Annotated in this window: 43 protein-coding genes and 1 riboswitch; of the genes, 27 read left to right on the forward strand and 16 right to left on the reverse strand. The window is 66.1% G+C overall.

Going from position 1 to position 41,930, the window contains the following annotated elements:
* Nucleotides 1–60 precede the first annotated feature (60 nt).
* A complete protein-coding gene (locus AWC14_RS05250; RefSeq protein ID WP_085241008.1) occupies nt 61–495 on the reverse strand; it encodes a Zn-ribbon domain-containing OB-fold protein in 435 nt (144 codons plus the stop codon).
* Nucleotides 495–1,640, reverse strand: coding sequence for an acetyl-CoA acetyltransferase (locus tag AWC14_RS05255; RefSeq protein WP_045380550.1), 1,146 nt, complete (start codon nt 1,638–1,640; stop codon nt 495–497). The genes AWC14_RS05250 and AWC14_RS05255 overlap by 1 nt, the downstream gene beginning before the upstream one ends.
* Before the next feature lie 136 nt (nt 1,641–1,776).
* Between AWC14_RS05255 and AWC14_RS05260 the strand changes: the two genes are divergently transcribed.
* From AWC14_RS05260 to AWC14_RS05275, 4 genes are read left to right on the forward strand one after another with little or no spacing between them, the layout of a single operon-like run.
* On the forward strand, nt 1,777–2,502 hold the full coding sequence (locus AWC14_RS05260; protein ID WP_142281564.1) for an HpcH/HpaI aldolase family protein: 726 nt from the start codon (nt 1,777–1,779) through the stop codon (nt 2,500–2,502).
* 32 nt (nt 2,503–2,534) lie between these two features.
* Nucleotides 2,535–3,653, forward strand: coding sequence for a TauD/TfdA family dioxygenase (locus AWC14_RS05265; protein ID WP_045380554.1), 1,119 nt, complete (start codon nt 2,535–2,537; stop codon nt 3,651–3,653).
* Nucleotides 3,650–4,723: a hydroxyacid dehydrogenase gene (locus AWC14_RS05270; RefSeq protein ID WP_045380556.1), complete on the forward strand. Its 1,074-nt coding sequence runs from the start codon at nt 3,650–3,652 to the stop codon at nt 4,721–4,723. Before AWC14_RS05265 ends, AWC14_RS05270 begins: the two co-directional genes overlap by 4 nt.
* A gap of 30 nt (nt 4,724–4,753) precedes the next feature.
* Entirely contained in the window at nt 4,754–5,587 is an 834-nt protein-coding gene (locus AWC14_RS05275; protein ID WP_057003185.1) for an enoyl-CoA hydratase/isomerase family protein, read from the forward strand.
* 19 nt (nt 5,588–5,606) lie between these two features.
* Here the strand turns inward: AWC14_RS05275 and AWC14_RS05280 are convergent, their stop codons facing one another.
* Nucleotides 5,607–6,794 (reverse strand): amidohydrolase family protein, encoded by a 1,188-nt coding sequence (locus tag AWC14_RS05280; protein WP_045380558.1) that lies wholly within the window; start codon nt 6,792–6,794, stop codon nt 5,607–5,609.
* Nucleotides 6,795–6,965: 171 nt separating this feature from the next.
* Between AWC14_RS05280 and AWC14_RS05285 the strand changes: the two genes are divergently transcribed.
* Nucleotides 6,966–7,733 carry a TetR/AcrR family transcriptional regulator gene (locus tag AWC14_RS05285; protein WP_045380561.1) on the forward strand — a complete coding sequence of 256 codons (768 nt, stop codon included), beginning with the start codon at nt 6,966–6,968 and terminating at the stop codon, nt 7,731–7,733.
* A gap of 101 nt (nt 7,734–7,834) precedes the next feature.
* Entirely contained in the window at nt 7,835–8,857 is a 1,023-nt protein-coding gene (locus tag AWC14_RS05290) for an acyl-CoA dehydrogenase family protein (protein ID WP_045380563.1), read from the forward strand.
* On the opposite strand, the gene AWC14_RS05295 is transcribed toward AWC14_RS05290, so the two are convergent.
* Both AWC14_RS05295 and AWC14_RS05300 read right to left on the reverse strand, forming a co-directional pair.
* On the reverse strand, nt 8,836–9,252 hold the full coding sequence (locus AWC14_RS05295; RefSeq protein WP_045380584.1) for a PaaI family thioesterase: 417 nt from the start codon (nt 9,250–9,252) through the stop codon (nt 8,836–8,838). The two genes, AWC14_RS05290 and AWC14_RS05295, sit on opposite strands and share 22 nt — an antisense overlap.
* Before the next feature lie 17 nt (nt 9,253–9,269).
* Nucleotides 9,270–10,178: an enoyl-CoA hydratase gene (locus tag AWC14_RS05300; protein WP_045380565.1), complete on the reverse strand. Its 909-nt coding sequence runs from the start codon at nt 10,176–10,178 to the stop codon at nt 9,270–9,272.
* Nucleotides 10,179–10,305: 127 nt separating this feature from the next.
* Between AWC14_RS05300 and AWC14_RS05305 the strand changes: the two genes are divergently transcribed.
* The 3 genes from AWC14_RS05305 to AWC14_RS05315 all read left to right on the forward strand — a co-directional run bounded on the left by AWC14_RS05305 (nt 10,306) and on the right by AWC14_RS05315 (nt 12,993).
* On the forward strand, nt 10,306–11,391 hold the full coding sequence (locus AWC14_RS05305; RefSeq protein ID WP_057003193.1) for an NAD(P)H-dependent amine dehydrogenase family protein: 1,086 nt from the start codon (nt 10,306–10,308) through the stop codon (nt 11,389–11,391).
* A complete protein-coding gene (locus AWC14_RS05310) occupies nt 11,388–12,044 on the forward strand; it encodes a nitroreductase family protein (RefSeq protein WP_235215949.1) in 657 nt (218 codons plus the stop codon). Before AWC14_RS05305 ends, AWC14_RS05310 begins: the two co-directional genes overlap by 4 nt.
* A 97-nt stretch (nt 12,045–12,141) precedes the next feature.
* Nucleotides 12,142–12,993 carry a hypothetical protein gene (locus tag AWC14_RS05315; RefSeq protein ID WP_045380567.1) on the forward strand — a complete coding sequence of 284 codons (852 nt, stop codon included), beginning with the start codon at nt 12,142–12,144 and terminating at the stop codon, nt 12,991–12,993.
* 41 nt (nt 12,994–13,034) lie between these two features.
* Here AWC14_RS05315 and AWC14_RS05320 read toward each other — a convergent pair whose 3' ends face one another.
* Complete coding sequence (locus AWC14_RS05320) at nt 13,035–14,438, reverse strand: short-chain fatty acyl-CoA regulator family protein (RefSeq protein WP_081968186.1); 1,404 nt, start codon at nt 14,436–14,438, stop codon at nt 13,035–13,037.
* A gap of 126 nt (nt 14,439–14,564) precedes the next feature.
* Between AWC14_RS05320 and prpD the strand changes: the two genes are divergently transcribed.
* The 3 genes from prpD to AWC14_RS05335 are packed head-to-tail and all read left to right on the forward strand — an operon-like array spanning nt 14,565 to nt 18,075.
* Nucleotides 14,565–16,070 (forward strand): 2-methylcitrate dehydratase PrpD, encoded by a 1,506-nt coding sequence (gene prpD, locus AWC14_RS05325; protein WP_045380570.1) that lies wholly within the window; start codon nt 14,565–14,567, stop codon nt 16,068–16,070.
* A complete protein-coding gene (gene prpB / locus AWC14_RS05330; protein WP_045380573.1) occupies nt 16,067–16,969 on the forward strand; it encodes a methylisocitrate lyase in 903 nt (300 codons plus the stop codon). Before prpD ends, prpB begins: the two co-directional genes overlap by 4 nt.
* Nucleotides 16,966–18,075, forward strand: coding sequence for a bifunctional 2-methylcitrate synthase/citrate synthase (locus AWC14_RS05335; RefSeq protein ID WP_045380575.1), 1,110 nt, complete (start codon nt 16,966–16,968; stop codon nt 18,073–18,075). The genes prpB and AWC14_RS05335 overlap by 4 nt, the downstream gene beginning before the upstream one ends.
* On the opposite strand, the gene AWC14_RS05340 is transcribed toward AWC14_RS05335, so the two are convergent.
* A complete protein-coding gene (locus tag AWC14_RS05340; protein WP_045380577.1) occupies nt 18,059–18,646 on the reverse strand; it encodes a TetR/AcrR family transcriptional regulator in 588 nt (195 codons plus the stop codon). The genes AWC14_RS05335 and AWC14_RS05340 overlap by 17 nt on opposite strands.
* A gap of 54 nt (nt 18,647–18,700) precedes the next feature.
* Here AWC14_RS05340 and AWC14_RS05345 point away from each other — a divergent pair, with 54 nt between their 5' ends.
* Entirely contained in the window at nt 18,701–19,861 is a 1,161-nt protein-coding gene (locus tag AWC14_RS05345; RefSeq protein ID WP_045380591.1) for an acyl-CoA dehydrogenase family protein, read from the forward strand.
* 10 nt (nt 19,862–19,871) lie between these two features.
* On the opposite strand, the gene AWC14_RS05350 is transcribed toward AWC14_RS05345, so the two are convergent.
* Nucleotides 19,872–20,249 (reverse strand): thiol-disulfide oxidoreductase DCC family protein, encoded by a 378-nt coding sequence (locus AWC14_RS05350; protein WP_052425613.1) that lies wholly within the window; start codon nt 20,247–20,249, stop codon nt 19,872–19,874.
* Nucleotides 20,227–20,652: a hypothetical protein gene (locus AWC14_RS29450; RefSeq protein ID WP_235215950.1), complete on the reverse strand. Its 426-nt coding sequence runs from the start codon at nt 20,650–20,652 to the stop codon at nt 20,227–20,229. The genes AWC14_RS05350 and AWC14_RS29450 overlap by 23 nt, the downstream gene beginning before the upstream one ends.
* A 148-nt stretch (nt 20,653–20,800) precedes the next feature.
* Here AWC14_RS29450 and merB point away from each other — a divergent pair, with 148 nt between their 5' ends.
* The 4 genes from merB to AWC14_RS05375 are packed head-to-tail and all read left to right on the forward strand — an operon-like array spanning nt 20,801 to nt 23,896.
* The gene (gene merB, locus AWC14_RS05360) at nt 20,801–21,388 is read left to right on the forward strand and encodes an organomercurial lyase MerB (RefSeq protein ID WP_158089868.1); all 588 of its coding nucleotides are present in this window, start codon (nt 20,801–20,803) and stop codon (nt 21,386–21,388) included.
* Nucleotides 21,389–21,421: 33 nt separating this feature from the next.
* Complete coding sequence (locus tag AWC14_RS05365) at nt 21,422–21,829, forward strand: MerR family transcriptional regulator (RefSeq protein ID WP_045384614.1); 408 nt, start codon at nt 21,422–21,424, stop codon at nt 21,827–21,829.
* A gap of 5 nt (nt 21,830–21,834) precedes the next feature.
* The gene (locus AWC14_RS05370) at nt 21,835–22,137 is read left to right on the forward strand and encodes a hypothetical protein (RefSeq protein ID WP_045384620.1); all 303 of its coding nucleotides are present in this window, start codon (nt 21,835–21,837) and stop codon (nt 22,135–22,137) included.
* Between the two features lie 22 nt (nt 22,138–22,159).
* Nucleotides 22,160–23,896, forward strand: a complete 1,737-nt coding sequence (locus AWC14_RS05375; protein WP_045384612.1) for a DUF3556 domain-containing protein — start codon at nt 22,160–22,162, stop codon at nt 23,894–23,896.
* Between the two features lie 52 nt (nt 23,897–23,948).
* Here AWC14_RS05375 and metE read toward each other — a convergent pair whose 3' ends face one another.
* Both metE and AWC14_RS05385 read right to left on the reverse strand, forming a co-directional pair.
* Nucleotides 23,949–26,219, reverse strand: a complete 2,271-nt coding sequence (gene metE / locus AWC14_RS05380; protein ID WP_045384618.1) for a 5-methyltetrahydropteroyltriglutamate--homocysteine S-methyltransferase — start codon at nt 26,217–26,219, stop codon at nt 23,949–23,951.
* Nucleotides 26,220–26,325: 106 nt separating this feature from the next.
* A riboswitch (cobalamin riboswitch) is annotated at nt 26,326–26,555 on the reverse strand.
* Entirely contained in the window at nt 26,554–27,204 is a 651-nt protein-coding gene (locus tag AWC14_RS05385) for an SDR family oxidoreductase (protein WP_045384610.1), read from the reverse strand. Its footprint overlaps the riboswitch before it by 2 nt.
* A gap of 97 nt (nt 27,205–27,301) precedes the next feature.
* Here AWC14_RS05385 and AWC14_RS05390 point away from each other — a divergent pair, with 97 nt between their 5' ends.
* Together AWC14_RS05390 and AWC14_RS05395 are read left to right on the forward strand one after the other, a co-directional pair.
* Nucleotides 27,302–28,450 (forward strand): thiolase family protein, encoded by a 1,149-nt coding sequence (locus AWC14_RS05390; RefSeq protein WP_045384608.1) that lies wholly within the window; start codon nt 27,302–27,304, stop codon nt 28,448–28,450.
* A complete protein-coding gene (locus tag AWC14_RS05395) occupies nt 28,447–29,235 on the forward strand; it encodes a crotonase/enoyl-CoA hydratase family protein (RefSeq protein WP_045384606.1) in 789 nt (262 codons plus the stop codon). The genes AWC14_RS05390 and AWC14_RS05395 overlap by 4 nt, the downstream gene beginning before the upstream one ends.
* On the opposite strand, the gene AWC14_RS05400 is transcribed toward AWC14_RS05395, so the two are convergent.
* From AWC14_RS05400 to AWC14_RS05410, 3 genes are read right to left on the reverse strand one after another with little or no spacing between them, the layout of a single operon-like run.
* Entirely contained in the window at nt 29,232–30,242 is a 1,011-nt protein-coding gene (locus AWC14_RS05400; protein ID WP_045384603.1) for an NAD(P)/FAD-dependent oxidoreductase, read from the reverse strand. The genes AWC14_RS05395 and AWC14_RS05400 overlap by 4 nt on opposite strands.
* Complete coding sequence (locus AWC14_RS05405) at nt 30,235–30,735, reverse strand: isoprenylcysteine carboxyl methyltransferase family protein (protein ID WP_045384600.1); 501 nt, start codon at nt 30,733–30,735, stop codon at nt 30,235–30,237. Before AWC14_RS05405 ends, AWC14_RS05400 begins: the two co-directional genes overlap by 8 nt.
* Nucleotides 30,736–30,737: 2 nt before the next feature.
* Complete coding sequence (locus AWC14_RS05410) at nt 30,738–31,823, reverse strand: type III polyketide synthase (protein WP_057003183.1); 1,086 nt, start codon at nt 31,821–31,823, stop codon at nt 30,738–30,740.
* 123 nt (nt 31,824–31,946) lie between these two features.
* On the opposite strand from AWC14_RS05410, the gene AWC14_RS05415 reads away from it, so the two are divergent.
* Both AWC14_RS05415 and AWC14_RS05420 read left to right on the forward strand, forming a co-directional pair.
* The gene (locus AWC14_RS05415; protein WP_057003182.1) at nt 31,947–33,086 is read left to right on the forward strand and encodes an NAD(P)H-binding protein; all 1,140 of its coding nucleotides are present in this window, start codon (nt 31,947–31,949) and stop codon (nt 33,084–33,086) included.
* Nucleotides 33,083–33,805, forward strand: a complete 723-nt coding sequence (locus tag AWC14_RS05420) for a CPBP family intramembrane glutamic endopeptidase (RefSeq protein ID WP_045381202.1) — start codon at nt 33,083–33,085, stop codon at nt 33,803–33,805. Before AWC14_RS05415 ends, AWC14_RS05420 begins: the two co-directional genes overlap by 4 nt.
* Nucleotides 33,806–33,892: 87 nt before the next feature.
* On the opposite strand, the gene AWC14_RS05425 is transcribed toward AWC14_RS05420, so the two are convergent.
* On the reverse strand, nt 33,893–34,696 hold the full coding sequence (locus tag AWC14_RS05425) for an enoyl-CoA hydratase (RefSeq protein ID WP_193393801.1): 804 nt from the start codon (nt 34,694–34,696) through the stop codon (nt 33,893–33,895).
* An 85-nt stretch (nt 34,697–34,781) separates the two neighbouring features.
* Here AWC14_RS05425 and AWC14_RS05430 point away from each other — a divergent pair, with 85 nt between their 5' ends.
* Genes AWC14_RS05430 through AWC14_RS05440 form a run of 3 tightly spaced genes read left to right on the forward strand, consistent with a single transcriptional unit; the run spans nt 34,782 to nt 37,662 of the window.
* Nucleotides 34,782–35,855 carry a CaiB/BaiF CoA transferase family protein gene (locus AWC14_RS05430; protein WP_045381207.1) on the forward strand — a complete coding sequence of 358 codons (1,074 nt, stop codon included), beginning with the start codon at nt 34,782–34,784 and terminating at the stop codon, nt 35,853–35,855.
* A 56-nt stretch (nt 35,856–35,911) separates the two neighbouring features.
* Nucleotides 35,912–36,664: a 3-hydroxyacyl-CoA dehydrogenase gene (locus AWC14_RS05435; protein WP_045381210.1), complete on the forward strand. Its 753-nt coding sequence runs from the start codon at nt 35,912–35,914 to the stop codon at nt 36,662–36,664.
* Nucleotides 36,661–37,662, forward strand: coding sequence for an NAD(P)H-dependent flavin oxidoreductase (locus AWC14_RS05440; protein WP_045381213.1), 1,002 nt, complete (start codon nt 36,661–36,663; stop codon nt 37,660–37,662). The genes AWC14_RS05435 and AWC14_RS05440 overlap by 4 nt, the downstream gene beginning before the upstream one ends.
* 98 nt (nt 37,663–37,760) lie before the next feature.
* Here AWC14_RS05440 and AWC14_RS29930 read toward each other — a convergent pair whose 3' ends face one another.
* A complete protein-coding gene (locus AWC14_RS29930) occupies nt 37,761–37,892 on the reverse strand; it encodes a hypothetical protein (RefSeq protein WP_116373965.1) in 132 nt (43 codons plus the stop codon).
* A gap of 304 nt (nt 37,893–38,196) precedes the next feature.
* Here AWC14_RS29930 and AWC14_RS05445 point away from each other — a divergent pair, with 304 nt between their 5' ends.
* Genes AWC14_RS05445 through AWC14_RS05455 form a run of 3 tightly spaced genes read left to right on the forward strand, consistent with a single transcriptional unit; the run spans nt 38,197 to nt 41,844 of the window.
* Nucleotides 38,197–40,518 carry an MMPL family transporter gene (locus AWC14_RS05445; protein WP_045381216.1) on the forward strand — a complete coding sequence of 774 codons (2,322 nt, stop codon included), beginning with the start codon at nt 38,197–38,199 and terminating at the stop codon, nt 40,516–40,518.
* Nucleotides 40,511–41,212: a TetR/AcrR family transcriptional regulator gene (locus AWC14_RS05450; protein WP_045381219.1), complete on the forward strand. Its 702-nt coding sequence runs from the start codon at nt 40,511–40,513 to the stop codon at nt 41,210–41,212. Before AWC14_RS05445 ends, AWC14_RS05450 begins: the two co-directional genes overlap by 8 nt.
* Nucleotides 41,209–41,844 carry a class I SAM-dependent methyltransferase gene (locus tag AWC14_RS05455; protein ID WP_045381222.1) on the forward strand — a complete coding sequence of 212 codons (636 nt, stop codon included), beginning with the start codon at nt 41,209–41,211 and terminating at the stop codon, nt 41,842–41,844. Before AWC14_RS05450 ends, AWC14_RS05455 begins: the two co-directional genes overlap by 4 nt.
* The last annotated feature ends 86 nt before the right edge of the window (nt 41,845–41,930 follow it).

Here is a 41,930-nt window from a genome sequence, read left to right on the forward strand (position 1 = left end):
TGACAACCGCACCTGGCAACCCGAATCACCCCCGATCACCAAGTCGGCGGCTTGACATCTTCATTGAGAGTCCTTTCCAACTGTTCCGGTAATCGGGCGAAAGACGGGGACGACGAAGCCGTCGTGATCCTCGCGAAAGTCCACCATCAGTTCCATATCCGCATGAACGTCGTCGGGTGAGCAGTGCTCCAGGACGGTCATCAGCCGTGGTCCTTCCTCGAGATCAACCATGGCCACGACATATGGGGTGCGACCGTCGAAGGGCGCTGCGTTCTGGTGAATCACACTCCACGTGTAGAGCCGGCCCCGGCCGGAGGCCGATACCAAAGTGACGTCCTCGCTCCAGCAAAACGGACAGAACGGCCGCGCATACAACGAATTTCGTCCACACGAACCACACGCATTGATCAGCAGGGCGCGGTCCTGTACAGCAGACCACCAGGACTCGCTGTCGGCGTCCACGGTGGGCCGATCCGGCCCGGCGGGCACTTCCATCACTGCCTCCCGAGAATCATTGTGGCGCTGTGAGTGAAAAACCCGCCCATTGCGTGTACACAAGCCAGGCGCGCGTCTTCGACTTGCCGGGGCCCGCACTCGCCACGAAGTTGCCTGACCGCTTCGACCATGAGAAACATCCCCCGCATGCCCGGGTGGCATGCGGCCAACCCGCCACCGTCGGTATTGGTGGGCAATACCCCGCCCGGGCGCAACGCCCCGGAACCGACGAACGACCCACCTTCGCCTTTGGCGCAGAAACCCAGGTCCTCCACCGTCAGCAGAACCGTCGAGGTGAACGAGTCGTAGAGCTGGGCTACGTCGATGTCCTCTGGAGCCACCCCCGCCTGAGCAAATGCCCGCGGCCCGGACTGCGCGGCTGCCGACGTGGTGAAGTCACCCCATTCGCTCATGCTGACGTGAGATGTCGCGTCGGCAGCTCCGAGGATCCACACCGGCTCCTTGGCGCAGTGTTTGGCTACTTGCTCGCTGGCCAGCACCACGGCTCCGCCCCCGTCGGTGCGCAGACACACGTGCTTGGACGTGAATGGCTCGGCCAGCATCGGCGCGGCGGCCACCTCCGCCGCCGTGATGCGGTCACGTTCAAAAGCATTGTCGTTCAGGGCCGCCCACTCATGGGCAGCGACGGCCACTTCGGCGAGCTGCTCGACAGTGGTGCCGAACTCGATCATATGGCGCCGCGCCGCCATGGCGTATTTGGCGATGAGCGTCGCTCCGTACGGAGTCTCGTATTGCATGGCGCCGCCGGTACTCATGGCCGCTGTTGAGCCCCGGAACCGGCGCTTGACATCCGAACGCGCCGTCGAACCGTACGTCAGCAGCGCAACCTCGATCTCGCCGGCGGTAATGGCTGCGGCGGCATGGCGCGCCATGACCTCCCAAGACGATCCGCCGACGTTGGTGGCATCCACCCACGTCGGACGCAGCCCGAGATACTCGCTCACCTCGACAGGCGGCAGCAACGTCCCGTGTCCGCCGAAGCCGTCGATGTCTTCTTTGGTCAGCCCGGCGTCGGCAATGGCACGACGTGATGCTTGGGCCATCAACGCCATGGCGGTCTTGTCGGGCACCCGCCCGCACTCGGACAACCCCGCGCCGACGATAGCGACTCGGCTCGCTCCCATACGTAATGGTTACCACATCGATAATGGCGTTAACGAGATAGTGGAATGAACGTTCTCAGTCCGTTAGCGTGAGGATGTGCAGCGATCGCTACGGGAGGCATTGCGCAACGAAGGCCTGGTGCTGTGCCTGGCGCTGATGAATGCGCGCACACCCGACGTCCCGGCCATCGCCGCAGCCTGCGGCTACGACGCCGTCTACGTCGACCTGGAACACACCTCGACGTCTCTGGAGACGGCCGCCATGTTGTGTGCGAGTGCGTTGGGGGCAGGCATTGCGGGCCTGGTGCGGGTGCCTTCGCACGCCCCCAGCGTCATCGCCAGGGTCCTGGACAACGGAGCAGTCGGAGTGATTGTGCCCCACGTTAATTCGCGGCGAGAAGCTGAAGCTGTGGTGGATGCGGCGCGGTTCCCGCCCATTGGACACCGATCGATATCGGGGCCGAACAGGGTAAGTGGATACGGCCAGCGCTCGGCTACTGAACTGACGGCCGTTCTCGAGGGCAGCACCGTCGTCGCGGTGATGATCGAAACTCCCGAGGCGGTGGAGGCCAGCGGTGCTATCGCGGCCGTAGAAGGCGTTGACATGCTGCTCATCGGCCCGAGTGATCTGACCGCCGAAATGGGCATCCATGAGCAGTATGAGAATGGTCATTTCCACCATGCAGTAGACTCTGTCGCAGCGGCTTGTCGCAAACACGGCGTGGCGCTGGGAATAGCCGGGATCAAGTCCCTTGACCTGCTGGAACGCTTCGTGGATCAGGGTCTGCGATTCATCTCAGCGGGCACGGATGTCGGGATGATGACGGAGGCGGCCACCACCCGCGCGTGTGCGCTGCGAGAGCTCGAGAAACGACATCGATAGCCGAAAGCGCCGCCACGACAACAGGAGGACGGATGCCCACCGAAATCTATACCGAAGTAGTCACCGAACCGATGGCGTGGACCGGTGCGGACTTCGCGAGTAAAGAAGACTTCGCCTTCGACCTGTCGCCACGCAACGTGGCTGCCCTGGAATCGATTCTGGCCAAGACCGCCAAGAAGGATCGAGACGACATCACACCCGAGGATGCGCGTCATCCCGACCTGGACGAAGACTTGGCGCGGCTGTACCGGGAGCTGATGTTCGGAAGGGGCTTGGCGTGCGTGCGTGGCTTTCCGGTCGAGCAGCACTCGATCGAGGAACTGGAACGGATCTATTGGGCTTTCTGCACCCATTTGGGGTATCTCGTCTCCAACAACTCGTTCGGCCACCGCATGGTGCGTGTCCAGGAAGAGGTGCTGCCGAACGGCGTGCAGCCCGCTCGCGGCACCAAATCGCGCGCGGAGTTGGCCATGCACAATGACGCCGCAGACATCCTGTCGCTGTTGTGCGTCTACCCGGCCGCCGAGGGCGGCGAAAGCCAGTTCGCGAGCGGACCCGCCGCCCACAATTGGTTCGTCAGGGAACGCCCAGACCTGCTCAGTGTGCTGTACCAAGGCTTCCCACATCACCGGCGCAGCGAGCAACCGGACGACCAGCCCGACGTGACGCCTTACGACGTGCCGGTGTTCTCGCAGATCGACGGCCGGATCTGCATCAACTTCACCTACAGCAGCATCCTGCCTGCCATGCATGCCCTGGGCAGGGAGTTCACGCCGCAGCAGGAGGAAGCGATCGAGCTGCTGCGCAACGTCCTCGTCGACCAACAAGTTGAGTTCCGGCTCGAATCAGGCGAGGCCGCCGTCGCCAACAACTTCGCCATGTGCCACTCGCGGTCCGACTTCGTCAGCAGCACCGACCCGAAGAGGGCTCGGTGCTTCCTTCGAGCCTGGATGGAGGTGCCGCGTGAAGACCGTCGCCTGCCCATCGGGCGGGAGTACTTCCACATGGAGAACAAGGATCTGCGCCTCGGCTACGACCCGGTCCCGGGCCGGGAGGGTGCCATCGCACGCAACGACTACAAGAACGTGAATCCCGAACTGGCGGACATGTTCAAGGCAGCGCAGGCGAAACCCAAAGCGAAGCAGGCGTGAACACCCGTCCGCGGCTGGTCTACGAAAGGTGGACTGACCCGGTTGCCGGGGACATCCTCGAGGCAGGCGATCTCGAACTAGTCAGACTAGACCTCAGCGCGTCGGCCGAAAAAGGTTGGGCAGCACTGGAAACCGCTCACGGGTACCAAGTCGCCACCCGGACGGACGTCGCGTCCGTCGCCGACGGAACACAGTGGCTGGTCGGGCAGGGCCTGGTGGACCGTTGCCCGCAATTGCTGGCGGTGTGCTCCGCCGGCGCCGGGTATGACGTCATCGACGTCGACGCGTGTACCCGCGCGGGCATCGCGGTGTGCAACAACTCCGGTCCCGGGGCCGAGGCCGTTGCCGAACACGCACTCGGGTTCATGCTGGATCTCGCCAAGAAAATCACCGTCTCTGACCGGGCGTTGCGTGCGGGACCGCTTGGCGACCGGCTGGCGCTGCGTGGCAGTCAGCTGCTCGGCAAGACGCTCGGTGTCGTGGGGCTCGGAGCTATCGGAAGCCGCCTGGTGGAGTTGTGCACGCCATTTGGCATGGAAGTCATCGCGTTCGACCCGTACGTGGACGAGGCCACCGCGCGACTCCGCGGGGCGCGGCTGGTCCCGCTGCCGGAGTTGCTCGCCCAGGCCGATTTCGTTCAGGTGACCTGTCCGCTGACCAGTGAGACACGGGGCCTCATTGGGGCGGAACAGTTCTCGGCGATGAAGCCGAGCGCCTTCTTCATCACGACGGCGCGGGGGCCGGTGCACGACGAGGCAGCGCTGTACGAGGCGTTGGTAAGCGGGGGCATTGCCGGCGCGGCTCTCGATGTGTTCCACGAGGAACCGCCACAGCCCGATAACCCGCTGCTGCACCTAGACAACGTGGTTGCAACGCCGCACACGGCCGGCATCACCGTCGAGGCGGCCCGCGACATTGCGGTTGCCACCGCGACCCAATGGCAGGACATCTTCGATGGGCGCATGCCACCTCGGCTTTTGAATCCGGAGGTGTGGCCTCGTTACTGCGATCGATTCCACGAGATCCTGGGCGTTCACCCGACCGCCCGCGCCAATGCTGCTGCCGGGTGACAACAAAGGGTTTAAGAGAAAAGGGGCACCGTGACCCAAACGCCGGACTACGGCACCATCGAGTTCGAGGTGCGGGGACACACTGCCTGTGTGACCCTGAATCGACCCGAAGTCCTCAACGCGATCAACGACCAGATGATCGCAGAGCTCGCCGAAGTGTACGCCGAAATCGAGCGCTCTCAAGACATTTGGACGGTGATCATCACCGGAGCGGGCCGCGCCCTGTGCGTCGGCGCGGACGTCAACAAGGCCGCAGACCATGACATGGAGAATGCGCCAGGAATCGACAACCAGGGCGAGCCGGTCCTCAGTTCGATGCGGCAGTGGGACGCTCCGCAGGAGGCCACGCCGCCGTGGCTTCAGATGACCAAGCCAATCATCTGCGCGGTCAACGGTATCACCTGCGGTGCGGGAATGGACCTCGTCACCACCGCAGATATCACCGTCGCGTCTGAGCGGGCCACGTTGATGGATCCGCATGTCAGCATCGGCGTGGCGTCCGGGCGCGAAGGCGTCAGGCTTGCCCGGATCCTGCCGCTGCCCGTGGCAATGCGGCTGATCTTGATGGGTAAACACGAACAGCTTGACGCGCGCCGTGCCTACGACTTGGGCGTCTTCACGGAGGTGGTCGCGCACGATGCGCTGATGGACCGGGCGTGGGAAATCGCCGACGTGGTGAACTCGAATGCACCGCTGGCAGTCCGCGGTTCGCGAATGGCTGTGCGCAAGGGGCTAGCCCTGCCCATCTACGAGGCCGAACTGCTCGCCGAGAACTACCGCATGAAGGTGGCGCTGACAAAGGACGCTATCGAGGGTCCCCGCGCCTTCCTCGAGAAGCGCAAACCGGACTGGAAGGCCTTGTAGCGCACCACGGGTGGTGTGGCTAGACCAGACCGAAGAACCGCTTTGCGTTGGTGGACAGCACTTTACGCTTGGTTTCCTCGTCCAGGCCCTGCGTCGCCTTGTTGGCGACCTCCAGGCTTCGCGGCCAGTTCGTGTCGTTATGGGGATAGTCGGTCTCGAACATCAGCTGATCTGGCCCAACCAGATCGAGAATGCGGAACGCGACCGGATCGCCGAATGTCGAGAAGTAGACACGGCCGGGCACCTGGCTGCTCGGTGGGTCGGTCAGCAGAGGATGGATGCCGCCCCAGGCCCGACGGTCCTCCCAGACCTCGTCGACACGTTGCAGGTAGTAGGGGATCCAGCCCGCTTGCGCCTCGGCGAACGCGAGCTTGAGGTCAGGGAACTGGATGAGCTTGCCGGAGAACAGCCAGTCGACCAAAGCGATGGTGCAGTTGACCGCCATCAGCGCACTGGTGACGACATGCGGGGAGTCGGGGGAGGATTTCGTGAGCGACGAGCTCGAGCCGATGTGCAGCATGATGCCGACCTGGTTTCGCTCGCAAGCGGCAAAGAACGGGTCCCAGTAACCGCTATGGATCGACGGCAGGTCCAGACGAGAAGGTAACTCGGAGAAGCACACTGCGTGCATTCCCTTGGCCGCGACCCTTTCGACCTCCTTTGCGGCGAGTTCGACGTCCCAGAGCGGGATGATGCCCAGCGGGATCAGCCGGCCGTTCGAGCTGCCGCCCCACTCGTCGGTCTGAAAGTCGTTGTAGGCCTCGACGCAGAGCCTGGCGAGGTCCTTGTCCTTGCCGTACAGGAAGCGCTGGCCGCAGAAGCGTACGAGTGTATTGGGAAAGCAGGCTGAAGCCTCGATGCCGGCGATGTCCATGTCGGCGAGCCGGTCCGCTGGACGGAAGCAGCCGGGACGCATCTCGTCGTAGGTGATCGGGTCGGTGGTGAGCTCGTCGAGGTCATAACCGGCGGCCGCGCTGATCAGCGGGATCGGGATGACGGCGTCCTCGTAGTGCCAGATGTCGGCGTCGCGGCCCTCCTCGTCTTCGATGAATACGACGTCGGTCGTGACGGAGGGATCCAGACGCCCACGGTGCCTGACAATGTGCGGCCCGACATCCCGGTAGCGCTCGGGCAGTCGGCTGGTCCACAGATCCGCTGGCTCAACCAAGTGGTCGTCCGGAGAAACGATCAGGATGTCTGCACTCAACGCTGCACTCCTTCGAGGGAAGGCTGGCGCCTTCGTTGTGAAACTTAAATTCCCGTAATCGAGAATAACGGTTTACAGACTACCGCAGACCCTTGTCCGGGGCATACCCAGAGACAGACTCGTGCAGGTAGGCTGCGTCATCACCGCGAAGAACGCGTATTCTCAAGCATCATGACTGCCAGAAAACGCGCCGGAGAGGAACAAGAAGCCGGCCTCGAACTCGTCGATACCGACGTCGAACTGCCCACAAGTTGGCAGGAGAGAACGATAGAGCGACGGCTCAGCCAGGCCCGCGCCCGTGCGCTGGCGCGTAGCTCGAGATTCCTTGCCACCGCACTGGAGTTGGTGGAGGAGTCCGGGCGAGCCGACTTCACCATTCAGGACCTGATTGATCGGTCGAACCTGAGCCTGCGTGCCTTTTACCAACACTTTGCGGGTAAAGAAGAGCTGCTGCTGGCGCTCTATGAGAATGCGACGAGTCAATTCATCGAGGCCATCCGCCATGAGGTCGCTGCCGCGGACGGCCCGCTGGAAAAGCTCGAGGCCTTCTGTCGTGGATTTCTCTCCCGTGCAGAGTCGTCCCAGACGATCGGCGGTCGCGTGATGACGATCTACAACCTGAGCCTGGAGATCGAGCGTCCCGCTGACTTCGCCAAGATCTGGGAGCCACATCAGAAGCTGCTCACCAAGATCCTGACATCGTGTGCGCGCGCCGGGTTGGTGCGAAAAGACTTGACCCCTGCGCAGTTGACAACCCTGCTGAATTCAACACTGATCGCACTTGCTCAGATCGGCGTCTTCCATCTGGGTGTCCAGGGCGCCGAACTTACCGAGGACCAGTTGTGGGCGTGGTGCTTGGGGGCCCTCGCTCCGCCGACAGGCGCGAAGGCCGTCACCAAACGGGCCAGCACCCGCAGGCCCAGAAAAACGACTGCGTAGACCACGATGTCGACGATCGAGCGCAACGTGCAAGCCGCTCAGGCGATATGGGTACTCTCGTATTCGAGAGTGACCATATCCGCGCATGACGGGACGGCGACGTGGACCTGAGTCTTACCGTGGAACAGCGGCAACTTGTCGATTCGTTCGAGGCGATGTACAGCCGGGAGTCGACGTCTGAGCGGATTCGGGCCGCTGAACCGCTGGGCTTTGACCCGAAGTTGTGGAAGGCGCTGCTGGATTTAGGTGCCGTCGACATGGCTGTCGACGACACTGCGGGCGGTTGGGGTGCCTCCGAGTTGGACTTGGCGCTGACGGCCGAGCAGTTCGGTCGCGCACTTGGTTCCGCTCCTGTCATCGAATCTCAGGTCGCCGCACGGCTGCTCGCTCGCAGTGGTGGTGCCGGTGCCGACTTGCTCGGTCAGGCGTTGGCCGGCGGCCTGCTGGTCAGTTTTTCACCGCGCGGCGCGCGCGGCAACACGCTGACGCTGGTGCCCGCCGGCGCCGTCGCCGATGCGGTAGTGGCGTTTGTCGGATCGCGCCTCGTTGTTGTGCCGCTGACCGAAGGCGACCGGCAGCCGGTGCAGAACCTGGGCTCACTGCCGCTGGCGGACGTCACCGTCGGTGATGATTGCGTAACTCTTGCCGAGGGCGAGGACGCGCACCGCTTGTTCACCGAAGCGCTGGATCTGTGGCTTGCGCTCACTGCCACCGCACTCGCGGGCGCAGCGAAGAAGGCGATCGAGATCGGTGTCGAATACGCCAAGCAGCGTTACGCGTTCGGCAAGCCGATCGGGACTTTCCAGGCGGTGTCGCATCCATTGGCAGACAGCGCGACTGCGGCCGACGGAGCGCGGCTGCTGAGTTTGAAGGCCGCATGTGCATTTAACGACGAACCCGCTCGCGTGAGCGAACTCGCGGCCATGGCGTTCGCATTCGCCTACGAAACCGCGCGCGACGCAACACTGCGTAGCCTTCACATCCACGGCGGTTACGGGTTCGGCATGGAGTGTGATATCCAGCTGTACTACCGGCGGGTCCGGGGATGGGCGTTGGTGTATGGCGAGCCGGCACTCGCACTCGACCGCGTCGCCGATGCCCGCTACGGTCCAGTGGCGGGCTGAACTGGCCTCCGCGACTCCATGACCGCAAAGCTCAGCGTCGCCCGGGCTGCCAGCCGATCGCGTGCCACATCGACCACATCGACGGCGACGACGATCAACCGCTTGCCCGCGCGCACCAGGCTGGCGGTCGCACGGGCCGGGCCTTCGACTATCGGCGCCAGGTAGTGAATCGACATGTCCGCGGTACCTGCGCCCGCTTCCGCATTCGTATGCTTGATCGCCAACCGTCCGGCCGCCACGTCGATGAGTGTTGCGACCAGACCACCCTGCATAGCGCCCCGAATGTTCACCAGGTCTTCTCTGTTGTGCAGGTCCATGACCACGGCCTCATCGGAGTCGACGACGTCGTAGAACGGCAACCGGCCGAACAGATGGCCGGGGATCGTCACCTGCATCGGTTGAGGGGTGACGGTCACGCTTGTGCTCGCACCTGATCCTTGACGGAGAGCACGATCGGCGGCGCGCTCCGCCAATCGGGCACGCCTTGTTCCTCACCGGCGGTCGCGCGTTTGTCGTCGCGCACCCCGACCCAATGCGCGTGGTTCAACTGGTGCAAGGTGAAGCAGGACTGCAGCGCGTTGTAAAACCCCATATTGTCGACGGACTGATTGACCGATTCCTTGATGAGCAGCGCGGCCATGGTGGGCACCGTGGCGATGCGCCGGGCCATCTCCAGTGTGCGGTCGGCCAATTCGTCGCGCTTGAAGATTTTGCTCACCATGCCGAGCCGGTAGGCCTCCTCGATGTCGATGGCGTCACCGGTGAGCATCAACTCCTTCGCACGTCGGGGCCCGAACTCCCAGGGATGGCCGAAGTACTCCATGCCGCACATGCCCAGCCGGGTGCCGACGACATCGGCGAAGCGCACCTCCTCACTGCCTACGATCAGGTCGCATGCCCAGATCAGCATCAGCCCCGCCGAGAACACGTCGCCGTGGACCTGCGCGATCGTGATCTTGCGTAAGTTGCGCCAGCGCAGGTTGTTCTGGAAGAAGTAGTGCCATTCCTGCAGCATGATTTTCTCCGCACCGTCCCTCGTGCCGCCGTTGATTGCTGCAGTTGGGTGCTGACCTGGCCCAGGAGCGAACTCGGCTCTGGCCTGCTTGGAGCCGATGTCATGGCCCGAGGAGAACATCGGGCCTTCACCGGCGAGAATGACGACGCGAACGGCGTCGTCGGCCTCGGCCCGCGCGAATGCGTGATCGAGTTCGACCAGCATTCCGCGATTCTGCGCGTTGCGCTGCTCGGGACGGTTCAACGAGATCCGTACGATCTGCCCGTCGTCGAATGACTCCCACTTCAAGAACTGGTAATCGGTCATTATCTCCTCCACGGTTCATTCGCATTGGCAATGGTGATATCAATTACTGAGAAGGTATGTTCTCACAGCATTGACGCGGGGTCACCGGGAAGGGGCGCGCATGACGGAGAACCGTGGCAACCCGCGAGTGATTCTTTGGGGTCCCGGGCAAGTGGGCGTCGGCGCCTTACGTGCCCTCATCGCACATCCCGGGCTCGACTTGGTCGGTGTCGTCGTACACGCCGAAGCCAAGGACGGGAAGGACGCGGGTGACCTGTGCGGCATGCCGGCGACCGGTGTCATCGCCAGCCGTGACATCGACGCGGCGCTGTCCTTAGACGCCGACGTGGTGGCCTACTTCGCCTCAGGTGACTACCGGTACCGCGAAGCAGCGGATGACATTGCGAGGTGTCTGCGCGCAGGCAAGAACGTCGTGTGTACCTCATTGGTCCCGATGTGCTATCCGCCGGCCGCCGATTCCGAGACCGTCGAGCTGATCGCGGCCGCCTGTGAAGCGGGCGGCACCAGCTTCTTCAACAGCGGAGTCGATCCCGGATGGGCGAATGACGTGATCGCTCTGACGATGACGGGCTTCAGTAGTCGTGTCGATACCATCAGGATGCTCGAGATACTCGACTACGGGCCGATCAATCAGCCAGAGATCATGTTCGACTTCATGGGATTCGCGCACCCACCGGAACATCCGGCACCGCTGTTCGACACCGAGCGCCTCGCTTCGCTGTGGGCACCAATTGTGCACCTGGTCGCCGACGGCGTCGGTCTGCCGCTGGATTGCGTCGACACGACGATCGAGAAGTGGTTGGCCACAGAGCGTTATGAAGTTGCATCCGGATGGGTCGAACCGGGGACCGTCGGTGGCATGCGTTTCAAGCTCGCCGGCATGGTGTGCGGCGAGGAGCGTGTGGTGCTCGAGCACATCACCCGAATGGGGGAGGGGTCGGCACCGGATTGGCCGCGGCATCCTTCGCCGCACGGCGGCTACCGCGTCGTCGTCGACGGGCTGCCGACGTACACGGTCGACATCGAGATGCACGGCCGCGGGAACAACATGCGTGGTCTCACTTATGCGACGGTGATGCGTGAACTCAACGCCATCCCTGCGGTGATCGCAGCACCGCCCGGTGTGTTGTCGACGCTCGACCTGCCGTTGGTCACCGGGCCGGTGCGCGGTGGAACGTGGCGAGGTGTGCTGCCGCAAACGGTTCCGGCATGACGGACACGGCGGTGCCCGCCACCACGTACGACCTGTGGACCGTCATGCGCACCGCGTCCGCGATACGGCGGTATCGCGACGAACCCGTCGACGACCAAACGCTCGAACGTTGTCTGCGCGCCGCGAGTTGGGCGCCTTCGGGTGCTAATCAGCAGCCGTGGCGATTTGTCGTGCTGCGTTCCGACGAAGTCCGTGCGGTCGTTACGGCCGCCGCCAAGCGAGCGTGGGCCGAGATGCAGGGCTTCTACAGGCTGACCGTGCCCGACCATCGCGCCGACGATCCGAAATCCCGTGTGCTTCGGGCGATGGCCGAACATATGCACGTCGGCGGCGGGGCGCCCGTCCTCGTGCTGTTCTGCGTTCAACCGCAGCCGGGAGCATCGGACCTGCAACAGGGCGCATCGGTGTTTCCCGCAGTGCAAAACTTCCTGTTGGCAGCGCGCGGCCAAGGTCTTGGTGCGGCGATCACGCTGTGGCACAGTCTTTGTGAGGATCGACTGCGTGACTTGGTTGGCATCCCCGACGATTGGCAGCTCGCCGCGCTGCTGACGGTGGGTTGGCCCAGGGGCAGGCACAAGCCGGTGCGCCGCAAGCCGCTTGCGGAGGCGGCGGTCATCGACCACTGGGACCAGCCGTGGTCAGTCGGACCATGAACCCTCCCGCCGGGCCGTAACGGCGCCATGGCGAAGCTCCGGAGAATTGCTATTCTCCGTGTGACTGTGTGCTCGATGCACGAGGAGTGGAGACGACATGCTGCGCGACATCCGCGACCTAGCCTCGGACCCCGAAGCCTATGCAGCCGAGTTGCAGCGACGGTGGGGTGGACTACTGAGCTACCGCTACATCGGTAGGCGTCATGCTTCGATGAATGTCGGGCCGGCCGACGACACCGTTACCGTGCGTCGCGATATGCGCAACGGCGCCGGCGGGCTGCTCATGGCAGTGCTGGGGATCGCGGCACCGGAAGGCGGTTTAGTCACTGATTTGGAAGCGGTACCCAACCCGGTGATCCATTCCTGTCAGGTGCTCGACCCCGGTTTCGATGTGACCCGTTTCGAAGTGGTGACCGAGGACTTGAAGCGGGGTCGCCAGATGGCCTACAGCCGGTCGCGAATCATCGACGCCGATCGACGTGATCGCGTGCTCGCGATCACTGAGGGCCAGGGGGTCAGCATCGGCGTCCCCCCGCCGGGACTTCAGCGGATGCTCGTGGATCCGATCGAAGTCAGTGATTCGCCCGACTTACCACCACTCTGGCAGGTGTTCGGCGGCACTCGACGTGCCGACGGCGCGTGGACATTGCCCGAGCTGTCCGTCGAGGTGGCCTCACCTGACGCCGCGCTGCATGTGGGACCGCAATTCGTCATCCTGGAGGCGGCCGCCATCGACCGGGCAGCGCGTCGCGCCGGAACCGAACGATTGCAGGGGATCTCCTCGCACGTGATGTTCCTCGCGCGCGGCAAGCATGGCCCCTTCCGGTTCGAAAGCGAAGCAATCGAAGGCGTTGATGGCATCGTCGCGGTTCGCACGCTCGGTTACGACGACGGAGCCGACGGCAAGCTCATTACCGCAGCGACACACGTATTCCGATCCGTCGGTTGAGCCGCGCCACGCGCACCGGCCAGTATCCACAGCCCGTCGCGTCACACAGTCGGCGAGTAGGGCAGGCTGCTGCCGGTGTTCTCGTCGATGGCGACGTGCCCGCCAAGGTAGGGGAATGCGCGCTGCGCGCAGTCCGGGCGGTTGCAGATCTTGCAGCCGGCGCCGATCGGCACTGCGGTGCCCGGGTCGTCGACGGCGACGCCGGTGGAATAGATGAGCTTGTGCGCGTAAGCCAAATCGCAGCCCAAGCCAATCGCGAAGCTGGTGTGCTGACCCAGGTATCCGCGGCCTTCCGGAGCGGTGGCCTTGGCGACCCAGAAGTACGAGCGGCCGTCGGGCATCTGCGCCACCTGGGTGACGATCCGGCCCGGCTGCGCGAACGCGTCGTGCACCACCCACAGGGGGCAGCTACCGCCGACCCGGCTGAAGTGAAAGGCGGTGGCCGACTGGCGCTTTGAGATATTGCCCGCCTTGTCAGTTCGGACGAAAATGAACGGGGCGCCGCGACACTGCGGGCGCTGCAGCGTGGACAGCCGATGACAGACGGTTTCGAAGCCCACCTCGAAGCGGCGGCCCAACAGGTCGATGTCGTAGCGCAATTCCTCGGCGGCGCGGTGGAATTGGTTATACGGCAGCAGAAATGCGCCGGCGAAGTAGTTGGCCAGCCCGATGCGGGCGACGCCGCGGACTTCGGGGCTGAGCTGGTCGTCGGCGGCCAGAATCGCCGAGATCAACTCGGATTGGCTGACCAGCGCCAGCTGGGTGGCTATCTGGAAGGCGCGCTGGCCCGGCCGCAACCAGTGCGCAATCCGAAGCACCCGAGTAGCCGGATCGAATGAACGCTTGGTGGTCTCGGGCAGACGGTCGTCGACGGCCACGGTGATGTCGAACCGGTCGGCCATCAACTCGGCGAGTTGGATGTCGAGCCTGCCGACCCGCATCCCGCTCTCGGCGAACATCTGCTCGGCCGCCAGATCGAGGTCGCCGATGTAGTTGTTGCGGTCGTAAAAGAAATCGCGGACTTCTTCGAAGGGCATCGGGCCTTCTGGCGGCAGCGACGTCTCGGTGATCGCGCGCGAGCGGTACGCCTCCAGTTCCTCGGTGGCGTCCCGCAGCCGGCGGTGCACGGCCACCAGGCTGCGGCCGACCTCGGGCATCCGGGCGACCAATTCCTCCACCTGTGCGCGGCTCACGCTTTCGGCGGCGGTAGCGGTGAAGACCTCGGACAAGTCCGCGACCAGCCGGGCGTCCACGTCGGACGAGAAGTAGTGGGCGGGCAGATCGAAGCGCTCGGTGAGCGCGAGCAGCACCGGCACCGTGATCGGCCGCTGGTCGTTCTCCAGCTGGTTGACGTAGCTGGTGGACAGATCCAGGGTGCGGGCCAGCGCGGCCTGCGTCAGGCCGCGTTCCTCCCGCAACCGCCGCAACCGGGCGCCGGAGAACATCTTCGCCACATGCACACCCTACTCCCGCGCGTGTTCACAACATTCGCAATCATCGCGGGCAGAGGACGCAAAATTACACATATCCAGTGGGTTTCTATCGTCGTCGGCTTTGCATAGTGTGCAAATATGATCATGCACCCGGTCCGGACCCGGCGCAGCGCCGACGACTTTCCGTTCACCGAGCACCTCGCCTACAAGATCGCCGAGGTGGCCGCGGACCCGGTCGCCGTCGAGCCCCAGACCGAGGCGATGGTGCTGAACCGGATCATCGACGACGCCGCGGTCAGCGCCGCGGCGGTGCTGCGACAACCAGTCACCGTGGCCCGCCACCAAGCGCTGGCGCACCGGTCCCGTCCCGGCGCGACGGTGTTCGGCGTCGACGGCAGCTACTCGGCGGAGTGGGCGGCGTGGGCCAACGGCGTCGCGGTGCGCGAACTCGATTTCCACGACACGTTTCTGGCCGCCGAGTACTCCCATCCTGGTGACAACATCCCGCCGTTGGTGGCCGTCGCCCAGCAGCTCGGGATCCGCGGCGCCGACCTGATCCGCGGCATCGCGACCGCCTACGAGATCCAGATCGACTTGGCCCGCGGAATCTGCCTGCACGAGCACAAGATCGATCACGTCGCTCATCTCGGCCCGTCGGTAGCCGCCGGGCTGGGCACCATGCTGCGGCTGGACACCGAGACCATCTATCAGGCGATCGGGCAGGCGCTGCACCTGACCACCGCCACCCGCCAGTCCCGCAAGGGCTCGATCTCGAGCTGGAAGGCGTTTGCGCCCGCACACGCCGGCAAGGTGGCCATTGAGGCCGTCGACCGGGCGATGCGCGGCGAGCGATCACCGGCGCCGATCTACGAGGGCGAGGACGGTGTCATCGCCTGGCTGCTGTCGGGCCCCGAGCACACCTACCGGGTGCCGCTGCCCGCGCCCGGAGAGCCCAAGCGCGCGATCCTCGACAGCTTCACCAAGGAGCATTCGGCCGAATACCAAAGCCAGGCACCGATCGACCTGGCCCGCCGGTTGCGCCAACGCATCGGCGACCTCGACCAGGTGGCGTCGATCGTGCTGCACACCAGCCACCACACCCATGTGGTGATCGGCACCGGCTCCGGCGATCCGCAGAAATTCGACCCCGATGCGTCGCGGGAAACTTTGGACCACTCGCTGCCGTACATCTTCGCGGTCGCGCTGCAGGACGGCAGCTGGCACCACGAACACTCCTACGCGCCGGAGCGGGCGCACCGGCCCGACACGATTGCGTTGTGGCACAAGATCTCCACGGTCGAGGATCCGGAGTGGACGCGCCGCTACCACTCGACCGACCCGGCCGAGAAGGCGTTCGGCGCCCGCGCGGAGGTGACCCTGAAGAGCGGCGAGGTGATCAGCGACGAACTCGCCGTCGCCGACGCCCATCCGCTGGGTGCGCGGCCGTTCGGCCGTGAGCAGTACATCGCCAAATTCACCGAACTCGCCCACGGCGTGGTCAAACCCGCTGAACAGCAACGGTTCTTGACCACGGTCGACGGTCTCGCCGACATGAAGCCCGGCACGCTGGCCGCGCTGAACGTGCTGGTCGACCCGCAGGTGCTTGAGAAGGCGCCGACCATCTCGTCGGGCATCTTCCAATGAGCGGGCTGCTGGCGGCGGCGTCCAGTGCCGCCGATAAGCGGGCGGCTTTCCGGGCCGCGCTGAATTCAGGTCGGCTGCAACGCTTTCCGGGGGCGTTCTCGCCGCTGGTGGCCAAACTGGTCGCGGATATCGGTTTTGAGGGCGTGTACGTGTCCGGCGCGGCGCTGTCGGCCGACCTGGGTCTGCCCGACATCGGGTTGACGACGCTCTCCGAGGTCGCTGCACGCGGCGCACAGATCGCCGCGGCCACCGACCTGCCCACGCTGATCGACGCCGACACTGGATTCGGCGAACCGCTCAACGCCGCGCGGACCGTCACGACGCTCGAAGACGCCGGTCTGGCCGGCTGTCACCTCGAGGACCAGGTCAACCCCAAGCGCTGCGGCCACTTGGACGGCAAGGCCGTCGTCCCGACGGCCGAGATGGTCAGGCGGATCCGCGCAGCCGTTGCGGCGCGGCGCGATCACAACTTCGTCGTCTGCGCCCGCACCGACGCCGCCGCCGTCGAGGGAGTCTCAGCCGCGATCGACCGGGCCCGCGCCTACGCCGACGCCGGCGCCGACCTGATCTTCACCGAGGCGCTCACGGACGCAGCCGAATTCGAGCGGTTCCGCGCCGCAGTGGACGTACCGCTGCTGGCCAACATGACCGAGTTCGGCAAGTCGCCGCTGCTGAGTGCGCAGGAATTGGCCGACATCGGCTACAACGTCGTCATCTACCCGGTCACCACGCTGCGGCTGGCGATGTTCGCCATCGAGGCGGGACTGCGCGAAATCGATACCGCCGGAACGCAATCAGGACTGCTCGAGAAGATGCAGCACCGCAGCCGGCTCTACGAGTTGCTGCGCTACGCCGACTACACCCAGTTCGACAACGACATCGCGGGAGGCAAGCGATGATTCACAAGGGTCTGGCCGGTGTCGTCGTCGACACCACGGCCATCTCCAAGGTGGTGCCGGAGACCAACTCGCTGACTTACCGCGGCTACCCGGTGCAGGACTTGGCCGCGCACTGCTGTTTCGAGCAGGTTGCCTATCTGCTGTGGCACGGCGAATTGCCGACCGACGCCGAGCTGGCGCTGTTCTGCCAACGGGAACGCGCCAGCCGCCGGCTGGACCGCTCGATGCTGTCGCTGCTGACCAAGCTGCCCGACAACTGCCACCCGATGGACGTCGTGCGCACCACGATCAGCTACCTGGGCGCCGAAGATCCCGACGAGGACGACAGCGCCGAAGCGGCCAACTATGCCAAGGCGTTACGGATGTTCGCGGTGCTGCCGACGATCGTGGCCGCCGACATGCGCCGCCGTCGCGGCCTGGCGCCGATCGCCCCGCACAGCCATCTCGGGTATGCGGAGAACTTTCTGCAGATGTGCTTCGGCGAAGTGCCGGAGCCGGTCGTCGTCTCCGCATTCGAGCAGTCGATGATCCTCTACGCCGAGCACGGCTTCAACGCCTCCACCTTTGCGGCACGAGTGGTCACCTCGACGCAGTCCGACATCTACAGCGCGGTCACCGCGGCGATCGGCGCACTCAAGGGCCGGCTGCACGGTGGCGCCAACGAGGCTGTCATGCATGACATGATCGAGATCGGCAGCGCCGACAATGCAGCGACGTGGTTGCACGGCAAGCTTTCCCGCAAAGAGAAGGTCATGGGATTCGGTCACCGGGTCTACAAGAACGGCGATTCGCGGGTGCCGACGATGAAGCAGGCACTGACGCGGGTGGCGGACGTCCGCGACGGGCAGCGCTGGCTTGACATCTACGACGTGCTGGAGACCGAGATGTTCGCCGCCACCGCGATCAAGCCCAACCTGGACTTCCCGACCGGTCCGGCGTATTACCTGATGGGCTTCGACATCCCGATGTTCACACCACTGTTCGTGATGAGCCGGATCACCGGGTGGACGGCCCACATCATCGAGCAGGCCGGGTCCAATGCGCTGATCCGCCCGCTGTCCGAGTACTCGGGCCGGCCGCAGCGGGCGATCAGCTTTCGACAGTGATGCGCAGCCGGGGCTTGCGGTCGTCGCCTGGACTGGCGACCCGGTCCCACACGGCGTCGACCAGCGGCTGCAACAACAACTCGCCCATCTGCCGGACCAGCACGCCGAGGATCTGACTGGACTCGGGGCGTTTCGTGGAGGCCAGACCGGAACCTCGAAGCGCCCCGACTTCGCGGCGGGTCAGGTCGACGACGACGTCGAGCAGGTGCATCCGGTCGTCGGCGGCCTCGAGGATCGCCCGGCGCGCGTAATTCACCACCGGAGGGTTGGCGCGCAGCATCCGGGCCACGGCCTCGTCGCGTGCCGCAGCGACCTGCCGCGCGCTGCCCTTGGCGGGAACGTCGGCCAGCGCATGCGCGAAATAATCCACCACCAACTGGTCCACCGCGTCCCTCAGCCCGGCCTTGGTCTTGAAGTGGTGCTGCACCAGGCCGAGGGTGACCCCGGCCGCAGAAGCGATGTCGCGCAGCGACACTCGGTCCTCGCCATATAGCGCGTAGAGGTCCAGCGCAGCGTTTCGAATCCGTGCCTTGGCGGTCAAGTCCTCGTCGGTCGCCCGCGGGTTCAACATCTGTCCTCGCCTGTACAGGTGATGTTTTTACGATACAAGTGTATCGTGGCCCGCGTGTCGCAGTTGTTCCCCGATTACCGACCGAGCTGGGAGACCGACCAGCACCGCGAGCTGCGCAAGCACGCCGCGGAGTTCTTCCGCAAGGAGGCCACCCCCAACCAGGAACGCTGGGTCGCCCAGCACGCGGTGGACCGCGAGTTCTGGAACAAGGCCGGCGCCGCTGGACTGTTAGGCCTGGACCTGCCCGAGGAATTCGGCGGGACGGGCGGCGACTTTGCCATGCAGGCGGTGGTGCAGGAAGAACTCGTGTACGCCCACGACCAGTGCTTCGGGTTCTCCGTCCACTCGCCGATCGTCGCGCACTACCTCTACGTCTACGGCAACGATGAGCAACGAAAACGCTGGCTGCCCAAGGTCATCAGCGGCGAGGCGGTGTTGGCGATCGCGATGACCGAGCCAGGCACAGGATCGGATCTGCAATCGGTGCGCACCACCGCCATCCGCGAGGGCGACACCTACGTCATCAACGGATCGAAGACGTTTATTTCCAACGGAACTCACTGCGACCTGCTGGTGATCGTGGCCAAGACCGATCCGTCCAAAGGGGCAGCCGGGGTGTCGCTGATCGTCGCGGAGACCAATGACCTCGCCGGGTTCGAGCGCGGACGGGTCCTACAGAAAATCGGTCAGCACGGGCAAGACACCCGTGAACTGTTCTTCTCCGACATGCGGGTGCCCGTGGCCAACCTGTTGGGGGAGCAGGAGGGGTTGGGCTTTTACCAGCTGATGGAACAACTTGCCCGCGAACGGCTGATCATCGCCACCCTGTGCGCGGCGCTGGCAGAAGCGGCGGTGCTTGAGGCGATCAAGTACTCGAAAGAACGAGAGGCGTTCGGCCGGCCGATCGGCAACTTCCAGAACACCAAATTCGTGCTGGCCGAATGTAAAACTGAGGCACTGGCAATCAAGACCCTGGTCGACTACGCGATCCGGCAGTACGTCGACGGCAACAACGATCCCATGACAGCGTCGATGGCCAAGCTGTTTGCGGCCGAGAAGTGCGATCAGGTTGTCGACAAGTGCCTGCAGGTCTTCGGCGGTTACGGCTACATGGCCGAATACCCGATCGCGAACATGTACACCGGGTCGCGGGTGAACCGAATCTACGGCGGCACAAGCGAAATCATGAAGGAAATCATCAGCCGCTCGCTGTGAGCGACGAGCGTCAGCACGCAGCGGGGTGTGACTCGCAGTAGGGCGTCGTCCCGCGGAACCGGTAGCGATGCGTGGCGACCCAGCGGTAGATCGCTTCCTCGATGAACCCAATACCTGGGATGTGATAGAGCATCAACGGCAGCTTGCTACCGATCGCGGTCGACACCGCGGCGTTCATCGCCTCTGCGCCGGAGTAGACGGCGCCCGAGGGATCCAGCCACCGGTTGCAGTCGAGTAGGTGCGACGGCGAAACACCCAGTCGCTCAGCGGTTCCCGGGCTCTGCAGAGGTTCAATCCGCAGTAGGCCCGTCCGGTTGTGCCTCAGGATGAATTCGACTGCCCGCGTGCACATTCCGCACGCGCCGTCAAAGAACAGGATTCCTGACACGGTTCACCTCTCTAAGGCCGGCCAGCGCGAAAACGACGGCAGTGCCGATCTCGGCGAGCGCGCTGAACCACGAAAACCAGGTTACGTTGATGTGCGGCGCCGAGACGAAGCTGTCCTGGTAGCCCGGAAAGATTGTCGGCAGTAAGTGTGCGTAGGTGAACCCCACCGCGCTGCCGAAGCCCACCATGATCGCCACCAGCGGCGCACGGCCGTGATTTCGGAACACCATCACGACCGCCAGCACCACGAACAGCGTCTGCACCATGCCCGCGACCATGATCGATGGTGGCGATACCGACATCCCGCGGCGCAGATGATCCAGGCCGTGCACCGTCAGCCCGATCGCGAATGCGACTGCCGCCCAACGCAGGTTGTCGCGTGGTTGCTCGATCTGGTCGGTCATGAGGACCACCGTCCGTTGAGGGAGTACCGAAGCCGGCGTGCATAATCCGTTCTACTACTACTACAACTAGTAGTAGTCAAGGACGGGACTTGACCCCGTGCTGCGGTATCGGGTGGACGCTGGGGTAATGAATGGTTTGCGCAAGAGCATGGCCGAATTTATCCGGCGGGACGTCGCACGGTTCACGACGCCGATGATTCGGCTGGTGGCCGAGGGCAGACCGGTTGCGCTGGAACGACTGGCGACCGTATCCGGCGTTCCGGTTGCGGAGATCGACTCGTGGCTGCGCGCGCAGCCGGGAACGGATTGGGACGACGATGGACGCTTGCTCGGCTTCGGGCTGACGCAGCGGCCGACCCGGCACCGCTACATCGTCGACGGCCGAGGGCTGTTCACGTTCTGCGCCGCCGACGCGTTGATCTTCACCCCGATACTGGGTCGACCAGCTACCGTCGAATCGAGCTGTCTCACAACAGGTCAACCGATCCGAGTTGAGCTCACCCCCGAGGCGGTGACGTCGGTCGATCCGCCGACGACCGTCGTTTCAGTGGTCGAGCTTGCATGCGACGCCAGTGATATTCGCGGCTCGTGCTGCGATCACGGACATTTCTTCGCCTCCGAGAATGCCGCTCGAGAGTGGCGCCGTGCGCACCCCGACGGGGATGTTCGCCCGGTCCGCGAGCTCTTCGACATCGCCGTCGACGTCTGCCGCGAGTTGGGTTGGACGCATGCTTGACCATGTACCGAGGTACCGGGTTTACCGTCGGTTATGCGAACGATGCAGGTTGCCCAACAGGCCGGGGTGAACGCCCAGACGTTGCGTTATTACGAGCGACGCGGTTTGTTGCCCGATCCGCCGCGCACGGTCAGCGGGTATCGCCGCTACGGGCCCGAGGCAGTGCGCCGTGTGCGGTTCGTCAAACGCGCGCAGGAACTGGGGTTCAGCCTGGCCGAGGTCGACGTGCTGCTTCAGTTGGCCGACGGCGGGCCGGAGTCCTGCGATGCGGCCCGGCAACTGGCCGAGCAGAAGGTCGCCGAACTGGATGCCAAAATCGTTTCGCTGCAGGCGATGCAGAGATCGCTTCGGCGGCTGATCGCCACCTGCGCCGGGCCACCAGCCGAGCGGGTCTGCCCGTTACTGGACAGCATGGAGCCCGGCCACATCGGCCCACCATGAGCCCGGTGCGAGTCCAGTTGCTGCATGTGCCCGATTGCCCGCTGATCGGACGAGTGCGCGACACCCTCGAAGACTGCCTACGACACGTAGGTGTTGCCGTGCGGGTCGACGAGCTCGAAGGTTCCTATCCGTCGCCCACGCTGGTGATCGACGGTATCGACGTGGCCACCGGTGCTCTGCCGTCGCGCGAGGTCTGCTGCCGATTCGACCTGCCCACCTGCGCTCAGATCGTGACCGCATTGGACCGTGCTGCGAGAGCATGCGAAGGTCGAGCACCCATTAGCCGGGAACCCCTCCCGCAGTTCTAGAACACGTTCTAATCTGTCGGCCATGGGATTCCTCAAGCCCGAACTGCCGCAGATCGACATGGCCGAATGGAGCAAGGGCACCCGCTCCGAGAAGATCCGCCCGATGGCCAAACACTGGGCCGAGGTCGGGTTCGGAACGCCGGTCGCGCTGCACCTGTTCTACGTGGTCAAAATCCTGCTGTACATCCTGGGCGGCTGGCTTTTCGCGCTGGCGACCAAGGGCATCGACGGTTTCACGGCCGTCGGCTCCTGGTGGTCGGAGCCGATCGTGTTCGAAAAGGTCGTGCTCTACACGATGCTGTTCGAGGTCGTCGGGCTCGGCTGCGGGTTCGGACCGCTGAACAACCGCTTCTTCCCGCCGCTCGGATCGATCCTGTACTGGCTGCGGCCCGGCACCATCCGGCTGCCGCCATGGCCCACTCGCATCCCGCTCACCGCGGGCACCGCACGCACACCGGTGGACGTCGCACTGTATGCGGCGCTGCTGGTGATGACGCTCTGGGCGTTGTTCTCCGACGGCACCGGTCCGGTCCCGGCGCTGGGCACCACCGTCGGCCTGCTGCCGATGTGGCAGATCTGGGCGATCCTCGGCCTGCTGGCGGTTCTCGGCCTGCGTGACAAGGTGATCTTCCTGGCCGCCCGCGGCGAGGTGTACGCGTCGATGACCGTAACGTTCCTGTTCGGCGGCGCCGACATGATCGTCGCGTCCAAAGTCGTGTTCCTGGTCATCTGGATGGGCGCGGCCACGTCGAAACTCAACAAGCACTTCCCGTTCGTCATCTCGACGATGATGTCCAACAACCCGCTCGTCCGGCCCCGGGCGCTCAAACGCCACTTCTTCGAACACTTTCCCGACGACCTGCGGCCGGGCCGGCCCTCCCGGATGCTGGCTCACTTCAGCACCGCGATCGAGATGCTGGTGCCGCTCGTGCTGTTCTTGTGCCACGGCGGCTGGCCCACCGCGATCGCCGCAGCGGTGATGGTGTGCTTCCACCTCGGCATCCTGGTGGCGATCCCGATGGGCGTGCCCCTGGAGTGGAACGTCTTCATGATCTTCGGCGTGCTTTCGCTGTTCGTCGCCTACGCCGATCTCGGGCTCTCCGACCTGAAACACCCTGTGCCGGTGGCGATTCTGTTCGTGGTGATCGCCGGCGTCGTCGCCCTCGGCAACCTGTTCCCGCGCAAGATCTCATTTCTGCCGGGGATGCGCTACTACGCCGGCAACTGGGACACCACGCTGTGGTGCGTCAAGCCGTCGGCCGACGAGAAGATCGCGCGCGGGATCGTCGCGATCGCCAGCATGCCGAAGGCGCAGATGGAGCGGTATTACGGCCAGGACAAGGCGCCGATCCTGATGTATATGGGATATGCCTTCCGCGGCTTCAACACTCACGGCCGCGCCCTGTTCACGCTGGCGCACCGGGCGATGGCCGGCCACAACGAGGACGACTACGTCATCACCGACGGCGAACGGATCTGCTCCACCGCGATCGGCTGGAATTTCGGCGACGGCCACATGCACAACGAGCAACTGATCGCCGCGATGCAGGAGCGCTGCGGATTCGAGCCGGGGGAGGTGCGCGTCGTGCTGCTCGACGCACAGCCCATCCACCGCCAAACCCAGCAGTACCGGTTGGTCGACGCGGCCACAGGCGAATTCGAGCGCGGCTATGTCCGGGTGGCCGACATGGTGGTCCGCCAGCCCTGGGATGACGACGTGCCGGTGCACGTCCTCACCGGCGAGTTTGACCGAGCGTAACGCCACGGCGACATTCGGGTCCGATTTTCGCCGTGGCGTTACGCTCGCGAAGCTAGACCCCCGCCCGCACTTGCGCGGCCGCTGCGACCATGTTGGTCAGCGACGCCGTCACCTCGTCGACCGTGCGAGTCTTCAGCCCGCAGTCCGGGTTGACCCAAAGCCGTTCGGCCGGAACCGCATTCAGCGCGGCCTGCAGCGACTTTGCAATCTCGTCGGTGCTCGGCACCCGCGGTGAGTGGATGTCGTAGACCCCCGGCCCCACGCTGTTGGCGAACCCGACGGCGTTGAGGTCGTCGAGCACCTCCATGTGCGAGCGGGCCGCCTCGATCGAGGTGACGTCCGCGTCCAGGTCGGCGATCGCGCCGATCACCTCGCCGAACTCCGAATAGCACAAATGCGTGTGGATCTGCGTCGAATCGGCGACGCCCGACGTCGCCAACCGGAACGCCCCGACCGCCCAGCTCAGGTACTCGTCCTGGTCGGCGCGCCGCAGCGGCAGCAACTCACGCAGCGCCGGCTCGTCGACCTGGATGACCCCGATACCCGCCGACTGCAGATCCACCGTCTCGTCGCGAATCGCCAGCGCGACCTGCCGAGCGGTGTCGGCCAACGGCTGGTCGTCGCGCACGAACGACCACGCCAGGATCGTCACCGGACCGGTGAGCATGCCCTTGACCGGCTTGTCGGTCAGCGACTGCGCGTAGGTGATCCAGTCGACGGTCATCGGCTGCGGCCGCGACACGTCGCCGTAGAGGATCGGCGGGCGCACGCAGCGGCTGCCGTAGGACTGCACCCATCCGTTCTGGGTGGCGAAGAACCCGTCGAGCTGTTCGGCGAAATACTGCACCATGTCGTTGCGTTCCGGCTCGCCGTGCACCAGCACGTCCAGGCCCAGCCGCTCCTGCAGCGCGATGACGTCGGCGATCTCGGCCTTCATCCGCCGCACGTACTCGTCCTGGTCGATCTCGCCGGACCGCAGCGCCGCGCGGGCCTTGCGGATCGCGGGGGTCTGCGGGTAGGAGCCAATCGTGGTGGTGGGCAGCACCGGCAGCTGCAGCCGCTCCTGCTGGCTGGCCCGGCGTTCGGCCGACGGGCCGCGCTGGGTGCCGGAGGCGACGATCGAGTCGATGCGGTCGCGAATCTGCCCGTTGTGCAGCCTCGGGTCCGAGCGCCGCGACGCCACGGCGGCATTGGAGGCGGCGATCTCGTCGGCAACCGCCTCGCGGCCGTCGCGCAGTGCGCGCGCCAACGTGACCACCTCGTGCACCTTCTCGGCGCCGAAAGCCAGCCAGCTGCGCAGGTTGTCGTCCAGATCCGTTTCGGCGGCAAGCGAATACGGCACGTGCAGCGTCGAGCACGACGTGGACACCGCCACGTGGGCGGCCGAACCCAGGAGCGTCGCCAGTTTGCCCAGCGCTGCTTCGAGGTCGGTGCGCCAGACGTTGCGGCCGTTGACGATTCCGGCCACCAATGTCTTACCGGCGAGCTCTGGCACGGCGGCTACCGCTGCGTCCGAGCCGCGCACCAGGTCCACGCCGATCGCTTCGACGGGCGTGCGGGCCAGCGCCGGCAGGGCAGCACCGGGGTCGCCGAAGTAGGTGGCGACATGGATCGCCGGCCGCCTGCTCACCGAGCCCAGCGCGGAGTAGACCTTTTCGGCCAAGTGCGGCGCGTCGGCGGTGATGTCGGTGACCAGCACGGGCTCGTCGAGTTGCACCCATTCGGCGCCGTTGTCGGCCAGCAGCGACAGCAACTCGGTGTACACCGGGATCAGCTCGTCGAGCCGCTCGATCGGCGCGCCGGCGCCGTCCACCGCCTTGCTCAGCAGCAGGAACGTCATCGGACCGATGACCACCGGGCGCGCCGGAATGCCTTGGTCACGAGCCTCTTTCAGCTCAGAGAGCACCTTGTCCGGGTTCAGTGTGAACCGGGTCCCGGGCGCGATCTCGGGAACCAGGTAGTGGTAGTTGGTGTCGAACCACTTGGTCATCTCCAACGGAGAGATGTCGTCGGTGCCACGAGCTGCCGCAAAGTAGCGGTCCAGCTCGTCGGCGATGCCGTCTACGCGCTCCGGAAGCGCGCCGAGGAGCACCGCGGTGTCGAGCATCTGGTCGTAGTAGGAGAACGTGTTGACAGGGACCGAGTCCAGGCCCGCGGCCGCCAGCTCCGACCAGGTGTCGCGGCGCAGGGTGGCGGCGACGGATTCCAACTCGGATCGGCTGGTCCGGCCGGCCCAGTAGCCTTCGGTGGCGCGTTTGAGTTCGCGGCGCGGGCCGATGCGCGGGGAGCCGGTGACGGTGGCGGTAAACGGTTGAGCAGTCACGTGTTCGTCCTTCACTCGACAGGGTGGTCATCGCCAGACGGACGCACGGCACTACAACCGTTGCGGCCGAACGCCCATTCCGCGAGGCGATGAGCCGCCGGACGCGGCGCGCCCGGCACAGCCGGCAGGTCTTCGGACTCGCAGGCACGCACCGGAGGTGCTCCTACTGGCCGTCGCTTCCCGGTCTTTCGACCAGTGCTGATGACGGCGGTCGTTCCTGCATACCGCTGCGGGACAGTCCCGGACTCTCACCGGGTTCCCTCTCGCGACGCATTCTCAACATGCCTCGCTTGGTGCCGACACTTGTGCCGGCAGACCAGCTGCAAGATGCAGATTACCCGGCCCGGAGCGCCTCGGCGATCTGCACGTCTCCGGTGTTGAACTCGATGGTCCGGCGGATTGTCGAGTCGTCGTGCAGCGCGGCGGCCGCCACAAGCGCGACGTCCTCTCGCGGGACTTCGCGGCCGCGCGGCGCGCCACCGACCGCGATCCGCCCTGTCGCCGGTTCGAGGGTGAGCCGGCCCGGTCCGAGAATCGTCCAGTCCAGATCGCTCTCGCGCAGGTGGGCATCCGCTGCGGCTTTGGCCTCGGCATACGGGAAGAACGGGTCGTCTTGGGGGACACCGTGATCCGGCCCGGCGCCGAAGTAGGACACCATCACGAACCGCCGCACCCCGGCCTGCCCGGCCGCGTCGACGACGCGGATCGCGGCGTCGCGGTCGACGGCATACGTGCGGGCCGGGTTGCCGCCGCCCGCGCCGGCGGAGAACACGACGGCGTCCTGCCCGGCGAGCAGGTCGGCCAGCGCCGCGGTGTCGAGCTGCTCGATATCGGCGACGACGGGCTTTGCGCCCGTCGCTGCCACGTCGTCGGCGTGGTCGGGATTGCGGAAAACCGACGCCACCTCGTCGCCGCGCTCGGTCAGGATGCGGGCCAGATGCAGGGCGACCTTGCCGTGGCCGCCGATGATCACGATCCGTGCCATGTCGGCGACGCTACCCGCCGGCTGAGCACCCCCGCCGCGAGCCGTCCAACGGGTTGGTCAACAATCGAGGCACAACTCATGTTCAAAGGAGAGCGTCATGGCTGAAGCCGTCATCGTCGAGGCAGTTCGTTCACCGATCGGGAAGCGCAACGGCGGCCTGTCCGGCGTACACCCCGCCGACCTGTCCGCGCAGGTGCTCAACGGGCTCGTGCAGAAGGCCGGGATCGACCCGGAGATCGTCGACGACGTGATCTGGGGCTGCGTTATGCAGGCCGGCGAGCAGGCCCTCGACATCGCCCGGACCGCGCTGCTGACGGCCGGCTGGCCGGAGACCGTGCCCGGCGTGACCGTCGACCGTCAGTGCGGGTCCAGCCAGCAGTCGATCCACTTCGCTGCCGCCGGCGTGATTGCCGGGCACTACGACGTGGTCGTCGCCGGCGGTGTGGAGTCGATGTCGCGCACGCCGATGGGCTCATCGCTGGCCAACGGCGGGCGGCCATTCTCGCAGGCCTTCCTCGACCGCTACGACGGCGCGATCCCCAACCAGGGCATCGGCGCCGAGATGATCGCCGAGCAGTGGGGATTCGACCGCACGACGCTCGACGAGTTCTCGCTGGGCTCCCACGAAAAAGCCGCGGCCGCACAGGATTCCGGCGCGTTCGACGACCAGATCGTGCCGATCAAAGACCAGGACGGCAACCCGGTGCTCAAGGACGAGGGCATCCGCCGTGGGACGCCGATGGAGAAGATGGCCCAGCTCAAGCCCGCATTCAAAGAGGACGGTGTGATTCACGCCGGCAACTCCAGCCAGATCTCCGACGGCTCGGCGGCGTTGCTGTTCATGTCCGCGGAGAAGGCGAAGTCGTTGGGCCTCAAGCCGATTGCCAAGGTGCACACCGCGACGCTGGCCGGCGCCAACCCGGTCATCATGCTGACCGCGCCGATCCCCGCGACGCAGAAGGCGCTGAAGCGCTCCGGCCTCAAGCTGGAGGACATCGGGGTGTTCGAGGTCAACGAGGCGTTCGCGCCGGTGCCGTTGGCGTGGTTGAAGGATATCGGGGCCGACGAGAAGAAGCTCAACCCCAACGGCGGCGCGATCGCGCTGGGTCACCCGCTCGGCGGATCGGGCGCACGCATCATGACCACGATGCTCTATCACATGCGGGACAAGGGAATTCGCTACGGTTTGCAGACCATGTGCGAGGGCGGCGGTCAGGCTAACGCCACCATCGTGGAGCTGCTGTGAGCCAACCCGCGGTGCTCACCGAGCGCCGCGGCAACGTCTTGGTCATCACGATCAACCGCCCGGAGGCCCGCAATTGCGTCAACGGCGCCGTCAGTACCGGCGTCGGTGACGCGCTCGAGCAGGCGCAGCACGACGCCGAGGTGCGCGCGGTGGTGATCACCGGCGCCGGTGACAAATCCTTTTGCGCCGGAGCCGATCTCAAGGCCATCGCACGTCGCGAGAACCTGTACCACCCCGACCACGGCGAGTGGGGCTTCGCCGGCTACGTGCACCACTTCATCGACAAGCCCACGATCGCGGCGGTCAACGGCACCGCGCTGGGCGGTGGAACCGAGCTGGCGCTGGCCAGCGACCTGGTGGTGGCCGAGGAGCGGGCGATGTTCGGGCTGCCCGAGGTGAAGGTCGGCTTGATCGCGGGCGCCGGCGGGGTGTTCCGGATCGTGCAGCAGCTGCCGCGCAAGGTGGGACTCGAAATGCTGTTCACCGGTGAGCCGATCAGCGCCGCCGATGCCCTGAAGTGGGGGCTGATCAACCAGGTGGTCCCGAACGGCACCGTGCTGGACGCCGCGCTGGCGCTGGCCGCGCGGGTCACGGTGAACGCGCCGCTGTCGATTCAGGCCAGCAAGCGGATCGCCTACGGCGCCGACGACGGCGTCATACCCGACGAAGAACCCGGCTGGGCGCGTACCACACGGGAATTCGCGACGCTGCTGAAATCCGAGGACGCCAAAGAGGGCCCGTTGGCGTTCGCGGAGAAGCGTCAGCCGGTGTGGAAGGCGCGTTAGCCCGCCAGCGTGTTCACGGCTCGGCTGAACAGGCTCGGAATCGCCCGGGCTGCCGGCACTATCGCGCGCCGAGCGATGGGTGGCGTCGTGCCCAAAACCAGCGCTCGGGTCAGCAGCCGGTAGTCGCGCGTGATGCGTCGCCACTGCGCATCGTAGGACCATGGGGCCTCGTCGGCTATCGCGTTCACCGCTGCGGCGGCTTGCTTGACCGCCAGGCTGATGCCCTCGCCGGTCAGCGCGTCCTCGTATCCGGCGGCGTCGCCGACCAACAGCACCCGCCCGGCAACACGGCGCGAAACCACCTGGCGCAGCGGGCCGCAGCCGCGGGCCCGTCCGCGGTTGGCGCCCTGCAAGCAGTGCGCCAACCGCGGGAACCAGGCGAGTTCGGGTGGGCGGGTGGACAGGATGGCCACGCCAACCAGATCGGGCTCGACCGGCGTGACATACGCCTCGCCCCATCGTGACCAGTGCACCTCGACGAAGTCCGACCAGGCCGGCACGGAAAAGTGCCAGCGCACGCCGTAGCGTCGCGGTCGCCCGGCCACCGCCGTGATCCCGACCGCGCGGCGCACCGACGAGTGCAGTCCGTCGGCGGCCACCAACCACTTCGCCCGCACACCGGCCGCGGTCACACCGGCGGCATCTTGCTCAACACGAGTGATGCGCGTCGAGATCCATTCGGTGTCTTGTTCTTTGGCGCGCGCCGCCATGGCGGCATGCAGTGTCGTGCGCCGCACGCCGCGGCCGGGGCCGTGACGAAAGCGTGCCTGCACGCGGCGGTGCTCGCTGATGTAGGCGATGCCGCGGAACGGCAGGCCCGCCGGGTCCACATCCAGCGAGGTGAGTTCGGCAAGACCGCCGGGCATCAGTCCCTCGCCGCAGGCCTTGTCGATCGGCTGCTCGCGCGGCTCGGCGACGATCACCGAAAGCCCTTGCCGGCGAGCATGTAACGCAGTGGCCAGCCCGCCGGGGCCGCCACCGGCGATCAGCACGTCGGCGTCAAACATAACCCAGCGCTTCGTTTTCGACCCGGATCCGCACCCTCAGCAGCAGCGCGTTGGCCACGGTGAATCCGAGCGCGGTCAGCCATGCCGTGTGCACCAACGGCAGGGCCACACCTTCGCTTACTACCGCCACGTAGTTCGGGTGATGCAGCCACCGGTACGGACCACGCCGCACCAAGGGCTCCCGCGGTAGCACGATCACCAGGGTGTTCCACCGACGGCCCAACGTGGTCACACACCACCAGCGCAGTGTTTGGCTCAGTGCCACCACCACCAGCATCGGCCAGCCGAGCCAGCCGAAGAACGGCCGGTGCAATGTCCATACCTCGACCACGCAGCCGATCAGCAATGCGGCGTGCACGGCAACCATCACCGGATAGTGGCTACGGCCAAACTCCTTGCCGCCGTGGGCGAAAGCCCATTGCGCGTTGCGCTTGGAGACGATCAGCTCAACCAGCCGTTCGATGCCGATCGCCGCGATCAGCAGGTAGTACACGCCTACCAGCCGAGCAGCACGAGTTCCGAGCAGAACGCCGGACCCATCGCGATCATCAACCCGAACGAGCCCGGCGGCGGCGGATCGGCCATGTTGGCCCGCAGCACGTCCAGAACCGACACGGACGACAGATTGCCGTTGATGCGCAACGAGTTTCGGGTGTGATCCAGAGCGTCGACAGGCAAGTCCAAGACGTTCTCGATCGAGTCGATCACCTTCGGCCCGCCCGGGTGACAGACCCACGTCGAGATGTCCTCGGTGGTCAGCCCGTGGTCGGCGAGGAAGTTGCGGACGTCGTCGCCCAGGAATTTCTCGGCCACGGTGGTGACTTCGACGGACAAGACGATCTTGAAACCCTCGGTGCCGATCCGCCAGCCCATCACGTCTTCGGTGTCCGGGTAGATCCGGCTCCGGGTGGCCAGCACCCTTGGCCCAGTGGCTGTCCGGTTGGCGCCTTTGGCGATGACGGCGCCCGCGGCGTCGCCGAAGAGGCTGGAGGCAACAAGATTGGCCACCGAATGGTCGTCGCGCTGAATAGTCAGCGAGCACAGTTCGACCGCCAGCAGCGCCGCCACCTGGTCGGGATAGGCACGCAGGTAGTCGTACATGCGCGCGACGCCGGCCGCGCCGGCCACACAGCCCAGCCCGAACAAAGGGAGACGTTTGACGTCGGGCCGCAGGCCGATCCGGGTGGCCAGCCGGGCTTCGAGTGTCGGCACCGCGAGCCCGGTCACGGTCGTGGAGAAGATGATGTCGACCTCGGACGGTTTGATCTTGGCGGCGTCGAAAGCCGACAGCAGCGCTCGCTCGCCGAGGTCCAGGGCGACGTCGACGAAGGCGTCGTTGGCCTCGGTGAACCCGCTCAGCTCGCCGTAGCGGTGCAGCGGCAGCGCGTGGTGGCGGTGCTTGACCCCGCTGCTGGCGGTGAATCGCTGGAATTCTTCGCCGGCGAAGCCGGTCACCGCCGAGGAGATGTCCTCTTGGGTGTTGTAATGCGGCGGGAATTCGATGGTCGCCGCTGCGAGAGATGGGCTGGTTGCCGTGCGGGCCGCCAATGTCCGCACACCAGGGGGGGTCACCGGGCGCATCCTGACATCGTATCCATGTAGGAAAGCACGCTATTGGACCTTCGTTAGTTCAAATCCCGCAGAGTGGAATGCTGGCTGACAGATTCGCCCCCGCACGCCCGTCGCGATCGATAGGTTGGGGTTGTGCGGATTCTTGTGACCGGCGCAACAGGCTACGTCGGATCCCGCCTGGTCACAGCGTTACTCGCCGAGGGCCACGAGGTGGTGGCCGCCACCCGCAACCCCGAGCGGCTGGGGGGATTGGGCTGGTGCGACGAGGTCTCGGCCGTCGTGCTCGACGCCTCCGACCCGGCGTCTGCGCGCGCAGCGCTCACCGTCGCCGCGCCCCTCGACGTCGTCTACTACCTGGTGCACACCATCGGCCAGCCCGGCTTCCGAGGCGTCGACGAGGCCGCGGCGGCCAACGTCGCGGTGGCCGCCAAAAATGCCGGGGTACGGCGGATCGTCTACCTCGGCGGCTTCGTGCCGGACGGCGACGCGCTCTCCGAACACCTGACCAGCCGGGCCGAAGTGGCCGCCGCGCTGTCCGTCGAGAACGGCCCCGAGGTGGTGTGGCTGGGCGCGGCGATGATCCTGGGCGCCGGCTCGACGTCATTCGAGATGCTGCGCTATGTCGGCGACCGGTTCCCGTTGATGCCGATACCGCCGTGGATGGACAACCCGGTGGACCCGATATCCATTCGCGACGTGCTGCACTATCTGCTGGCTGCCGCCGATTCCGGGCTGGTACCGCCGGGCGCGTACGACATCGCCGGTCCCGACACCACTTCCTATAGCGCGCTGCTGAAAACCTATGCGCGGATCAGTGGTCAGTGGCATACCGGCCTGCCGGTGCGCGGGGTGGACACGTCGGTGGCCTCCCGCGTGACCGCGCTCGCTTTGCCGGTGCCCGACGGGCTGGCTGCCGATCTGGTCGAGTCGCTGGATCATCCGATGTGTGCCTCCGGCAACGGCCTTCGTGATCTGGTGCCCGAGCCGCCCGGCGGCCTGATCGGCGTCGAGGAAGCGATCAGGCGGTCGTTGTCGAGCCGCCGGCCCAAACCGGTCAACGAGTTGGCCGACCCGCATCACCTCGCCGACAGCGACCCGGTCTGGGCCGGCGGCGACACGCTGCGGATCCGGCGGCTCGCCCAAGCCGTCACGCCGTCGATAGCGCGGCCCGGTCTCGGGCTGGTCGACAGCGTCCCAGGCCCCATCGCCGGTGCACTGCGCACCGGCCTCGACATGCTGATCACTCTGACCCCGAAGGTGCGTTCTGCATGACCGACCTGAGTACCCGTCCCCGGACCAGCGCGCTGGAGGAGATCCGCCGCGCGATCACGAATGTCGCTGTGCCACACCATGAACCACCGTCGATGGTGCGACGGCGGCGCGTCGTCGTCGCCATCGTGCTGGTGCTCGGCGCCGTGCTGTTGGGCCTGTCGATGCGGCGGCACCCCGGCGAGGCGAGCTTCTACTGGCTCACGCTGGCGCTCAGTGCGGTGTGGCTGATCGGGGCGCTGGCGTCCGGGCCGCTGCATCTGGGCGGCGTCTGCTGGCGCGGCCGCAATCAACGCCCGGTCATCACCGGCAGCACCACCGGTCTGGTGCTGGGCGGAGTGTTCGTGCTCGGCGGGTTGATCGCCAAGCAGATCCCCCCGGTCGCCGAATTGATCACGCGCGTAATGCAATTCGCCGACCAGGGCTCGTGGCGGCTGATACTGGCCATCGCGCTGCTCGGTGCGATCGCCGAGGAGCTGTTCTACCGCGGCGCGATCTACACCGCGCTGGGCCGCCACCATCCGGCGCTCATCTCGACGACGATCTACGTGGTCGCCACGTTGGCCAGCCAGAACCTGATGCTGGGATTCGCCGCGATCATCCTCGGGACGGTGTGTGCGTTGGAGCGTCGCGCGACAGGTGGAGTCCTGGCGCCGATACTGACCCACTTCGTGTGGAGTCTGGTCGTGTTGTTGGCGCTGCCGCCGATGTTCGGGTTCTAGCGGTCCTTCGCCGCGAGCGTGCACAGTTGTACGGGCTTTACGGCGTGTCGGCGTACAAACATGCACGCTCGCGCCGTAGGCCGGGTTCTAGCGGTCGGTGAAGTTCGGCGTGCGCCGCTGCTGGAAAGCCGTTGCGCCCTCGAGGAAGTCGTGTGAGGTCAACAGCTTCGCCTGACCCTGCAACTCGCGGTGCAGCGTGGGCTCCAACTCGGTGAGGGTGGCGGCGTTGATGGCTTCCTTGGTTTTGGCGAACGCCACCGCGGGCCCGGCCAGCAGTCCCGAGATCACCTTCTCCACGTCCGCTTCGAAGGTGTCGGCGGGGTAGACCGCGCTGATCAGTCCCGCGGCCAGCGCGTCGGCGGCGGGCAGTCGTTCGGCCAGCAGCGCCATCCGCAACGCACGGGTGCGCCCGACCGCGGCCGCGACCAACGCCGACGCGCCGCCGTCGGGCATCAGCCCGATCTTGGTGAAGGCGAGCATGAAAAACGCTGCGTCCGAAGCCAATACGAGGTCGCAGGCCAGCGCCAGCGAAACCCCGACACCGGCGGCCGGCCCTTGTACGACGGCGACGACCGGGTGGGGGAGTGCCGTGATCGCCTGTACCGCACGATTGGCCTGCACGATGATCTCGGTTCCGGGGCCGCCGCTGCCGGAGACGTCGTCGGCGCTCATCCCGGCGCCGGAGGAAAAGCCGCGCCCGGCTCCGCCGAGGCGCACCACCTTGACCCGCGGATCGGTCCGCGCGTATTCCATCGCCTCGGCGATGCCGGCCAACACCGGCGTCGTCAGCGAGTTGAGGCTGTCGGGGCGGTCAATGGTCACCGACAACACTTCGTCGGCGAGCGTGACGGACAGGCCCGCGACGGGCGTCAGGGCGACTGAATCCAACATGCGCATCACCATAAGTGACCGGGATGCGGGCGCTTCGGGCGCGGCTGCGAAGATGCCAACGGACAGTCGACAAGGAGGTCGGGAGATGGCGGGTCCGCTCAAAGGGCTACGGGTAATCGAGTTGGCCGGTATCGGGCCGGGCCCGCACGCGGCGATGATCCTCGGCGATCTCGGTGCCGACGTCGTTCGCGTCGACCGGCCCGGCGCCGGCGGCAGCGACCCGATGCTGCGCAACCGCCGCTTCGTCACCGCCGATCTGAAGTCCGACGAGGGGCGCGATCTGGTGCTCAAGCTCGTCGCCAAGGCCGACGTGCTGATCGAGGGGTTCCGGCCGGGCGTCACCGAGCGGTTGGGCCTGGGCCCCGACGACTGCGCGCGGGTCAATGACCGGCTGATCTACGCGCGGATGACCGGCTGGGGCCAAACCGGGCCGCGCGCCAAGCAGGCCGGTCACGACATCAACTACATCTCGCTCAACGGCGTGCTGCATGCGATTGGACGCAAAGGCGAGCGGCCGGTCCCGCCGCTGAACCTGGTCGGCGACTTCGGCGGCGGGTCGATGTTCCTGCTGGTCGGCATCCTGTCCGCGCTGTGGGAGCGGCAGAGCTCCGGCAAGGGCCAGGTCGTCGACGCGGCGATGATCGACGGCTCGTCGGTGCTGATCCAGATGATGTGGGGGATGCGCGCGCTGGGCATGTGGTCCGACGAGCGCGGCACCAACATGCTCGACACCGGGGCCCCGTACTACGACACCTACGAATGCGCCGACGGCCGCTACGTCGCCGTCGGCGCCATCGAGCCGCAGTTCTACGCCGAGTTGCTCAAGGGCCTCGGCCTGGACGCCGCCGAGCTGCCCGGCCAGAACGATCGGGCCCGCTGGCCTGAGCTGCGTGCCCGGCTGACCGAGGTGTTCGCCTCGAAAGACCGCGACCATTGGGCCAAGGTGTTCGCCGATTCCGATGCCTGCGTGACGCCGGTGCTGGCGTTCGGCGAGGTGGAAACCGAGCCGCATGTCACCGAGCGCAACACCTTCTACCAGTCCGACGGCGGGCTGCAGCCGCGGCCGGCTCCGCGTTTTTCCCGCTCTGTGCCCGACCAGCCGCGGCCGCCGCGGCAGCCGGGAGCCGACACCGAAGCCGTCCTGAGCGACTGGGTATAGTCCCCAACCAACCAGTAGGTCGGCCGATGCGTCGGCTGGAGGAAAGGAATGCTCGAGTGGAGATCAAAGACGCCGTAGCACTCGTCACCGGCGGCGCGTCGGGCCTGGGCCTGGCCACCACCAAGCGGCTGCTCGACGCCGGCGTCCAGGTGGTCGTTCTCGACCTCAAGGGTGAGGAGGTGGTCCGCGAGCTTGGCGACCGCGCGCGTTTCGCGCCCGCGGACGTCACCGACGAAACCGCCGTCACGACCGCGCTCGACATCGCCGAGTCGCAGGGTCCGCTGCGCATCGTGGTCAACTGCGCTGGCACCGGCAACGCGATCAGGGTGCTGAGCAAGGACGGCGTCTTCCCGCTGGACGCGTTCCGCAAAGTCGTCGACATCAACCTGATCGGGACGTTCAACGTGCTGCGGCTGGGTGCCGAGCGGATCGCCAAGACCGAGCCGATCGGTGAGGAGCGCGGCGTCATTATCAACACCGCCTCGGTGGCAGCGTTCGACGGCCAGATCGGTCAGGCGGCTTACTCGGCGTCCAAGGGCGGCGTGGTCGGCATGACCCTGCCGATCGCCCGCGACTTGGCCAGCAAGCTCATCCGGGTGGTCACGATCGCGCCCGGCCTGTTCGACACCCCGCTGCTGGCCGGGTTGCCCGAGCCCGCCAAGGAGTCGCTGGGCAAGCAGGTGCCGCACCCGAGCCGGCTGGGCAAGCCCGAGGAGTACGGCGCGCTGGCCGTGCACATCATCGAGAACCCGATGCTCAACGGCGAGGTGATCCGGCTGGACGGCGCAATCCGGATGGCGCCGCGCTGATGCTGACGACGAAGTTCACCGAGGCGTTCGGCGTCGAGCACCCGATTGTGCAGGGCGGCATGCAATGGGTCGGCCGCGCCGAACTTGTTGCGGCCGTGGCGAACTCGGGCGCGCTGGGATTTCTGACCGCGTTGACCCAGCCCACGCCGCAAGACTTGGCCGCCGAGATCGCCAAGACCCGCGAGCTGACCGACAAGCCGTTCGGCGTCAACCTGACGATCCTGCCGACGATCAACCCGCCGCCCTACGACGAATACCGGCAGGTGATCGTCGACGCCGGCATCAAGATCGTCGAAACCGCCGGCTCCAACCCGGCGCCGCACCTGCCGATGTTCCACGACAACGGCATCAAGGTGCTGCACAAGTGCACCTCGGTGCGGCACGCGGTCAAGGCGCAAAGCCTCGGCGTCGACGGCATCAGCATCGACGGCTTCGAGTGCGCCGGGCACCCCGGCGAGGACGACATCCCCGGTCTGGTGCTGATCCCTGCGGCTGCCGCCAAGATCGACATCCCGATGATCGCCTCCGGCGGCTTCGCCGACGCCCGGGGGCTGGTCGCCGCGCTGGCGTTGGGCGCGGACGGCATCAACATGGGCTCGCGGTTCATGTGCACGGTCGAGTCGTGCATCCACCAGAACGTCAAGGAAGCGATCGTGGCCGGCGACGAACGCGACACCGAGCTGATCTTCCGTCCGCTGCGCAACACCGCGCGGGTGGCCAGCAACGCGGTGTCGCGCGAGGTCGTCGAAATCCTGAACCGCGGCGGCCAATTCGCCGACGTGCAGGAGCTGGTGGCCGGCGTGCGGGGCCGCAAGGTGTTCGACGACGGCGACCTCGACGCCGGGATCTGGTCCGTGGGCACGGCGATGGGGCTCATCAACGACATTCCGACGGTCGGAGAGTTGGTGGCGCGGATCGTCGCCGAGGCCGAAGACCTGATCACCGGCCGGCTGGCTGACATGGTCGCCGACGACGAAGAAGAAAAGATCCCCGCCTGAGCTAAGCGGGGATCCAAGCAATAGAAATATCGACAAGCAACGCGATCGAGGAAAACCTCATCTCATTGCGGGCGCCGTGACAGCTGCGCCCGCCGCCGTCAGCTCGCGGTGGGCAGCGGATGCCATTCGTCGAGCTGCTCGGAGGTCTCGCCTTCCACCAACACGTCGCCGTGGTAGAGAGCCTCGAAATCAACCTTGATGACGTCGGCACTTGAGTCGTCGATCCACATGTTCATGAGCGTATGGGTCACCATTAAGGAATCGTTGAGTCACGATTCGGAAAATCGTGGCAATTCTTACCGCCGGGTAGGGTCGCTCCGCTGGTCCGGCTGAATAGATATTCTGTCCGGAAATCCGGAATGATGGTTATTTGTCAGGTGTATAAGCTCTAAGCTCGGCGCAACGTCCTGATCGTGTCGGTGCTGCGGTGAACCATCCCGGGCGCCACATCGTGTAAACCACCGGGCGACCAGGCCGTACCCATAACTTATCGCCGATAAGTTATCGCAGATATTTTCCGGTGAGGGGACGAGCATGCTGCAGCGAACTGCGCGACTGGCCCTCGCCGCGCCGGCAAAGATCCTCGCGGTGGCCGTCCTCCTTCTTTTGGCGGCCGGGATCTTCGGCATCCCCGTCGCCAAAAGCCTTGCGGCGGGCGGCTTTCAGGATCCGGCTTCCGAGTCGTCGCGGGCAATTCGGCTGCTGACCGACAAGTTCGGTCAGAGCGACCAGAAGATGCTGGTCGTAGTGACTGCGCCGGCCGGTGCCGCCAGCGAGCAGGCCCGCCAAGTCGGCACCGACATCGTCGAGCAGCTCAAGCAGTCGTCATTGGTGTTCAACGTGACCTCGCCGTGGACGTCGCCGCCGGCGGCCGCCGCAGGGCTGGTCAGCACCGACCGCAAGTCCGGCCTGATCGTCGCCAATCTCAAGGGCGGCGAAAACAACGCCCAGAAGTACGCCAAGAAGCTGTCGGAGCTAGTCGTCCACGACCGCGACGGCGTCAGCGTGCGCGCCGGCGGCGTGGCGATGGTGTACGCCCAGATCAACGAGCAAAACGAGCGCGACCTGCTGCTGATGGAGTCGATCGCCATCCCGCTGAGTTTCCTGGTGCTCGTCTGGGTATTCGGCGGGCTGCTCGCCGCTGCGCTGCCGATGGCGCTGGGCGCGCTCGCCATCGTCGGCTCCATGTCGGTGTTGCGCCTGATCACATTCAGCACCGACGTGTCGATCTTCGCGCTCAACCTGAGCACCGCGATGGGTCTGGCGCTGGCCATCGACTACACGTTGCTGATCATCAGCCGCTACCGCGACGAGCTGGCCGACGGGACCCCGCGCGACGAGGCGCTGATCCGCACGATGGCGACCGCGGGACGCACGGTGTTGTTCTCCGCGACCACGGTCGCGTTGTCGATGGCCGTCATGGTGTTGTTCCCCGGCTACTTTCTGAAGTCGTTCGCCTACGCCGGCGTGGCCACCGTCGCGCTGGTGGCGGCCGCGGCGATCATCGTGACCCCGGCGGCCATCGTGCTGCTGGGGCCGCGACTCGATTCACTCGACGTACGCCGGCTGGCGCGCCGCGTGCTGCGCCGCCCGGCCCCTGCCCGCAAGCCGTTGGATCAGGTCTTCTGGTACCGCTCCACCAAGTTCGTGATGCGCCGGGCCGTGCCGATCGGTCTGGCCGTCGTCGCGCTGCTGCTCCTGCTCGGCCTGCCATTCCTCGGGGTGAAATTCGGCTCGCCCGACGACCGGGTGCTGCCGCGCACAGCGTCGGCGCATCAGGTCGGCGACCAGCTACGCACCGACTTCGCCGACAACTCGGCCACCGCGGTGCCCGTCGTCGTTCCCGACGCGCGTGGCTTGTCTCCCGCCGAACTGGACCGCTACGCCGCCGACCTGTCGCGGGTGCCCGACGTCTCGGCGGTGACGGCGCCGACGGGGACTTTCGTGGCCGGGAAGCCAGCCGGTCCACCCGCGGCGCCCGCCGGGGTGGCCGACGGCAGCGCGTTTTTGACCGTCGCCAGCACCGCGCCGTTGTTCTCACAGGCCTCCGCCACCCAGCTCGACCGGCTACACCAGGTGCCCGGCCCGGCCGGGCGTTCCGTCGAAATGGCCGGGCTTGCGCAGATCAACCGCGACAGCGTGGCCGCGATCATGACCATGCTTCCGCTGGTGCTCGGGCTGATCGCGGCGATCACCTTCGTGCTGCTGTTCCTGTTGACCGGCAGCGTGGTGTTGCCGCTGAAAGCGTTGGTGCTCAACGTGTTGTCGCTGACGGCGGCGTTCGGCGCACTGGTCTGGATCTTCCAGGACGGCCACCTCGGCGCGCTGGGCACCACGTCGAGCGGCACGTTGGAGGCCAACATGCCAGTGCTGCTGTTCTGCATCGCGTTCGGCCTGTCGATGGACTACGAGGTGTTCCTGGTCTCCCGCATCCGCGAATACTGGCTGGCTTCGCCGCGCACCCGGGCCGCCAACGACAACAGCGTCGCGCTGGGCCTGGCCCGCACCGGCCGGGTGATCACCGCCGCCGCACTGGTCATGTCGATATCGTTCGCCGCGCTGATCGCCGCGCAGGTGTCGTTCATGCGGATGTTCGGTATCGGGCTCACGCTCGCCGTGTTGGTGGATGCCACCCTCGTGCGCATGGTGCTGGTGCCGGCGTTCATGCATGTGCTGGGACGCATGAGCTGGTGGGCGCCCAAACCGTTGGGGTGGCTGCACGAGCGGTTCGGGATCAGCGAAGCCGCAATCGCGACACCGCGATCCGGCTCAGGGCGGCACCGCCGAAGCGCTCTGCCGCTGGCCGGGCCGGCCGTGCGTCACACCGATCACGCGTCGGTGACCGAAAATGGCTAGCGTGGCCGATGTTCGACGCCGCCGGGCGCCCCGTGGTTCGGGCGATCAGCTCCGCGAGGAAATCCTGGACGCGACGACTGAGCTCCTGCTGGAAACCGGGCAAGCCAAGGCTGTCTCGATCCGGGCGGTGGCTCAACGCGTCGGCGTGACGTCGCCGTCGATCTATTTGCACTTCGAGGACAAGGCCGCGCTGCTGGATGCGGTGTGCGCACGCTACTTCGCCAAACTGGATCTGGAGATGCAGCGGGTGGCGGTGGGGCAGCCGTCCACCGCCGATGTGCTGCGGGCGCAGGGGCTGGCCTATGTCCGATTCGCCTTGCAGACCCCGGGGTTGTACCGGATCGCCACGATGGGCGAGTGGCGGTCCGGCAGCGACGTCGACGTCGCGCTGAGTAGCTCAGCGTTCGAACACATCTGCGGCACGGTGCAGACACTGATGGACGAGGGCATCTACCCGCCAGGCGATCCGACCGCGGTTGCCCTCCAACTCTGGAGCGCCGCGCATGGGGTGGCGGCGTTGCTGATCGCCAAGCCGCATCTGCCGTTCGGGGATGTGGAAGCGTTCGCCGACCGGGTGATGCGCGCGGTGTCGTGCGGACATATCGTGGCGGGGTTGGTCGGCGCAGACGCCACCCCGCAGCAGACGTTGGAGTGGCTGATGCCGGAGAGACGTTCGGAGGGTTCAGGTTTATGACATCTGCGACGACGGTCGACAACCCGTTTTTCGCCCGGATCTGGCCCACCATCGCCGCGCACGAAACCGAGCAGATCCGCGCGTTGCGCCGGGAGAACCTGGCCGGATTGTCGGGCCGGGTCCTGGAAGTGGGCGCTGGCGTGGGGACCAACTTCGCGTTCTACCCCGAGACCGTCGAGCAGGTGGTGGCCGTCGAACCCGAGCCGCGGCTGGCCGAGCGAGCCCGCCTCGCCGCGGCCGACGCGCCGGTTCCGGTGCAGGTCACCGACGCGACGGTGGAGGACTTCCCCGCCGACGAACCGTTTGACGCCGTGGTGTGCTCACTGGTGCTGTGCTCAGTAGGCGACCCCGATTCGGTTCTGCGGCAACTACATTCGCGGCTTCGTCCCGGTGGGCAGCTGCGGTATCTCGAGCATGTGGCCAGCGACGGGTGGCGCGGCGGCCTGCAGCGGCTGGCCGACGCGACGTTGTGGCCCCGGTTGCTCGGTAACTGTCACACCCACCGCGACACCGAGCGGGCGATCGTCGGCGCCGGGTTCGACGTGGACGACAGCCGCCGCGAGGCCACCTTTCCGGCGTGGGTGCCGCTGCCCGTGGCGGAGTTTGCGCTGGGCCGCGCGCGGCGGCCTTAGCTACTTCGGCCTGAAAAAGTCGGCGCGTTGATCTGCGATGTGAGGGTGCTGAACAGGGAAGATGGCCTCAAGCCCTTGTGCGAGAA

Origin of the sequence: Mycobacterium kyorinense (genome assembly GCF_002101735.1) — a bacterium.
GTDB lineage: Bacteria > Actinomycetota > Actinomycetes > Mycobacteriales > Mycobacteriaceae > Mycobacterium > Mycobacterium kyorinense.

Excerpts from the sequence above, each read along its gene's own strand:
- AWC14_RS05250 (WP_085241008.1), bottom strand. The coding sequence starts at position 495 with ATGGAAGTGCCCGCCGGGCCGGATCGGCCCACCGTGGACGCCGACAGC.
- AWC14_RS05255 (WP_045380550.1), bottom strand. The coding sequence starts at position 1,640 with ATGGGAGCGAGCCGAGTCGCTATCGTCGGCGCGGGGTTGTCCGAGTGC.
- AWC14_RS05260 (WP_142281564.1), top strand. The coding sequence starts at position 1,777 with ATGAATGCGCGCACACCCGACGTCCCGGCCATCGCCGCAGCCTGCGGC.
- AWC14_RS05265 (WP_045380554.1), top strand. The coding sequence starts at position 2,535 with ATGCCCACCGAAATCTATACCGAAGTAGTCACCGAACCGATGGCGTGG.
- AWC14_RS05285 (WP_045380561.1), top strand. The coding sequence starts at position 6,966 with ATGACTGCCAGAAAACGCGCCGGAGAGGAACAAGAAGCCGGCCTCGAA.
- AWC14_RS05295 (WP_045380584.1), bottom strand. The coding sequence starts at position 9,252 with ATGCAGGTGACGATCCCCGGCCATCTGTTCGGCCGGTTGCCGTTCTAC.
- AWC14_RS05300 (WP_045380565.1), bottom strand. The coding sequence starts at position 10,178 with ATGACCGATTACCAGTTCTTGAAGTGGGAGTCATTCGACGACGGGCAG.
- AWC14_RS05310 (WP_235215949.1), top strand. The coding sequence starts at position 11,388 with ATGACGGACACGGCGGTGCCCGCCACCACGTACGACCTGTGGACCGTC.
- AWC14_RS05315 (WP_045380567.1), top strand. The coding sequence starts at position 12,142 with ATGCTGCGCGACATCCGCGACCTAGCCTCGGACCCCGAAGCCTATGCA.
- AWC14_RS05320 (WP_081968186.1), bottom strand. The coding sequence starts at position 14,438 with ATGTTCTCCGGCGCCCGGTTGCGGCGGTTGCGGGAGGAACGCGGCCTG.
- prpD (WP_045380570.1), top strand. The coding sequence starts at position 14,565 with ATGATCATGCACCCGGTCCGGACCCGGCGCAGCGCCGACGACTTTCCG.
- prpB (WP_045380573.1), top strand. The coding sequence starts at position 16,067 with ATGAGCGGGCTGCTGGCGGCGGCGTCCAGTGCCGCCGATAAGCGGGCG.
- AWC14_RS05335 (WP_045380575.1), top strand. The coding sequence starts at position 16,966 with ATGATTCACAAGGGTCTGGCCGGTGTCGTCGTCGACACCACGGCCATC.
- AWC14_RS05340 (WP_045380577.1), bottom strand. The coding sequence starts at position 18,646 with ATGTTGAACCCGCGGGCGACCGACGAGGACTTGACCGCCAAGGCACGG.
- AWC14_RS29450 (WP_235215950.1), bottom strand. The coding sequence starts at position 20,652 with ATGACCGACCAGATCGAGCAACCACGCGACAACCTGCGTTGGGCGGCA.
- merB (WP_158089868.1), top strand. The coding sequence starts at position 20,801 with ATGGCCGAATTTATCCGGCGGGACGTCGCACGGTTCACGACGCCGATG.
- AWC14_RS05365 (WP_045384614.1), top strand. The coding sequence starts at position 21,422 with ATGCGAACGATGCAGGTTGCCCAACAGGCCGGGGTGAACGCCCAGACG.
- AWC14_RS05375 (WP_045384612.1), top strand. The coding sequence starts at position 22,160 with ATGGGATTCCTCAAGCCCGAACTGCCGCAGATCGACATGGCCGAATGG.
- AWC14_RS05385 (WP_045384610.1), bottom strand. The coding sequence starts at position 27,204 with ATGGCACGGATCGTGATCATCGGCGGCCACGGCAAGGTCGCCCTGCAT.
- AWC14_RS05390 (WP_045384608.1), top strand. The coding sequence starts at position 27,302 with ATGGCTGAAGCCGTCATCGTCGAGGCAGTTCGTTCACCGATCGGGAAG.
- AWC14_RS05400 (WP_045384603.1), bottom strand. The coding sequence starts at position 30,242 with ATGTTTGACGCCGACGTGCTGATCGCCGGTGGCGGCCCCGGCGGGCTG.
- AWC14_RS05410 (WP_057003183.1), bottom strand. The coding sequence starts at position 31,823 with ATGCGCCCGGTGACCCCCCCTGGTGTGCGGACATTGGCGGCCCGCACG.
- AWC14_RS05420 (WP_045381202.1), top strand. The coding sequence starts at position 33,083 with ATGACCGACCTGAGTACCCGTCCCCGGACCAGCGCGCTGGAGGAGATC.
- AWC14_RS05425 (WP_193393801.1), bottom strand. The coding sequence starts at position 34,696 with ATGTTGGATTCAGTCGCCCTGACGCCCGTCGCGGGCCTGTCCGTCACG.
- AWC14_RS05430 (WP_045381207.1), top strand. The coding sequence starts at position 34,782 with ATGGCGGGTCCGCTCAAAGGGCTACGGGTAATCGAGTTGGCCGGTATC.
- AWC14_RS29930 (WP_116373965.1), bottom strand. The coding sequence starts at position 37,892 with ATGTGGATCGACGACTCAAGTGCCGACGTCATCAAGGTTGATTTCGAG.
- AWC14_RS05445 (WP_045381216.1), top strand. The coding sequence starts at position 38,197 with ATGCTGCAGCGAACTGCGCGACTGGCCCTCGCCGCGCCGGCAAAGATC.
- AWC14_RS05450 (WP_045381219.1), top strand. The coding sequence starts at position 40,511 with ATGGCTAGCGTGGCCGATGTTCGACGCCGCCGGGCGCCCCGTGGTTCG.
- AWC14_RS05455 (WP_045381222.1), top strand. The coding sequence starts at position 41,209 with ATGACATCTGCGACGACGGTCGACAACCCGTTTTTCGCCCGGATCTGG.